This is a genomic window from Sphingomonas sp. S-NIH.Pt15_0812 (assembly GCF_003951315.1).
Classification (GTDB): domain Bacteria; phylum Pseudomonadota; class Alphaproteobacteria; order Sphingomonadales; family Sphingomonadaceae; genus Sphingomonas.
Genome location: NZ_QLJH01000003.1, coordinates 111,639 through 167,497, shown reverse-complemented (window position 1 = coordinate 167,497; position 55,859 = coordinate 111,639). Strand labels below are relative to the sequence as shown.

At 63.5% G+C, this 55,859-nt stretch carries 59 protein-coding genes and 1 tRNA gene (2 of these 60 cut by a window edge); 42 read left to right on the top strand and 18 right to left on the bottom strand.

The window, feature by feature from the left end; genetic code table 11:
* Positions 1 to 2,065, bottom strand: the 5' portion of a protein-coding gene (locus tag BRX43_RS03325; protein ID WP_125993408.1) for an AsmA family protein. Its footprint begins 14 nt before the window's first position; the window shows 2,065 of its 2,079 coding nt (coding positions 1-2,065); the start codon lies at positions 2,063 to 2,065; the stop codon falls past the left edge of the window.
* Between the two features lie 168 nt (positions 2,066 to 2,233).
* Here BRX43_RS03325 and rpmI point away from each other — a divergent pair, with 168 nt between their 5' ends.
* The 8 genes from rpmI (at position 2,234) to BRX43_RS03285 (ending at position 10,327) form a co-directional block, all read left to right on the top strand.
* On the top strand, positions 2,234 to 2,437 hold the full coding sequence (gene rpmI, locus BRX43_RS03320) for a 50S ribosomal protein L35 (RefSeq protein ID WP_125993407.1): 204 nt from the start codon (positions 2,234 to 2,236) through the stop codon (positions 2,435 to 2,437).
* A 13-nt stretch (positions 2,438 to 2,450) separates the two neighbouring features.
* Entirely contained in the window at positions 2,451 to 2,816 is a 366-nt protein-coding gene (gene rplT, locus BRX43_RS03315) for a 50S ribosomal protein L20 (protein WP_125993406.1), read from the top strand.
* 106 nt (positions 2,817 to 2,922) lie between these two features.
* Positions 2,923 to 4,017, top strand: a complete 1,095-nt coding sequence (gene pheS, locus BRX43_RS03310; protein WP_125993405.1) for a phenylalanine--tRNA ligase subunit alpha — start codon at positions 2,923 to 2,925, stop codon at positions 4,015 to 4,017.
* Positions 4,014 to 6,365: a phenylalanine--tRNA ligase subunit beta gene (pheT, locus tag BRX43_RS03305; protein ID WP_125993404.1), complete on the top strand. Its 2,352-nt coding sequence runs from the start codon at positions 4,014 to 4,016 to the stop codon at positions 6,363 to 6,365. Before pheS ends, pheT begins: the two co-directional genes overlap by 4 nt.
* 173 nt (positions 6,366 to 6,538) lie before the next feature.
* Positions 6,539 to 7,414, top strand: a complete 876-nt coding sequence (locus tag BRX43_RS03300) for an aldose 1-epimerase family protein (protein WP_125993403.1) — start codon at positions 6,539 to 6,541, stop codon at positions 7,412 to 7,414.
* A 158-nt stretch (positions 7,415 to 7,572) separates the two neighbouring features.
* Entirely contained in the window at positions 7,573 to 9,099 is a 1,527-nt protein-coding gene (locus tag BRX43_RS03295; protein WP_125993402.1) for a peptide chain release factor 3, read from the top strand.
* A 72-nt stretch (positions 9,100 to 9,171) separates the two neighbouring features.
* Complete coding sequence (locus tag BRX43_RS03290; RefSeq protein ID WP_241214729.1) at positions 9,172 to 9,597, top strand: GtrA family protein; 426 nt, start codon at positions 9,172 to 9,174, stop codon at positions 9,595 to 9,597.
* Between the two features lies 1 nt (position 9,598).
* The gene (locus tag BRX43_RS03285) at positions 9,599 to 10,327 is read left to right on the top strand and encodes a class I SAM-dependent methyltransferase (RefSeq protein ID WP_125993401.1); all 729 of its coding nucleotides are present in this window, start codon (positions 9,599 to 9,601) and stop codon (positions 10,325 to 10,327) included.
* Here BRX43_RS03285 and BRX43_RS03280 read toward each other — a convergent pair.
* A complete protein-coding gene (locus BRX43_RS03280) occupies positions 10,232 to 11,374 on the bottom strand; it encodes a glycosyltransferase family 2 protein (RefSeq protein WP_125993476.1) in 1,143 nt (380 codons plus the stop codon). The genes BRX43_RS03285 and BRX43_RS03280 overlap by 96 nt on opposite strands.
* A gap of 237 nt (positions 11,375 to 11,611) precedes the next feature.
* On the opposite strand from BRX43_RS03280, the gene BRX43_RS03275 reads away from it, so the two are divergent.
* From BRX43_RS03275 to BRX43_RS03260, 4 genes are all read left to right on the top strand, one after another.
* Complete coding sequence (locus BRX43_RS03275; protein WP_125993400.1) at positions 11,612 to 11,980, top strand: CsbD family protein; 369 nt, start codon at positions 11,612 to 11,614, stop codon at positions 11,978 to 11,980.
* Between the two features lie 402 nt (positions 11,981 to 12,382).
* Positions 12,383 to 13,228 carry a fumarylacetoacetate hydrolase family protein gene (locus BRX43_RS03270; RefSeq protein ID WP_125993399.1) on the top strand — a complete coding sequence of 282 codons (846 nt, stop codon included), beginning with the start codon at positions 12,383 to 12,385 and terminating at the stop codon, positions 13,226 to 13,228.
* 150 nt (positions 13,229 to 13,378) lie between these two features.
* On the top strand, positions 13,379 to 13,759 hold the full coding sequence (locus BRX43_RS03265; RefSeq protein ID WP_206433085.1) for a hypothetical protein: 381 nt from the start codon (positions 13,379 to 13,381) through the stop codon (positions 13,757 to 13,759).
* Between the two features lie 177 nt (positions 13,760 to 13,936).
* Complete coding sequence (locus tag BRX43_RS03260; protein WP_125993398.1) at positions 13,937 to 14,794, top strand: serine hydrolase; 858 nt, start codon at positions 13,937 to 13,939, stop codon at positions 14,792 to 14,794.
* Positions 14,795 to 14,980: 186 nt separating this feature from the next.
* Here BRX43_RS03260 and BRX43_RS03255 read toward each other — a convergent pair whose 3' ends face one another.
* Positions 14,981 to 17,476 carry a TonB-dependent receptor gene (locus tag BRX43_RS03255; RefSeq protein ID WP_125993397.1) on the bottom strand — a complete coding sequence of 832 codons (2,496 nt, stop codon included), beginning with the start codon at positions 17,474 to 17,476 and terminating at the stop codon, positions 14,981 to 14,983.
* Positions 17,477 to 18,149: 673 nt separating this feature from the next.
* Between BRX43_RS03255 and BRX43_RS03250 the strand changes: the two genes are divergently transcribed.
* The 17 genes from BRX43_RS03250 (at position 18,150) to BRX43_RS03160 (ending at position 32,779) form a co-directional block, all read left to right on the top strand.
* Positions 18,150 to 19,424, top strand: coding sequence for a site-specific integrase (locus tag BRX43_RS03250; protein WP_164523507.1), 1,275 nt, complete (start codon positions 18,150 to 18,152; stop codon positions 19,422 to 19,424).
* Positions 19,421 to 20,041 carry a hypothetical protein gene (locus BRX43_RS03245; RefSeq protein WP_125993395.1) on the top strand — a complete coding sequence of 207 codons (621 nt, stop codon included), beginning with the start codon at positions 19,421 to 19,423 and terminating at the stop codon, positions 20,039 to 20,041. The genes BRX43_RS03250 and BRX43_RS03245 overlap by 4 nt, the downstream gene beginning before the upstream one ends.
* Positions 20,042 to 20,113: 72 nt before the next feature.
* Complete coding sequence (locus BRX43_RS03240) at positions 20,114 to 20,308, top strand: helix-turn-helix domain-containing protein (RefSeq protein ID WP_125993394.1); 195 nt, start codon at positions 20,114 to 20,116, stop codon at positions 20,306 to 20,308.
* A 205-nt stretch (positions 20,309 to 20,513) separates the two neighbouring features.
* A complete protein-coding gene (locus BRX43_RS03235; RefSeq protein WP_125993393.1) occupies positions 20,514 to 20,705 on the top strand; it encodes a hypothetical protein in 192 nt (63 codons plus the stop codon).
* Positions 20,705 to 20,992 (top strand): hypothetical protein, encoded by a 288-nt coding sequence (locus BRX43_RS03230; protein ID WP_206433084.1) that lies wholly within the window; start codon positions 20,705 to 20,707, stop codon positions 20,990 to 20,992. The genes BRX43_RS03235 and BRX43_RS03230 overlap by 1 nt, the downstream gene beginning before the upstream one ends.
* Complete coding sequence (locus tag BRX43_RS03225) at positions 20,992 to 21,930, top strand: CHC2 zinc finger domain-containing protein (RefSeq protein ID WP_125993391.1); 939 nt, start codon at positions 20,992 to 20,994, stop codon at positions 21,928 to 21,930. The genes BRX43_RS03230 and BRX43_RS03225 overlap by 1 nt, the downstream gene beginning before the upstream one ends.
* Complete coding sequence (locus BRX43_RS03220; RefSeq protein WP_125993390.1) at positions 21,927 to 23,318, top strand: AAA family ATPase; 1,392 nt, start codon at positions 21,927 to 21,929, stop codon at positions 23,316 to 23,318. Before BRX43_RS03225 ends, BRX43_RS03220 begins: the two co-directional genes overlap by 4 nt.
* Entirely contained in the window at positions 23,315 to 23,560 is a 246-nt protein-coding gene (locus BRX43_RS03215) for a hypothetical protein (RefSeq protein WP_125993389.1), read from the top strand. The genes BRX43_RS03220 and BRX43_RS03215 overlap by 4 nt, the downstream gene beginning before the upstream one ends.
* Positions 23,550 to 24,389, top strand: coding sequence for a hypothetical protein (locus tag BRX43_RS03210; RefSeq protein ID WP_125993388.1), 840 nt, complete (start codon positions 23,550 to 23,552; stop codon positions 24,387 to 24,389). The genes BRX43_RS03215 and BRX43_RS03210 overlap by 11 nt, the downstream gene beginning before the upstream one ends.
* A 365-nt stretch (positions 24,390 to 24,754) precedes the next feature.
* A complete protein-coding gene (locus tag BRX43_RS03200; protein WP_125993386.1) occupies positions 24,755 to 25,132 on the top strand; it encodes a hypothetical protein in 378 nt (125 codons plus the stop codon).
* Positions 25,133 to 25,326: 194 nt separating this feature from the next.
* Positions 25,327 to 26,370, top strand: a complete 1,044-nt coding sequence (locus BRX43_RS03195) for a hypothetical protein (RefSeq protein WP_125993385.1) — start codon at positions 25,327 to 25,329, stop codon at positions 26,368 to 26,370.
* Positions 26,371 to 26,623: 253 nt separating this feature from the next.
* A complete protein-coding gene (locus tag BRX43_RS03190) occupies positions 26,624 to 27,112 on the top strand; it encodes a hypothetical protein (RefSeq protein WP_125993384.1) in 489 nt (162 codons plus the stop codon).
* Complete coding sequence (locus BRX43_RS03185) at positions 27,112 to 27,819, top strand: hypothetical protein (protein WP_125993383.1); 708 nt, start codon at positions 27,112 to 27,114, stop codon at positions 27,817 to 27,819. The genes BRX43_RS03190 and BRX43_RS03185 overlap by 1 nt, the downstream gene beginning before the upstream one ends.
* The gene (locus BRX43_RS03180; RefSeq protein WP_125993382.1) at positions 27,819 to 28,646 is read left to right on the top strand and encodes a hypothetical protein; all 828 of its coding nucleotides are present in this window, start codon (positions 27,819 to 27,821) and stop codon (positions 28,644 to 28,646) included. The genes BRX43_RS03185 and BRX43_RS03180 overlap by 1 nt, the downstream gene beginning before the upstream one ends.
* Before the next feature lie 248 nt (positions 28,647 to 28,894).
* Entirely contained in the window at positions 28,895 to 31,828 is a 2,934-nt protein-coding gene (locus BRX43_RS03170) for a hypothetical protein (RefSeq protein WP_125993380.1), read from the top strand.
* A gap of 269 nt (positions 31,829 to 32,097) precedes the next feature.
* Positions 32,098 to 32,331: a hypothetical protein gene (locus BRX43_RS20480; RefSeq protein ID WP_206433082.1), complete on the top strand. Its 234-nt coding sequence runs from the start codon at positions 32,098 to 32,100 to the stop codon at positions 32,329 to 32,331.
* Between the two features lie 229 nt (positions 32,332 to 32,560).
* Positions 32,561 to 32,779 carry a hypothetical protein gene (locus BRX43_RS03160; protein WP_206433081.1) on the top strand — a complete coding sequence of 73 codons (219 nt, stop codon included), beginning with the start codon at positions 32,561 to 32,563 and terminating at the stop codon, positions 32,777 to 32,779.
* 59 nt (positions 32,780 to 32,838) lie between these two features.
* Here BRX43_RS03160 and BRX43_RS03155 read toward each other — a convergent pair whose 3' ends face one another.
* From BRX43_RS03155 to BRX43_RS20475, 6 genes are all read right to left on the bottom strand, one after another.
* Positions 32,839 to 33,945, bottom strand: coding sequence for a hypothetical protein (locus BRX43_RS03155; RefSeq protein WP_125993377.1), 1,107 nt, complete (start codon positions 33,943 to 33,945; stop codon positions 32,839 to 32,841).
* A gap of 151 nt (positions 33,946 to 34,096) precedes the next feature.
* Positions 34,097 to 35,785 carry a hypothetical protein gene (locus BRX43_RS03150; RefSeq protein ID WP_125993376.1) on the bottom strand — a complete coding sequence of 563 codons (1,689 nt, stop codon included), beginning with the start codon at positions 35,783 to 35,785 and terminating at the stop codon, positions 34,097 to 34,099.
* Positions 35,786 to 35,864: 79 nt separating this feature from the next.
* Entirely contained in the window at positions 35,865 to 37,271 is a 1,407-nt protein-coding gene (locus tag BRX43_RS03145; protein ID WP_125993375.1) for a transposase, read from the bottom strand.
* A gap of 672 nt (positions 37,272 to 37,943) precedes the next feature.
* Entirely contained in the window at positions 37,944 to 38,135 is a 192-nt protein-coding gene (locus tag BRX43_RS03140) for a helix-turn-helix domain-containing protein (protein ID WP_125993374.1), read from the bottom strand.
* A 111-nt stretch (positions 38,136 to 38,246) separates the two neighbouring features.
* A complete protein-coding gene (locus BRX43_RS03135) occupies positions 38,247 to 38,825 on the bottom strand; it encodes a hypothetical protein (RefSeq protein ID WP_125993373.1) in 579 nt (192 codons plus the stop codon).
* Between the two features lie 58 nt (positions 38,826 to 38,883).
* Positions 38,884 to 39,117: an XRE family transcriptional regulator gene (locus BRX43_RS20475; RefSeq protein ID WP_125993372.1), complete on the bottom strand. Its 234-nt coding sequence runs from the start codon at positions 39,115 to 39,117 to the stop codon at positions 38,884 to 38,886.
* 229 nt (positions 39,118 to 39,346) lie between these two features.
* Between BRX43_RS20475 and BRX43_RS03125 the strand changes: the two genes are divergently transcribed.
* From BRX43_RS03125 to BRX43_RS03085, 9 genes are all read left to right on the top strand, one after another.
* Positions 39,347 to 39,529 carry a hypothetical protein gene (locus BRX43_RS03125; RefSeq protein ID WP_125993371.1) on the top strand — a complete coding sequence of 61 codons (183 nt, stop codon included), beginning with the start codon at positions 39,347 to 39,349 and terminating at the stop codon, positions 39,527 to 39,529.
* Positions 39,530 to 39,577: 48 nt separating this feature from the next.
* A complete protein-coding gene (locus BRX43_RS03120) occupies positions 39,578 to 40,150 on the top strand; it encodes a hypothetical protein (RefSeq protein WP_125993370.1) in 573 nt (190 codons plus the stop codon).
* Between the two features lies 1 nt (position 40,151).
* Complete coding sequence (locus BRX43_RS03115) at positions 40,152 to 40,787, top strand: hypothetical protein (protein WP_125993369.1); 636 nt, start codon at positions 40,152 to 40,154, stop codon at positions 40,785 to 40,787.
* Complete coding sequence (locus BRX43_RS03110; protein WP_125993368.1) at positions 40,784 to 41,407, top strand: hypothetical protein; 624 nt, start codon at positions 40,784 to 40,786, stop codon at positions 41,405 to 41,407. Before BRX43_RS03115 ends, BRX43_RS03110 begins: the two co-directional genes overlap by 4 nt.
* Positions 41,404 to 41,673 (top strand): hypothetical protein, encoded by a 270-nt coding sequence (locus BRX43_RS03105; RefSeq protein WP_241214728.1) that lies wholly within the window; start codon positions 41,404 to 41,406, stop codon positions 41,671 to 41,673. Before BRX43_RS03110 ends, BRX43_RS03105 begins: the two co-directional genes overlap by 4 nt.
* 101 nt (positions 41,674 to 41,774) lie before the next feature.
* Positions 41,775 to 42,083, top strand: coding sequence for a hypothetical protein (locus BRX43_RS03100; RefSeq protein WP_125993367.1), 309 nt, complete (start codon positions 41,775 to 41,777; stop codon positions 42,081 to 42,083).
* A 175-nt stretch (positions 42,084 to 42,258) separates the two neighbouring features.
* A complete protein-coding gene (locus BRX43_RS03095; RefSeq protein ID WP_241214727.1) occupies positions 42,259 to 42,663 on the top strand; it encodes a hypothetical protein in 405 nt (134 codons plus the stop codon).
* Between the two features lie 130 nt (positions 42,664 to 42,793).
* Positions 42,794 to 43,042 (top strand): hypothetical protein, encoded by a 249-nt coding sequence (locus tag BRX43_RS03090; RefSeq protein ID WP_125993366.1) that lies wholly within the window; start codon positions 42,794 to 42,796, stop codon positions 43,040 to 43,042.
* Between the two features lie 39 nt (positions 43,043 to 43,081).
* Complete coding sequence (locus BRX43_RS03085; protein ID WP_125993365.1) at positions 43,082 to 43,486, top strand: aspartyl protease family protein; 405 nt, start codon at positions 43,082 to 43,084, stop codon at positions 43,484 to 43,486.
* Positions 43,487 to 43,719: 233 nt separating this feature from the next.
* On the opposite strand, the gene BRX43_RS03080 is transcribed toward BRX43_RS03085, so the two are convergent.
* On the bottom strand, positions 43,720 to 44,664 hold the full coding sequence (locus BRX43_RS03080) for a DUF2971 domain-containing protein (protein ID WP_125993364.1): 945 nt from the start codon (positions 44,662 to 44,664) through the stop codon (positions 43,720 to 43,722).
* 274 nt (positions 44,665 to 44,938) lie between these two features.
* On the opposite strand from BRX43_RS03080, the gene BRX43_RS03075 reads away from it, so the two are divergent.
* From BRX43_RS03075 to BRX43_RS03060, 4 genes are all read left to right on the top strand, one after another.
* Positions 44,939 to 45,142 (top strand): hypothetical protein, encoded by a 204-nt coding sequence (locus tag BRX43_RS03075; RefSeq protein WP_125993363.1) that lies wholly within the window; start codon positions 44,939 to 44,941, stop codon positions 45,140 to 45,142.
* 53 nt (positions 45,143 to 45,195) lie between these two features.
* On the top strand, positions 45,196 to 45,621 hold the full coding sequence (gene umuD / locus BRX43_RS03070) for a translesion error-prone DNA polymerase V autoproteolytic subunit (RefSeq protein WP_164523506.1): 426 nt from the start codon (positions 45,196 to 45,198) through the stop codon (positions 45,619 to 45,621).
* Positions 45,618 to 46,886 (top strand): Y-family DNA polymerase, encoded by a 1,269-nt coding sequence (locus BRX43_RS03065; RefSeq protein WP_125993361.1) that lies wholly within the window; start codon positions 45,618 to 45,620, stop codon positions 46,884 to 46,886. Before umuD ends, BRX43_RS03065 begins: the two co-directional genes overlap by 4 nt.
* A 275-nt stretch (positions 46,887 to 47,161) precedes the next feature.
* Entirely contained in the window at positions 47,162 to 47,674 is a 513-nt protein-coding gene (locus tag BRX43_RS03060) for a hypothetical protein (RefSeq protein WP_206433080.1), read from the top strand.
* A 321-nt stretch (positions 47,675 to 47,995) separates the two neighbouring features.
* On the opposite strand, the gene BRX43_RS03055 is transcribed toward BRX43_RS03060, so the two are convergent.
* The 8 genes from BRX43_RS03055 to rfbB all read right to left on the bottom strand — a co-directional run.
* Positions 47,996 to 48,469, bottom strand: a complete 474-nt coding sequence (locus tag BRX43_RS03055; RefSeq protein WP_125993359.1) for a hypothetical protein — start codon at positions 48,467 to 48,469, stop codon at positions 47,996 to 47,998.
* Between the two features lie 1,038 nt (positions 48,470 to 49,507).
* Positions 49,508 to 49,582: transfer RNA gene (locus BRX43_RS03050), tRNA-Glu, on the bottom strand.
* Between the two features lie 50 nt (positions 49,583 to 49,632).
* Positions 49,633 to 51,006 carry a 3-deoxy-7-phosphoheptulonate synthase class II gene (locus BRX43_RS03045; RefSeq protein ID WP_125993358.1) on the bottom strand — a complete coding sequence of 458 codons (1,374 nt, stop codon included), beginning with the start codon at positions 51,004 to 51,006 and terminating at the stop codon, positions 49,633 to 49,635.
* A 155-nt stretch (positions 51,007 to 51,161) separates the two neighbouring features.
* On the bottom strand, positions 51,162 to 52,475 hold the full coding sequence (locus BRX43_RS03040) for a UDP-glucose/GDP-mannose dehydrogenase family protein (protein ID WP_125993357.1): 1,314 nt from the start codon (positions 52,473 to 52,475) through the stop codon (positions 51,162 to 51,164).
* Between the two features lie 88 nt (positions 52,476 to 52,563).
* Positions 52,564 to 53,493 carry a hypothetical protein gene (locus BRX43_RS03035; RefSeq protein WP_206433079.1) on the bottom strand — a complete coding sequence of 310 codons (930 nt, stop codon included), beginning with the start codon at positions 53,491 to 53,493 and terminating at the stop codon, positions 52,564 to 52,566.
* Positions 53,493 to 54,359, bottom strand: a complete 867-nt coding sequence (rfbA, locus tag BRX43_RS03030) for a glucose-1-phosphate thymidylyltransferase RfbA (RefSeq protein ID WP_125993355.1) — start codon at positions 54,357 to 54,359, stop codon at positions 53,493 to 53,495. The genes BRX43_RS03035 and rfbA overlap by 1 nt, the downstream gene beginning before the upstream one ends.
* A complete protein-coding gene (gene rfbD, locus BRX43_RS03025; RefSeq protein ID WP_125993354.1) occupies positions 54,356 to 55,258 on the bottom strand; it encodes a dTDP-4-dehydrorhamnose reductase in 903 nt (300 codons plus the stop codon). Before rfbD ends, rfbA begins: the two co-directional genes overlap by 4 nt.
* A protein-coding gene (rfbB, locus tag BRX43_RS03020) for a dTDP-glucose 4,6-dehydratase (RefSeq protein WP_125993353.1) crosses the window boundary here: on the bottom strand, positions 55,255 to 55,859 show its 3' portion. 451 nt of this gene lie beyond the right edge of the window; only the last 605 of its 1,056 coding nucleotides appear in the window; the start codon falls outside the window, past its right edge; its stop codon occupies positions 55,255 to 55,257. Before rfbB ends, rfbD begins: the two co-directional genes overlap by 4 nt.

The following is a 55,859-nucleotide window of genomic DNA, read 5'->3' as shown; positions in this document are numbered from 1 at the left end:
GAAACTTCTTGCGCTGCGACTTGGCGGGTTGGTTGCTGAGATCATCGCGCGGCTGGCCCTTGGCGGTGCGCTGCGCCGAGGCGGTCGCGCCCGACAGTACCGGGCCGCAGGCGGCGGACTTGGCATCGCCGATATCGACGAACGCCAGGATCGCGGCCGGCGGCGTCGCCAGCAGCGCCAGGCCCAGTCCCGCGCCCGCCCGGCCGAGCAGTTGCGGCGAGATCACCTGGAGCGCGGGCTGCGCGAAATAGCCGCGGATGCCGACCGGCGACTGGCCGGAGAACAGGCTGAACTTCTTGCCGTCGGCGCGGAAGGCGAGGTCGACCGCCTCGGTCTTGAAGCTGAAGCCGCCCTTGCCGGTGATGACGTTCTTGCTCGTGTCGATCAGAATCGGATCGGCGGCGGCGATGCCGTTACGCACGGTGAAGGCGACCAGGCCGCAATTGATTTCGACCGGCTTCTTCAGCTTGTCCTCGAACATCTTCTGCACGAAGGTGCCGAGGTCGAGTTCGGCAAGCTGGACGTTGCGCGTCCACAGCGTGCCCTGCGGGATGATGAACGCCATCCGGCCATGCGCGGTGGCCAGCGAATCATGGATGGTGTCGCCGCGCCCGCGCAGTTCGATCCGGCCCTTCAGCGTGCCGCTGGTCCCGGACTCGATCACGCCCCAGCCGGCCAGCAGCTTGCCGAGCGGCGTCGGGGCGAGGCGGATGTCATAGGTCGCATCGGCCGGCCGGGCATTGGTGTCGATCCGCACATCCGAGGCGACGTTGCCGCGCGACAGCGCCATGGTCAGCGGCGACAGCGTCAGCACCGAATCCTTCAGCTTCACGGTCAGGTCGATGTCGGCGATCGGGATGCGCCGCGACTTCACCATGCCGACCGTCCAATGCGCATCGGCGTTGAAGGCGCGCATCGCCGCCACGTCGAGCGGCGCATCGGGCAGCAGTCGCGCCGGCGCCGCGCCGGTCGCGGCGGCGGCGGCGACCGCGCCCCTGGTCGCGACGATATCGGGATTGTAGCCGATGAAGGGCGCGACATCGACGATGTCGAGGCTGCGGGTGCGCAGTTCCGCGCCGATATGCACCTTGGGCACGCTTTGCGTCACCGTGAAGCGGCCGCTGATGTCGCTGTCGCCGAAACGGCCGGCCATGCGCGTGAAACGATATTCGTCGCCGCTCTTCACCAGTTGCGCATGAAGGCGATAGCGGCGCGTCTGCGGGATATAGACGCCGATGATGCCCAGCAGCTCGCGCAGGTTGCGCCCGCTGGCGCGGGTCTGAAGCGGAACGTTCTCGATATCGGCGATCGAGGGCAGGGTGCCCGACACGTCGATCACGTTATGCACCGCCCACATCCGCGCGACGAGCTGGTTCTTCCCGCGATTGGCGGTGGCATCGGGCGACAGCAACCGACCCGCCAGGCGGAAGGGGGTGTCGCGGATCACGCCCTTGCCGGTCACGCCGACCGCGCGGCCGATCCGCGCATCGTTCGATCGGATGTCGTCGAGCGACAGGTCGGCGAGCAGCCGCATCCGCGGATCGCGATAGCGTACGGTCGTGCCGGTGACGGTGGCGGTGTCGATGCGCGGGAATTCCAGCGGCTTGCCGCCCTTCTGGTCGCTGAACGTCCAGCTATTGGTGGTGTGCGCGGCGTTCCACTCCAGATCGGCGGCACCGTTCGCCAGGTCGAGGCTGTACAGGCGGCGTTTGCCGAACAGCAGCGACAAGGGCGCGATGCGCGCGTCGATCCGGTCGGCCTGGAACAGGTTGGGCCGCGTCGCCCAGGCCGGATTGGCGAGGGTGAAGCGCTCGGCATAGAGCTTGATTCGGAAGGGCGCGAAATAGAGCTGGAAGTCGCCATCGACCTTCACGGCGCGATGCGTCTGGCCGGCGACGAAGCGTTCGAAGGGATGGCGGAGGAACCGGCCCTTGGTGACGAACAGCAGCAGCCAGATGCCGAAGATCACCGCCGCCACCGCGATCAGCGTGTTGCGCAGGATGCGGCGGCGTCGCCGCTGCGTCTCCACGAGTGGCACGTCGGGGCTGGGCGCGGCCTGATCCATCGCGTCCCGACGCTTTCGGGGCCGTTTCGGTTCCGCATCGTTCATATGGTTGCATTCCGCATGGGGGGGGGCTAAGGGGCCCGCTTCCCGAGCGAGGCGCTACAGGAGGGCCCGGCCATCGGGGCTGCCGCGGCTGTCTTAAGTCTTGCTCTATGCGAAAGGACCAAAATGCCCAAGCTCAAGACCAAGAGCGGCGTGAAGAAGCGCTTCAAGCTCACGGCCACCGGCCTCCTCAAGCATGGTGTCGCTGGCAAGCGCCACCGCCTGATGAGCCACAATGCCAAGTACATCCGCCAGAACCGCCGCACCAAGGTGCTGTCGAAGGCCGACACCGCGACGGTGAAGGCCTGGGCGCCGTACGGCCTGAACTGAGGAGCGCTGAGACATGGCACGAGTGAAGCGTGGCGTAACCACCAAGGCGAAGCACAAGCGGATTTTGGATCAGGCGAAGGGCTATTATGGCCGTCGCAAGAACACGATCCGCATCGCGCGCCAGGCGGTCGAGAAGGCCGGCCAGTACGCCTATCGCGACCGCAAGGTGAAGAAGCGGACCTTCCGGGGTCTGTGGATCCAGCGCATCAACGCCGGCGTCCGCGCCGAGGGCCTGACCTATTCGCAGTTCATGCACGGCCTGAAGCTGGCGGGCATCGAACTGGACCGGAAGGTCCTGGCCGATATCGCCATGCACGAGGGTGAGGCCTTTTCGGCCATCATCGCGCAGGCGAAGGCGGCTCTCCCGCAGGCCGCGTAAACCGGCCTGACGCGAGGTGAAACAGGGGCGCGGGTGGCTATGCCATCCGCGCCCTTTTCGTTATCGGCGCTAGGCAAGCCGTCGCCGACGGGACGATGAGGAACGAATGACCGATCTCGATCAGATGCGCGACCGACTGCTCGCCGCCGTGGCGGAGGCCGAGGGGCTGGAGGCGCTGGACGCCGTGCGCGTGGAGGCACTGGGCAAGCAGGGCCGGATCACGCAGCTGCTCAAGACGCTGGGCGGCATGAGCCCCGACGAACGCCAGGTGCAGGGCCCCGCGATCCAGGGCCTGCGCGAGGCGGTGACGAATGCGATCGCGGCGCGCAAGGCGGCGCTGGAGCAGGCGGCGCTCGACGCGCGGCTGGCCAGCGAGACGATCGACCTGACGCTGCCGGTCGACGCGGTGCCGGCGGGCACCATCCATCCGGTCAGCCAGGTGATGGACGAGCTGGCCGAGATCTTCGCCGATCTGGGCTTCGCGGTCGCCACCGGGCCGGAGGTCGAGACGGATTGGCATAATTTCTCCGCGCTCAACATCCCCGAGACGCATCCGGCACGCGCGATGCACGACACCTTCTACCTGGCGGGGGTCGAGCCGGGCGGGGACGAGGCGCTGGTGAAGCGCGTGCTGCGCACCCACACCTCGCCCGTCCAGATCCGCACCATGATGGGCCAGCAGCCGCCGATCCGCATCATCGCGCCGGGTCGCACCTATCGCTCCGACTCCGATGCCACGCACACGCCGATGTTCCACCAGGTCGAGGGGCTGGTGATCGACAAGGGCATCACGCTGGCGCATCTGAAATGGACGCTGGAGACGTTCCTGAAGGCGTTCTTCGAGCGCGACGATATCGTCCTGCGCCTGCGTCCCAGCTATTTCCCCTTCACCGAACCCTCGGCCGAGGTCGATGTCGGCTATACGATCGAGAAGGGCAAGCGCGTGATCGGCGGGTCTGGTGGCGGCTGGATGGAGGTGCTGGGCAGCGGCATGGTCCACCCCAAGGTGATCGCGGCGTGCGGGCTGGACCCGAACGAGTGGCAGGGCTTCGCCTTCGGTTGCGGCATCGATCGCCTCGCCATGCTGAAATATGGCATGGACGATCTGCGCGCCTTCTTCGACGGCGATATCCGCTGGTTGAAGCATTATGGGTTCGCGAGCCTGGACGTGCCCACTTTGTCGGGAGGAGTCGGCGCATGAAGTTCACTTTGTCCTGGCTGAAGAGCCATTTGTCGACCGACGCCGATCTCGACACGATCCTGGAGGCGCTGACCCGAATCGGGTTGGAGGTAGAGGGCGTGACCGACCCGGCCGCCAAGCTGCGGGGCTTCACCGTCGCCCGCGTGCTGACCGCCGAGCGGCATCCGCAGGCGGACAAGCTGCAGGTGCTGTCGGTCGATGCGGGCGAGGGTCCGCTCCAGGTCGTGTGCGGCGCGCCCAACGCGCGCGCGGGCCTGGTCGGCGTGTTCGGCCGGCCGGGGGCGGCGGTGCCCGCCAACGGCATGGTGCTGAAGGTCGCGGCGATCCGCGGCGTCGAATCGAACGGCATGATGTGCTCGACCCGCGAACTGGAGCTGGGCGAGGATCATGACGGCATCATCGAACTGCCCCAGGACGCGCCGATCGGCACCGCCTTCGCCGATTATGCGGGGCTGGGCGATCCGGTGATCGAGGTGTCGGTGACGCCCAACCGCCAGGATTGCATGGGCGTCCATGGCATCGCGCGCGATCTGGCGGCGGCCGGGCTGGGCATGCTGATCCCGCCGACCGTGCCGGTGGTGACGGGCGAGGGGCCGGGGCCGGACGTGCGGATCGAGGATGCGGCGGGCTGCCCCGCCTTCTTCGCGCAGGGCGTGTCGGGCCTGACCAATGGCGAGGCGCCCGAATGGATGCGCCGCCGCCTGACCGCGATCGGGCAGAAGCCGATCTCGGCTTTGGTCGACATCACCAATTACATGACGGTCGATCTTGGCCGCCCCTTGCACGTCTATGACAAGGCCAAGCTGTCGGGCGGACTGGTCGCGCGACAGGCAAGGGCGGGCGAGACCGTCGAGGCGCTGAACGGCCGGACCTATACGCTGTCCGAGGGCATGACCGTGATCGCCGACGATGCGGCGGTGCACGATATCGGCGGCATCATGGGCGGCGCGCATTCGGGCGTGTCGGAGACGACCACCGACGTCGTCATCGAATGCGCCTATTTCACGCCCGAGGCGATCGCCCGGACGGGGCAGGCGCTGGCCCTGACCAGCGACGCGCGCCAGCGGTTCGAGCGTGGCGTCGACCCGGCCTTCCTGGACGACGGGCTCGCCATCGCCACCTTCCTGGTGCTGGAATATTGCGGCGGCGCCGCGAGCGGCGTGACCCGCGCGGGCGAGGCCCCGCTCGGCACGCGCACTTACGCCTATGATCCGGCCCGGACCGAGACGCTGGGCGGGCTGGCGGTGCCGGCGGAGCGGCAGCGTGCGATCCTCGAATCGCTCGGTTTCACGGTCGGCGACGACTGGCAGGTGACGCCGCCCACCTGGCGGCGCGACATCGACGGCACTGCCGACCTGGTCGAGGAGGTGATCCGCATCGAGGGGATCGACAAGGTCGCCCCCGTGCCGCTGCCGCGCGTCCCCGGCGTCGCCCGGCCGACCGCCACGGCCGAGCAGAAGGTGGAGCGCCGCGTCCGCCGCGCCGCCGCCGCGCGCGGGCTGGACGAGGCGGTGACGTGGAGCTTCCTGTCCGAGCGGCAGGCGACCGCCTTTGGCGGCGGGGCGTTCACGCTCGCCAATCCGATCAGCGAGGAGCTGAAGGTGATGCGCCCCTCGCTGCTGCCGGGCATCCTGTCGGCGGCGGAGCGCAACCTGCGGCGCGGCGCGGGCAGCGTGCGGCTGTTCGAGATCGGCCGCCGCTATCTGGCGGAGGGCGAGCGCGCGACGCTGGGCCTGGTGCTGGCGGGCGAGCGCGCCCCGCGCGGCTGGCGGCAGGGCAAGGCGGCGGCGTTCGACGCCTATGACGCCAAGGCGGAGGCGCTGGCGCTGCTGGCGGCGGCCGGTGCGCCGGTCGACAATCTCCAGGTGATGGGCGAGGCGGGCGAGGCCTTCCACCCCGGCCAGTCGGGTACGCTGCGACTGGGACCGAAGACGGTGCTGGCGCGGTTCGGGATGCTGCATCCCGCGCTCCTCAAGACGTTCGACCTGGACGGCGCGGTGGCGGCGGTGGAGCTGTATCTCGACGCGGTGCCGCCCAAGCGCGGCAGCGGCTTCATGCGGCCGGCCTATGCGCCGCCCGCGCTCCAGGCGGTGAAGCGCGACTTCGCCTTCCTGGTGCCGCCGGCGCTGTCGGCCGATGCGCTGGTGCGGGCGGTGCGGGGCGCGGACAAGGCGTCGATCGTGGCGGCGCGCGTGTTCGATGTGTTCGAGCGCGGGGCCGAGAAATCGGTGGCGGTGGAGGTCGTGCTCCAGCCGGGCGAGAAGAGCTTCACCGATGCCGATCTGAAGGCGGTGGCCGACAAGGTCGTCGCGGCGGCGGCCAAGCAGGGCGCGCAACTGCGCGGGTGAGGGGGCGTTTGCAACGCACCCCTACCGCCACCCCGGCGAGCGCCGGGGTCCGGTTGGAGCGGTAATAGTAACGGAGCGACACGCTCCATCACGATCGTCCCCCAGCTGGACCCCGGCCGTTGCCGGGAGTGGAAGGGAGCGGCGGAATGTAAAGACATCATAGGAGGGAAGCGATGACCGATCTCGTCTGGCTGCGATCCGCAGGCCTGAGCGCCGCGATCAACCCGTTCGGCGCGGAGCTGACCCATCTGCGCGACGCGGACGGCCGCGAGCTGATGACCGATGCGGACCCGGCCTATTGGCCGCGCCACGCGCCCATCCTGTTCCCGGCGATCGGCGTGACCAATGGCGGCGTGATCCGCGTCGACGGCATGACCCATCCGATGCCCAAGCACGGCTTCGCCCGCGACATGGCCTTCACGGTCAGCGCGCAGGGCGAGGATCATGCGACCTTCACCCTGACCGACACGGCGGCGACGCGCGCCGCCTATCCCTATGCCTTCCGCCTCGACATCACCTTCCGCCTCGCGGCCGCGACGCTGGCGATCGAGGCGCGGATCACCAATCCGGCGGACACCGCATTGCTGGCGCAGTTCGGCTTCCATCCCGCCTTCGCCTGGCCCCTGCCGTACGGCGAGGATCGCGCCGACCATCGCATCGTCTTCGCGGCGGACGAACCGGCCCGGCTGCGTGAGATCACGCCCGATGGCCTGATCGCCGCCGAGACGCGTGACAGCCCGCTGGAGGGCCGGACGCTGCCTCTCGCCGATGCGCTGTTCGTTGACGATGCCCTGGTCTGGGACCCGGTCGAGTCGCGCTCGGTCCATTATGGCGCGGAGACGGGACCGCGCCTGCGCATCGATTTTCCCGACACCGACAAGCTCGGCATCTGGACCAAGCCCGGCGCGGCGTTCGTCTGTGTCGAGCCGTGGCACGGCATCGCCGATCCGGTCGGCTTCACCGGCGAATATCGCGACAAGCCTGGGGTGTTCCCGGTCGCCGGCGGGGCGAGCAAGACGATCGCCATGCACGTCACGCTGGAAGGCTGAGCGGCTTCGCGGGCATTCCAATATCCATGGCGCGCGACACGGAAACACCGTAAAGGGCCCATGCCTCCGCGCCGTCGCGCGCGCGACGGCCCCTTGTCGTACCCGCCGCGCGCCGCCCGTCCGAGAGGCGCGCCGCCGCCAACCCGGATTGCCCGCCCGTGACCTCCCCCCGCCGCACCTTCGCGATCATCTCCCACCCCGACGCCGGCAAGACGACGCTGACCGAGAAGCTGCTCTATGTCGGCGGCGCGATCCATCTGGCGGGCGAGGTCAAGGCGCGCGGCCAGAACCGCCGCGCCCGGTCGGACTGGATGAAGATCGAGCAGCAGCGCGGCATCTCCGTCACCTCCTCGGTCATGACGTTCGAGCGCGACGGCATCACCTTCAACCTGCTCGACACGCCGGGCCACGAGGACTTCTCGGAGGATACCTATCGCACGCTGACCGCGGTCGATTCGGCGGTGATGGTGATCGACGCGGCCAAGGGCATCGAGCCGCAGACCCGCAAGCTGTTCGAGGTGTGCCGGCTGCGCTCGGTGCCGATCATCACCTTCGTCAACAAGGTCGATCGCGAGGGTCGTCCAGTGTTCGAGCTGCTCGACGAGATCGCCGACATGCTGGCGCTCGACGTCTGCCCGATGAGCTGGCCGGTCGGCATGGGCGGCGAGTTCGAGGGGATCCTCGACCTGCAAAGCAACCGGATCAGCCGGCCCGAGGGCGACAGCCGCAATTTCCAGGGCAAGGTGGAGGACGCGCCGAAGCTGGCCGACCGCTGGGTCGAGGAGATCGAGCTGGCCCAGGCCGGCTATGCCGAGTTCGATGCGGAGGCCTATCGCAACGGCGACCTGACGCCGGTCTATTTCGGATCGGCGCTCAAGGATTTCGGCGTCGCGGAGCTGATCGGCGCCCTGGCGAAATTCGCCCCGCCGCCGCGCCCGCAGCCGGCCGAGCCCGCCCCCGTCGCGCCCGAGAATCCGGAGGTCACCGGCTTCGTCTTCAAGGTCCAGGCCAATATGGACCCCAATCACCGCGACCGCATCGCCTTCATGCGGCTGTGTTCGGGCACGTTCAAGCGCGGCATGAAGCTGACGCCGACCGGCCATGGCAAGCCGATCGCGGTGCATTCGCCGATCCTGTTCTTCGCGCAGGACCGCGAGATCGCCGACGAGGCCTATCCGGGCGACATCATCGGCATCCCCAACCATGGCACGCTGCGGGTCGGCGATACCTTGTCGGAGCGGGCGGACGTGCGCTTCACCGGCCTGCCCAATTTCGCGCCCGAGATCCTGCGCCGCGTCGCGCTGAAGGACCCGACCAAGACCAAGCAGCTGCGCAAGGCGCTGGACGACATGGCCGAGGAGGGGGTGACCCAAGTCTTCTATCCGGAGATCGGCTCGAACTGGATCATCGGCGTGGTCGGGCAGCTCCAGCTCGAAGTGCTGCTGTCGCGGCTGGAGGCGGAGTACAAGGTCGCCGCCGGGCTGGAGCCGGCGCCGTTCGATACCGCGCGCTGGGTGAGCGCGAGCGATCCGGCCGAGCTGAAGGCCTTCACCGACCTCAACCGCGCCGCCATGGCCAAGGATCGCGACGGCAATCCGGTGTTCCTGGCCAAGTCGTCCTGGGAGGTCGGCTATGTCGCCGACCGCTATCCCAAGGTGAAGTTCGCCGCCACGCGCGAGCGCTGAGGCGGGCACGGGCATTGCGGAGCGGTGCCCGGCGACCTAAAGCGCAACGCTTCATCAAAGGGTCGGACGGTCTTGGCGCTTTCGTCGCATATCGATCATTGGCGGCGAAGCGGGCTGCTGAGCCAGCTGGTCCGCTTCGGCATCGCGGGCGGGCTGTCGACGCTGATCTATTCCGCCGTCTATCTGCCGCTGACCTATTGGGTGTTGCCGCGCGCCTGGGCGGTGCTGGCGGTGCCGCCGGCCTTCCTGGTGGCGGTGATCTGCGGCTTCTTCCTGCACAGCGGCTGGAGCTTTCGCGGGCATGCGGCGGGCGGGCAGGGCGCCCGGCTCCACATGAAGTTCCTGGTGGTGCAGAGCTTCGGCTTCGTGCTCAACGCCCTGTTCACCTGGATCGCGACCGCGCTGCTGCACCAGCCGCCCTGGGTCGCGCTGATCCCGGCGGCGACGGTGACGCCGCTCGCCACCTTCTTCCTCAATCGCCAATGGGTGTTCGGCTGATATGGATCGCATCGTCTATGACCGCATGGCGGCGCACGACTCCACCCATTGGTGGTATCGCGCGCGGCGCGACATCCTGGCCGATTATCTCGACCGCTATGGCGACTTGGCCGAAGGCGCGCGCATCCTGGAGATCGGCTGCGGCACCGGCCACAATCTGCCGATGCTCGCCGCCTTCGGCCATGTCGACGCGATCGAGATCGACCCGGCGGCGCGCGCCATCGCGTCGCAGCGGCTGGGCAAGCCGGTCGGCGCATCGCCGCTGCCCGGCCTGCCCGACGTGCCGCGCGGCCATTACGACCTGGTCGCGGTGCTCGACGTGGTCGAGCATATCGAGGACGACGTCGCCGCGCTGGCGGGGATGCGGTCGCTGTTGCGGCCCGGCGGCAAGATTCTGATCGCGGTGCCGGCGCATCAATGGATGTGGAGCGCGCATGACGTGGTCAACCACCATCACCGCCGCTATTCCAAGACGACGCTGAAGGCGGCGATCGCCCAGGCGGGGCTGGTCCCGGAGCGGTTGGGCTATTTCAACTCGCTGCTGTTCCCGCTCGCGGCGGCGGCGCGGGTGATGGGCCGGCTAACCGGGCGCGACGACAGCGACGATGCGCCGCCGCCGCCCGCGGTCAACGCGCTATTCGAGCGGATTTTCCGGCTGGAGCGGCATCTGGTCGGCCGGGTGCCGATGGGGCCGGGCGTGTCCATCGTCACGCTCGCCAAGCCCGCCTGACGGCGGGGGGGCGCCCATCCCGGCTGAGGCGAGCGCGGCGGGCGTGGTGGCGGGATCGGCCTGGAAGCCCAGGGTCGCCCGGCCGCGCACCGGCCCGGCGACATCGGCGACCAGATAGAGCGGCCGCCGCTTCGCCTCGATATACAGGCGGCCGAGATATTCGCCGATCATGCCCAGCACGAACATCTGCGCCGCGCCGATCACCACATTGACCAGCATCGTCGAGGTCCAGCCCGCCACCGCGCTGCCCGACAGCCAGCCGATCGCGATATAGACGATCAGCAGCAGCGACACGCCGGTCAGCGCCAGCCCCAGATGGCTGGCCCAGCGCAAGGGCGCGGTCGAGAAGCCGGTGACCGCGTCGAACGCCAGCCGGATCATCTTGGCGAGCGGATAATGGGTCTCGCCGGCATGACGCTCCGCCCGATCATAGGCGAAGGGGACCTGGCGGAAGCCGACCCAGGCGACCATGCCGCGAATGAAGCGCGCCTGTTCGGGCAGGGAGAGCAGGGCGTCGAGCGCGCGGCGGCTCATCAGCCGGAAATCGCCGGTATCGACCGGAATGGTGGTATCGGTGACCCGGTCGAGCACGCGGTAGAAGGCGGCGGCGGTCGCCTTCTTGAACAGCGTCTCGCCCTCGCGCCGGCGGCGGACGGCATAGACGACATCGGCGCCCTGCGCATGCATGGTCGCGCGCATCTCGCCCAGCAGTTCGGGCGGGTCCTGCAGATCGGCGTCGATGATCAGGATCTCCGCGCCCGAACACAGGTCTAGCCCGGCGGTGAGCGCGAGCTGATGGCCGTGGTTGCGCGACAGGTTGATCGCGACCAGATTCGGGTCGGCCGCGCTCAGCCGCTGCATGACCGCCCAGCTTTCGTCCCGCGAGCCGTCGTTGATCAGGACGATCTCATAATCCTCGCCCACCACCGCCCGCGCGGCGGCGGAGACGCGGGCGTGGAGCACGTCGAGGCAGGCGGCTTCGTTGTAGCAGGGAATGACGACGGACAGCGTAGGGGCAAGCGTCGGGATTGGGGCGCGCGGATGCATGATGCGCCGCTTGTAACCGCCCGCACCGGCCGCGTCATCGGCTTTCACGGCCAGCGGACGCGCAAGCCGGGACGGTATACCGAATGCGATGGGCGGAACAGGATGCGCGATCGGCGGTTCTACGGCCGGACCGGTCATTTGATGTAGATAAGGAATGGCGGGGGTGGTGCCCGGCTTCGGCGGCGATCGCCCTATGGCTGCACTGCCCGGCCATTCCCCCAGGTGAAAGGCTTTGTCATGAACAAGCACCAGGTTCGTGGTACGATCGGCTATTACAAGGGAACGATCGAGAAGGCGGCCGGCGACGTGTTCGACCGGCGCGACTGGCAGCTGGGCGGCGTGGTCGAGCAGGTCGCCGGAACCGGTGAGCATCTTTACGGTCGTGCTGGTGCGCTGGCGCAGGAGGTGCGCAAGGCCGCGCCGCCCGCCATCGACATGGGGCGCACGCGACTGCTCGACGCGACCGGCCGCTTCGCGACGCTGGCGCGGGAAAATGGCGAGCGGGCGCGGGCTGCAGTGGCGCGCCGACCCGATCTCCTATGGTCCGCGGTGGCGGCGGTCGCCGGCTATGCGCTGGCCTGGACGATCCATCGCCGCCACGCCTGATCCCGATGCGGCATGGGGTGGCCCGCCGGGCTGCCCCGCCATCGGCATAGTCGAACAGGAAGCGCGGCCAGCGCGCCTATGCCGCCGCCAAGGGAAAATCTTACGGTGGTAACCTTCCATCTGAAATATCAAAAGCGGTCGTCGTAGAGCTGAGGCTCTGGCGGAACCACCGGCGAAGAAAATGGGAGCGGTGTTGGGCAGGGAGGGCGCAGACCGATCGAACGTCGCATCGGTGTTGCGCTTCGTGCTTAGCTGCCAGGTCAGCCCGCGCGACCGGACAATGCCGGGCACCGACGTCCGCCTGTCATGGGTCTTTCAGTCCGGCGCGCGACTTCGCTGCCTTTACGCCGGGTTGCGTCCCGCTCATGGAAGTCGGGCGGATCATCGCAAGGAGGCCCAAGGATGAAACTGCTTCGCTATGGCGAACCCGGTCGTGAGCGCGCCGGCCTGATGGATGCGGATGGCCGTATCCGGGCTCTGCCCGAGGCACTAGGCGATCTGGCCGGCGAGCGGCTGACGCCGGCCGGGCTGGCGGAGATCGCCGCGCTCGATCCGGCGACGCTGCCGCTGGTCGAGGGGTCGCCGCGCCTGGGTGCGTGCGTCGCGCGGCCCGGCAAGTTCATGTGCATCGGCCTCAACTACCGCGCCCATGCGGCGGAGAGCAACCTGCCCGAACCGACCGAGCCGGTGATCTTCGGCAAATGGACCAGTGCGGTCGTCGGCCCGAATGACGATGTCGAGATCCCGCGTGGCTCGACCAAGACCGACTGGGAGGTCGAGCTGGGCGTAGTGATCGGCACGCGCGGCCGCAATCTGTCGCAGGACGCGGCACTGGCGCATGTCGCCGGCTATTGCGTCATCAACGACGTGTCGGAGCGTGAGTATCAGATCGAGCGCGGCGGCACCTGGGACAAGGGCAAGGGCTGCGACACCTTCGGGCCGACCGGCCCCTGGCTGGTCACCGCCGACGAAGTGGGCGATCCGCAGGCGCTGCGCGTGTGGCTGGAGGTCGATGGCCATCGCTATCAGGACAGCAGCACCGCCGACATGATCTTCCCGGTCGCCGAGCTGGTCGCCTATGTCAGCCAGTTCTGCACGCTGGAGCCGGGCGACATCATCTCGACCGGCACGCCGCAGGGCGTCGGCATGGGCCAGAAGCCGCCGGTCTATCTGCGCGCCGGACAGGTCGTGCGGCTGGGCATCGACGGGCTGGGCGAGCAGCGGCAGCGCTTCGTCGACGCCGCCTGAGGGCGAAGGGAGGCGGAAGGCCCGGCCGGTCGGGGGCCGGCCGGGCAAAAGCGCGGCCGGTTAACACCGATCATCCTCATCGCCGGGGCCTTTTTCGCGCCAGCCTCGTTGAGCGGTCCAGCCGACACTGGCTGGCAAGAGGATGAAGCGATGGCCGTGAAATTCGCCGGAACCATGAACGCGATCAACCGCGGGCTCGAAAGCACCAAGGCGACCAAGGGCGCCGACATGGTGGAGGATTGGGAGGCCGCCCTCGCCGATCTCGATACGCCGGGCGCCAAGGGTATCCTTCGCGATCTCGCCTCGCTGCGCAAGCAGCTGGAGAAGAGCGAGCCGGATGCGGACCGGGTCCATGCCCTGCTCCATCGCCTCGGCGCGGCCACGACCAGGATCGCCGACAAGGCGGAGAAGTCGCAGGACAAGCTGAAGGCGCTGGGCGAGGCGCTGACCGAAGCCGGCGAGGACCAGCCGGACGAGGAAGAGGATGCCGAGGCCGCCGCCGCCCCGAAGCGGGCGCGCAAGAAGGCCTGAACCGGCGGGGCGGGCGCGCGATCCTCCGCCCCGGCTGGATCGGCGGCTCGGTCCGCCGCATCCGCGCATCAAAAGACTTGAACCTGGATCGACAAGGCCGTCACAATGGACGCTGCCTGACGGAGCCTTCGACTCCGCCATCGGCATTGTCGTGGATGCCCTGTTCGAGGAAGGTCGATGCGTCTCTCCCTGCTGCCCCGTCTGTTCCTGACGGGTATCGCGGCCAGCGTCATGGTCCCGGCTCCGGTCGCCGCGAGCGTGTTCGAACTGTCCGATCTCCAGCGCGAGATGCAGGCGGTGATGGCGCAACGCTCCGGCGAATATGGCATCGCCGCGATCGACCTGAGCGACGGCTCGACCGCCGTGGTCAACGGCCATATCGCCTTTCCGATGGCCAGCACGGTGAAGCTCGCCATCGCCGCCGCCTATCTGACCGATGTCGATCGCGGGCGGCGCAGCCTGAACGACATGATCGCCGGCCGGCCCGCCGCCAAGGTGCTGGAGGCGATGATCGTCCATAGCGACAATGTGGCGGCCGACCAGCTGTTCGCCGCCCTGGGCGGCCCGGCGGCGGTGCAGCAATGGGTCTGGTCGCAGAAGATCATCGGGATGCGCGTCGACCGCACCATTGCCCAGTTGCTGCGCGAGCGGGGCCATCTGGCCGACAGCAAGGACGTGGCGACGCCGGTCGCCATGGTCCAGCTCCTCAAGGCGCTGGACAGCGACACGGTGCTGGCGCCGCAAAGCCGGTCCTTCCTGCTCGGCCTGATGGCCAAGTGCCGGACCGGCACCCGGCGCATCCGCGCGCTGTTGCCCGCGGGGACGGTGGTGGAGGACAAGACGGGGACGCTGGACGGCATCACCAACGATGTCGGCTTCATCACCATGCCCGATGGCCGCCGCGTGGCGATCGCGGTGTTTGCCCGGGGCGGGAACGATCGCCAGCCGGTCATCGCCCAACTGTCGCGGATGATCTACGACCGCTTCACCGCCAGCGTCCGCAATGCGGTCGCGCTGTTCCTGCGGCTGCAATAGGGCCTCCCGCCGATCCGTCATGGCAAAAGGCCCGCTACCTCCGCTGCGAAGGGAGCTGGCGGGCCGCAGGATTCGACGGAGAGTGTCACCGGTAGCGAGGGTCGAACATCGCACCGACCGGTATCATCCCTCCCCGCGCAGGGGAGGGTTGGGGACATCGATCCGGCGTGAGACCGATGTCCGAATTCAGAAGTCGAAGCGCACCGATGCGGCGATCGTCCGGCCGTTGATCGAGCGGGCGCGGACCAGCTGGTTGGACGGGATGGCGGCATCCTCCGCCTCGGTGATGCCCTTCACGTTGAAGATGTTGTTGGCGTTCACGTTGAAGCTGACATTGTCCGCCGCGCGCACCAGCACGAAGCCGTTGACCTGCGTATAGGCGGGCATCTTCAGCTGGTTGACCGGCTGGGTATAGCTGGAGGTGGTGCCGATCACATTGGCGCCGAAGCTGATCGCGCCGAAGTCGAACTGCGGCGTCGCCTGATAGACGAAGGCCGCCTGGCGCTGCGGGCGGTTGCCGTTCAGCGTCGCATCGGTGGCGTCGCGCGTGATCTTGGCGTCGGTATAGGTGCCGGCGGCGGTCAGCGAGAAGGGACCGGCGCGGAACCGTCCTTCCAGCTCGACGCCGGTCGCCTCATAGTTGCGGCTGGTGAATTGCTGCTGCGACAGCAGATAGTTGGTTTCCTGCGTCCGCGCGTTGAACACGGTCGCATAGAGGCCGATCCGGCCGGCCGAATATTTCAGGCCGCCCTCGGCCTGCTTGACGAAGTCGTAGGGTTTGGAGCCGTTGACCAGCCCGCCGGTCTGGAGGTCGATCGTCGGCCCGAACAACAGGCGGTCGGCATTGACGCGCCCGCCCCGGCTGTAGCGGGCGAAGGCGGCAAGCGTGCTGCTCAGCCGGTAGTTGGCGCCCGCCGAATAGGACAGGTAGCTATAGTTGTAATCGATGCCCGTGCGGTTGTTGGGCAGGAAGGCGACCGTCCGCTCGGCCGGCGAGATCACGCCGTCGCCGTTCATGTCCTGCGCCCGGGTCGTCACCGCGCCGGGCAGGTCGCCGGCGATGTTGCCCTTGGCCGAGCCGAAATCGTAGCGCACGCTGCCGTCGACGTTCAGTCGGCCGATCTCGAAGCCGAGCTGCGCGAAGGGCGCGTTGGTCGTGTAGCGCATGTCGTAGCTGCGGCGGCAGCAATTGCCGAAAAAGGCCGCCGAATAGAGCGTGCCCCCCGCCGTCTGCGACACGCCCGCCGCGTTGCGGATGTCGACCAGCACCGATTGCCCGTTGCCCTGCACGCTCTGGAAGAAGGAGGTCCACAGCCAGTCGGTCTTCACGTCCTGGCGCGAATTGTAGATGCCGGCCGCGATCGACAAGGCGCCGCCGCCCAGATCCACCGTGCCGTTGACGCGCACGTCGTTGGTGATGTTATTCAGGCTCTTCAGGTCGACATCGAACAGCACGACGCTGGCGAGCAGGCCGTTGCCGCCCAGCGTGCCGGGATTGGCGATCCGCTGGCCGGTGAGCGGACCGCTGGCGTAATAAAGCTGCGATCCGGCGCCGGCGAAGCCGTTCGCCGTTGTCTGCGCATCGCCGACCGCGGCCGGGAAGGGCGAGACGAAGTCGCCGGAAATGTCGGAATAGCGGAACCGCTCGGTCACGGTCCAGCGATCGGCGATCTCATATTGCCCCTCGAAGCCGACCGACTTGACCACCGGGTGCATCCCGTCGCCGATGTTGCGGCGGACCGGGTTGTTGTCGCCGTCCAGCGTCAGGACCGAGCGGATATAGCGGCTGTGGAGCGTATCCTCGTTGATCGAGAAGCCGGGGATGTTCTGGTAGTCCGGGTTGCCATTGCTGCCGGTCACGCGCACCGGGTTGGGCAGATAGGCGATGCTGCGGTCGTCGAGATACTTGCCATAGAGACGGACATAGCCGCCATTGAACTCGCGGGTGATGTTGGCCTTGATCTGGCCGCCGCGCATCGCGTCATAGCCGACGTCGCGGGGACCGTCGCCCAGGCGGTAGAAGCCGCTGAGCTCATAGCGCGTCTGGGCGTCGATCTTGCCGCCATAGGCGAAGTCGGCGCGATATTCGCGATAGTCGAGGCCCGACGACAGCTGGAACGAGCCGCCTTCCTGTTCGCCGGTCTTCGAGATGAAGTTGATGATGCCGCCCGGCGAGTTGCTGGCGAAGGTCGAGGCCGAGCCGCCGCGCACCGATTCGATACGGGCGAGCGACAGGTCGTTGCGGATGAAGATGTCGGCATTGCCGAAGATGATGTCGCCGAACTCCAGCACCGGCAGGCCGTCTTCCTGCAATTGCAGGAACTTGGAGCCGCCCGAGGCGACCGGCAGGCCGCGCACCGAGATATTGGCATTGCCTTCGCCGCCCGACGCCTCGACCCGGACGCCGGGGAGGTTGCGGAGGATTTCGGCGGTGTTGCGCGGCGGGATCTTGGTGGTGAGATCGGCGTCGAGCGAGCTGACCGACACGGACGTATCGAGCCGGTTGCGCCCCTGCGCGACGCCGGTGACGACGATATCCTGCGAATCGGCGGGATCAGCCGGTTGTGCCGTGGCGGTATCCGCTGCCTGCGCGTCGGTCTGCACGGTCGGCGCCTGTGCGTGGACGGCGCCCGCGATCAGAAGCGCGGGGATCGAAGCGAGCAGTCGAAAGCGCAGCGACATGAAAATCTCTCCTGAACAGAACCTCTGCGGGCCTGGGGTCAGGATTACCATCTCAACAAACGATTGCAACATGCATTCCGCAATCGTTTGCAGTTACGGCATGGCGTGACCTATTCGCCACACCGGAGCAGGATGACATCGGGTGGACCCAAGCCGTCGTCGCGAGCGTAGCGAAGCAATCCAGGGCGTCACGCGCGGCTGTGGATTGCTTCGCTACGCGTGCAATGACGTTTCCAGGTCAGGGTCATGTCATCAGGCTCTATCCTGCGTCTGCGATTCGCGGGGCGCATTCGGATGCGGCGCTGCGAAATGATCTGCGGGCGGGGGCGGGCTGCATCCGGGCGCAGCCATATGGGGCGATGGTGGTTCGATTGCCGGCAACGAGAGGCCGGGCTCGTTCCCATGCATCATCGTCTCAAGCCGAAGCGAGCGAGGTGCAAGGCTAAGCGATTGTGAAACTACCGATCCCCGCCATTAGGCTGGGAGATGGTGACCCCTACGAGAATCGAACTCGTGTTTTCGCCGTGAGAGGGCGGATAACGGCACAACAGGGTACATCCTGACACGTGAACGTGTATCGAACATCGTTGATTTTGCGCGGTTTATGGGTTCACGGTGTACCAGCCTGTTTCAGCGTGTATATTGCCGACGTGTTACCGAAGTCGGGATTGCCATGGGCCGAGCCGTAAAAGACGCCAAGCTGGACAAGCGGGATGCCCGCTTGAAGCTCGCCGTTCAGAAAGAGCCGCACTGGCGTCTCGTCAGCGAGGGTGCGCACTTGGGATACTACCGTGGTGCCCGTGTCGGGAAATGGGTCGCGCGCTTCAAAGCGCCTGGTTCCGCAGGTGGGTATGCGAAGAAGACGCTGGGTGAAGCGGACGACGTGCGCGACGCGGATGGTGAAACGATCCTCACGTTCCGGCAGGCTGACGATGCCGCCCGAATATGGTTTGCGGAGAAGGCCCGCGGCGACGTCGAGGTAGTCGGACCATTCACCGTCGCCACTGCGCTGGATGAGTATGCAGCCAGCTTCAAGATTCGAACTGGCGCCATCCCCAGCGATCTTAAGTCCCGAATCGACGAGATCATCAAGCCTGCGCTGGGGCACTATGAGGTGGCGAAGCTGACGCAGAAGATCGTCAGCGGATGGCATGAGGCACGGGCCAGCTCGCCAGCCAAGCTACGGACGCGAAAGGGTGCCGAGACACAGAACGAGCGAGCCGTCGACGACAAGGAAGGGCTCCGGAAGCGTAGGGCGACTGCGAATCGCGACCTGACCGTTCTGAAAGCTGCCTTGAACAAGGCGGCCGAGACTCGCGATTGGCTGCCGATCACCGCCTGGACCAAGGTGAAGCCGTTCAAGGGCGTTGATGTCGCCAAGCGACGCTATTTGACCGACGACGAAGCGAGGCGGCTGGTCAACGCCAGTGATCCCGACTTCCGGCCGATCGTGCGGGCTGCACTTCTGACTGGTGGCCGATACGGCGAACTGCGCCACGCCCAGGTGAAGGATTACGACCGCCAGTCGAAAACCGTCTACCTGCGCGAGACGAAGAACGCAGAGCCACGGGCGGCGTACCTTGATGACGAGGGCGTCGAGATGATGGAGCAGGCTGTCGTGAACAAGGGCCCACAAGCCTTCATATTTATGCGCCCTGACGGGACACAATGGATGCGGAGCCAGCAACTGCGCCGCATGGAAGAAGCGTTCGACCGGGCCAAGATCGACAAGACCACGTTCCATGATCTTCGCCGCAGCTACGGTGCAAGGCTTGCCAGGGCAGGCGTGCCGATGGCCGTGATCGCGGAAGCGCTGGGACACAAGGACGAGCGGATCACCCGCAAGCACTACGCTCACCTAGCGCCGAGTTACGTGTCTGAAACGGTACGTTCAGCCGTGGCGGGGCTTGGGATTGTCGAGAAATCCAACGTGCGGAGGCTGGTATGACGATACCGATCCGTTTGCCGGACAGGGTGCCGTCGTCCTCTTGGATCGATCAGGTCCACGAGATGATGATTGAGATCGGCACGGAATACCCTCGTGCTACAATGGAGCGAAAGCGCCGTTTAGCGGGGGCTGTAATCGCACAGCTCCTGGCTGCGACGAGGGATCTCGGTGTATTCGACGGCGAGGCTGCTCCAGCCGAAGATGCATTGCTCCAGATGTTGATGATGATTGGCGATCTGGAGGGTGGGCGGCGCCATCCTTGGGGGTTGCCGATTAGCGTTGGTGGCACCAGCGGAGAAACTCAGGTTGATCGCGAGCTGAGGCTTTGGGCGATCACCGCCGTTATTTTGCTTAAGCGCTCGGGCAAGGGTCCCGTCGCCGCATATCGCGCTGTAGCCGAACGCCTGACGGCGGCAGGCCATGCAATCACCGACGGTGGCGTGAAGACTTGGTTCACTCGATACAGCCGGGCACCACTGCCGGCAGATCGGGAGCGAGTTACAGACCGTATCATGGTGCTGGAGAGCACAGGCGCGGATGCCGCAACCATCGCCTCACAATATATGGCCGACCGGGATGGTCTTGTCCGCCACATCATCGAACGGTTTCAATCGTAGCATTTGGTGAAACCACCGTCCCTCCGAAGCTCTGGGTGTCCCGGCATACAGCGCAGGACTTCAGGAGGTTCAATGTCCCTACCAGAACCCATCGCACTGACGGTCAGCGAAGCGATCGCTGCGTCGCGGTTGTCCAGATCCGAGCTCTATCGTGCGTTCCAGCGGGGTGACCTGTCGGCTAAGAAGCACGGCCGCCGCACGCTGATTATGCGTGATGAGTTGACCCGCTATCTGACCAACCTGCCGAATTATCAGGCGGCGGCGTGATCCGGCATGTTCTCATCAGCAACGGGTGCCGTCGCCCCTAAGACGCGAAAGGGCCGGACCGCCACAGTCCAGCCCTCCACGAATTTCATCAACAGCAACGCCGACACAGATAACATTACGGCCCTGCGGCTGCAACGGCTTCGTCTGCTTGGCATCATCGGTTTTCGTGCCGAAATGCTTGCCGATCTGGCCTGGGAGACGTCGCATGGCTGATCCCCGTGACTGGTCGAGCACCTTCCCATTGCCGCCGCACCTCGCTGCGCTCCAGCTGCTGGTGAACCGCTGTTCTAGCCCTGAAGCCCGCAAGGAACTGATCGTCACCGCCGGCGCCTGCGAGGCGATCGGACGGACCGAGGGCTTCGTCATGGTCACCGCTAATCAGCTGGAGACGGCATGATGAGCGCGCGTCGTGACGGATTGCCAAGGCGCCTGATCGTGCTGCGGCAAGTCGAAGGAACACGCTGGTGCGTGGTCGAACACGTGATCCATAACGGCAAGCGCCAATTCGCCGGCCGGATCGCCACCGCGCGTGAATATGGTCCGGCGTGCATGGCCGGGCTGGAGGCATCGCGCCGCCAGCGTCTTCCCTTCGGCATTGAGGCGAATGGACAACGGCTCCGGCGCTTCGATGCAGATCGTGACATGCCTCGTCGCCCCTTCAGACCGCATGTGGAGGGCTTCTGATGGCGCTCCTAGACGTGCCGGCGATCCGGCAAGCCTACCCCGTGGCACCGGTTGTGGCCGGAGCAGGCGTAAAGCTGCGGCCGGTCGCGGGCGAACTGGCAGGCTGCTGTCCGTTCCATGCCGACCGGTCGCCCTCCTTTTATGTATTCGGCAAGGGAGAGCGGTGGCACTGCTTCGGCTGCGGAGCCTCCGGGGACGTGCTCGACTTCGTGCAGCGCGCCTACAGCGTTACCATGCGGCAAGCCGCTGAGCGCCTCTGTGGTGGTGATCTGCCGGTAATCGACGCACCCAAGGTGGACGCACGGGGCGAGCGCAGCAACAGCTACGCGCTGGAGATCATCCACGATAGCGCCCCGATCGATGGCACCCCGGCGGAGGGCTATTTGCGTCGTAGGGGCATTACCTTCGCTCTGCCGCCCGCCCTGCGGTTCGCGCGCCTGAAACCGCCCAAGGATAGCGGAGTGCTGGCGGCGAACGGTCCCGGCCTGTTGCCCGCCCTGGTGGCTGTGGTGACGGGCCCAGACGGCACCCCGGCTGGTATTCAGCGAATCTACCTTACCAATGATGGGCGCAAGGCTGCGTCCGCTGACGGCAAGGTGAAGTTCTCGCTGGGGTTCGTGCGAGGTGGCGCAGTCCGGCTGGGCCCGGTGCTGGATCATGGCCTCGTGCTGAGCGGCAGCGTGGAAGATGGTCTGTCTTTGCTAGAGATGGGGGCGCCGTCCGTGTGGGCCGCGCCCGGGGAAGGCGGGCTCCGCGGGATGCATCTGCCTGAGCTGGTGCGCGGTGTCGTTATCGGTGGCGATGGTGATCGGGAGGGTAGGCGCCATGCAGAGGCAGCGGCCCTCGCTATCGTCCGTGGCGAGCGTGAAGTGCGGATCGTCTATCCAGGCGGCGGCGCCAAGGACTTCAACGAAGAGTTGCGGGGAGGCGAGGCATGAACGCTATACCTCTCGCTACCCGGATTGAAGACGCGCGTCCCTTCACCCCGACTGCGGTTATCGAACCGGAAATTTTCCCGATCGCCGACCTGGTGGCATGGGGAGAAATCGAACCCACGCCGAAGGCATTCCGGATGGCGGGCTACGTGCCCGAACAGGAAGTAACGATCTTCCCGGGTCCCGGCGGCGTTGGCAAATCGACCTTCGCCCTCCAGCTGTGCGCGTGCAGCGCCGCTGGCAAGCCGATGCTGGGTGTCGATGTCGAGTCTGGCGCAGCCCTGTACGTCACGGCGGAAGACGATGACCGCGAGAACCACTGGCGTCTGCGCAAGATCGCCACCGCGATCGGTACGACGCTGAACGACCTCGCCGGCAAGCTCCACATCGTTTCGTTGCGGGGTAAGCTGAACAACGAACTGGCGACTTTCGACTCGGAAGGCCGGCTTCGTCCCGCGCCCGCCTATGCGCTGCTCCGGGCTACCATCGCTGCCACCAAGGCCAAGCTGATCGTGCTCGACAACGTCGGCCATCTCTACGTCGGCAACGAGAACGATCGTGGGCAGGTGACGGGCTTCATTAATCTCCTGTACCAGCTCTGCCGCGAACTCGATGTCACCGTCGTGCTGATCGCCCACCCGAACAAGGCGGGCGACAGCTATTCAGGCTCCACCGCCTGGCTGAATGCCGTCCGGTCGCAGATCGTGCTGCAGCGTCCCGAGGATAGCCCGGATCCCGATGCCCGCATCCTGACCCTCGGCAAAGCCAACTATGCCCGGCCCGACCAGCAGCTGGCATTCCGCTGGCACGACTTCGCTTTGATCCTCGACAAAGACCTGCCTGACGACCGACGGGCCGAGGTGGCGGCGATCATTCGGGCCAATACCGAGAATGCGGCCTTCATGGCATGCCTGGCGGAGCGGACCCAGCAGGGTGAGGGGCGGCAGGTCGGGCCGAATACCGGACCCAATTATGCGCCCACTCAGTTCGAGGGGATGCCCCAGGCAAAGGGACTGAAACGCGATCGTCTCAAGGCCGCCATGGACCGGCTTTTCAGCATCGGCGCGATCGAAACGCACACCTATCGCAACACCACCAAGGGCCGCGATGTAACCATCATCAGGGCTGTCCCGGGCAACCCCGAACACCCACCCCGAACGCTTCCCGAACACGTTCCCCAAACACCCCCGAACAGTTCGCCCGAACACCTCACCCCACACACCCCCCTACTACGTAGGGGGATGGGCGCCGCCTTTCAGGGCTCTGCGCCCATCCCCGAAGGCACCGAAAATCACATGACCGGCAGGGATCGCCGCACGGCGTCGGGGATGATCCTCGCACCCGGCGAAACCGGCGACGAGCCGATACCAGGATGGGAGAACCAGGCATGACCGAACCACTTCGCTTCACCTCGCCGGAGCTGCCGGGGATCCTATTCGTGCGTCGCCCCGTCACCCAGCCGCCAGTCGATGGCACTGTCTGCCTGGTCGACGACGGACATGCCCTCGGTTGGCATCGTCGACCCGTCGCTGCTCGGTATCGCGAAGGTAAGTGGACCACCGAGCGGGGGCGCCGCCTGCCGTTCGATCCATTGTTCTGGACATTGATCGAGGGGCAGTCCGATGAAGATTGATCAGCCCACCAACTTGGGCGACATCGATCCCGCGCGCATCGATGTGGCGACTGACCCGAAGCCGAAGCAGAGCCGCCGCAAGGTGCAGAAGATGCCGGCCTTGCTCAAGCCATGGGCCGAGAAGGCGAAGGCGCGCATGGACAAGCGCCCTGCGTCTCCCGGTGTGATGATGGAGCCGCGTGGCGACCTGGGTGACTTCCAGGCGGTGGCGCCCCACGACAATCACGAGGTGTGGTCGCTACAGATCCACGACGCCTTTGGGACGCGCTCGCCATCGACCGTTGCCGTGTTCATGGACCAGCTGCGCTCGCTTTGCGGGCAGAACTGGAACGACGAGCGCAAGGCATGGCATCCGAGCGAGACCGAGCTCAACGCCGCCCTGAACTTCATCAACAGCGTGCAGCCACGCAACGAGGCAGAGGCGGCGCTCGCTGCCCAGATGCTCGCCGTGCACTTCATGACGATGCGCATGTCGTCCCAGGCGCTGAAGACGGGGGACGCTGGCATGGCCTCGATTGCAGCCAAGCTCGCCCGAACCTACGCCGCCCAGATGGACACGCTGCAGCAGGCCCGCGGCAAGCGTCGGTCGACCCGACAGCACATCACCGTCCGCCACGAGAAGCACATCCACACCCACCAGCATCAGCACCTAGCAGCGTGGGGTTATGCGGTCCCCGAACCGGCCCCCTCTACACTTCCTGGAGAGCATCATGGACTCGCAATCGAACAACGAGCCGAAGCAGTTTGCAGCCGCCCCCCGGTGTCAGGCGAGGACCCGGTCGGGCAAGTCGTGCCGATCGGCCGCCGTGCACGGAAAGCGGGTGTGTAGGATGCACGGCGGTATGTCACCTGGCGCACCGAAAGGTGAGGCACATGGACGTTGGCGCAATGGCGCGTGGACGTTGGAGGCAAGGCAGCTGCGTGCCGATGCCAAGCGGTTGCTGGCAATCGTCGAGGGGCTGGTGCCATGATCGGGTTGAGCGGACCAACTCGGCTGGCAGCTGCCCTGGAAACCAGGATCGTCGAGCTGGAGACGCAGCGGGACAACGCTGCCACGCGTCGGAAACGGCGGGAATTCAACCAGCTGCTTTATCGCAATCGCGAACTGCTGCGGTGGTGCAAGACGCGGGTAGGCTATCAGGCTGAGCATCGTGCCTGGTTGTCCCTTGGGATAGTAGACGGGGGGCGCGACGCATGAACCATGATCTCGTAACCGGCCGTGCGCGCCTTCAACGCCTGCTGACTGCCGTGGATCGCGATCCCGTCTCTCAACAGATCAGCATGACCGCTGCGCTGGCCCAAGCGCGTCACCTGGATCGTGTCGGCGACATCAACGACACACGGCGCCTCGCTGGTGTGCTGACGAAGATCCTCTCGGTGATGGCAGAGCGTGACGACCACGATGCCACGGCTCAAACTGCCGGTGAATTGCTGGCGGTGCTGTCCGACCTCGCCGATGACGGGGACGAGGATATGGCGATCGGTGTAAATGCATCAGCTGCTGACGTGAGCCCGCAGGTAGTCGAGATCGCTCGGGCATTCGCGCAGAGCCGACGGCGATCTTGCATGTAGTGGCCGAAAGATACCCTTAAACAGGGTGGCAAGTATTAAGCTGGTTTATGCTCGAGTGCGGCACCCATTTCTGCTTTTTTTCCAAAATGCGGGTAAGAAGGTTACTGAGGTTGGCCAGAAAACCAAATTACATCAGAGCATTTTATGTAGACGGGCGGTGATATAGGTGAGATCCTGTATCGATAGTACGAGTCTTGCGCGATTTCATAGGGGGAAATATGCGGCACGGTTCATACCTTTTAGGTTTATGCGGCCTCACCTCCTGCATTGCTGTCGTTGAGCCGGCATCGGGGCAGAGTTTGCCCAGCAAAGCTAGCATAGCCGACCTAGAAAAGCAGCGAGCAGACATTGATATAAAAATCGCTGAAATGAAACTAGAGCAGGCGAAAGCTGCGACAGCGACGGCACTTCAGAATGAAGCTAGTGCTAATCAGCAGCTCGCCGCATTGCGATCAAGCGCGAATGCTAACCTACCGGCATCAAGCTCAAATCAGCCGGCTGCGAAGATTGACGGGCAAACTGTTGACGAGCAGGGCGCGGCACAAACTGTACCGATTACTGAACCATCTCTGGTAGAAAAGACAGCGGCTGCGGTTAAAGATAACAGTGTAAATGCTACTGTCACCGAGAAAACTGGAAAAGGCAACGAAACTACGGTCGCTTTTTCCCCGACGGCTCTTCGAGATGATGAAGATGGTCGTCAAAAATTTGGCGGAATAGAATTTGGTATCGGAATAGCCTTTTCAGTGGATCTGGGAAAAAATGACAGGATAAGGGAGGCTGACATAATAGATAACGTTGTTCGAGTGCGGCAAAGCGACAACGTCAGAGCAAGGTTAATACTAGAGTCTCACTACCTGTTTACACCTGAGGGGCTTCCATTCGGCTTTAACCGTTTTCTGGGTCTCGAGGACAATGAGAAAGCGGTATATGATAGTGTCGGGAAGTTGACTCGGGCAGCAAAGAATAACTGGGGCTTCGGCCCGTTTGTCGTGCTGCAACCGGGAACGAACAATATAATTGATGCAATTGGTGCCGGCATCATGTTGGGTCTAAGAAGGCCTGGCGAAGGTAGTGACAGTTTCAATATCGGGCTGGGTGTTCTGTATGACATTGATGCTCGGATTTTAGGTGACGGCTTTGTTGCCAATCAACCTCCTCCTGGTACAGAAACTACCGTCCGGTTTAAGACTCGCGAGCAGAGTGGGCTTCTTTTAATGACATCATATACTTTCTAACCGGGCTATAAGCACTCGACGCGTGCGTACATCTGGCTGAGTAAAATCCTTGTTGAACCCGATTGCATCGCTGAAAATATGGCATGGATATGCCTATTCACAAGCGTCAAGGCGGCAAACAATGTGATTGCCGCATGGGCCTTCGAATGCCCGCTTGGCTTTACGCAGCTATGGAAAAGCGGGCTCGCGAGCAGGGCTTGCCGCTCTCCAAGGTCGTTCGGACGGCACTTCAGCATGAAGTCGAGCTGCGGTGATGCACGCTGCCACTGCCATCAGGCTCCGCGACGGGCAGGACGGACGCTACGCTGACGGGCCGCAAATCCGCCGCGAGCTAGACGCAGCCTTGGTCAACCGCGTCGCAAATCTCGCCACCGTCCACCTAGCCATCGCATATCACGGTCAGCCGCTCGACTGGTCGGCCGCTTTCCCGTCCGAGGATACTGGCGTCGTGGTACTCTCCAATGGGTACGACGCCTGCGCCGTGTTTGCCTCGACCGCCGATCGGGTCTGGCAGGGTCATACGATCTTCGGCCCGACGTGCCGCGGTCGCAGTGCGATCGAGACAGGCAAGGCGATCATCGCCTGGATGCTCCCGCACGCTGATCTGATCTGGGGGGCAACACCGATCGGCAACCGCGCCGCCCGCTGGTTCAACCGCCAGATCGGCGGACGCCCTGCCGGCTTCGACCACTACGACGTCGAGGGCGACGTCGAACTCTTCAATTTCGGGAGCACGCACTGATGGTCGCACCACTCATCGCTGCCGCCGGCATTGGCGCCGCAGCATCGCTCATCGGCGGCATCACTGGTGGTAAGGGCGCGAAAGCTGCTGCAAAGACCCAGCAGCAGACGACGCAGATGCAGATCGCCGCCAACCAGGCGAACATGTCGCGCATCCAGGGACTGTCACAGCCTGGCATCGATCGCGGGAATGCCGCAGGTGACATCTATGCCGGCCTGCTTGGGACAGGCGGCAACCCAGCTGCATCCGCTGCGGCGCTCGACACCTACCGTGGATCAGTTGGGTACCAAGACCTGCTGAAGACCGGGCTGGGCGCTGTGAATGCCAATGCATATGCCCGCGGTCTGGGTGACAGCGGCGGGACTCTCAAGGCGCTGCAGGATCGCGGTATGAATATCGCGAACCAGAATACCCAACAGTACCTGAGCAACCTGAACGGCCTGATCCAGACGGGGAACAGTGCGATCGGCAATGTGGCCGGTTTGTCGACCGCGACCACCCAGGCGAACAACGCTGCTCTTCAAGCCGGCTCGAACGCCAATCAGGGCGCGGTTCTCTCCGGCGCCACAGCCCAGCAGCAGGCGCTCTCCAACTTGGCGAATATCGGGATGAACTACGCCTCCAGTTACGGGCAGGCAGGCAACGTCGGCGGCATGCCCATCGGGACTCGGTCTATCTACGGCGGCAATCTCGGGGGTATCTACTGATGGAAGTCGACTATCTCGCACCCAATCGAGCCCAATTTGATTACCTCCAGTCGCTCATGCAGATCGGCAACGTGCAGGGCCAGCAGCTGCAGAATCAATCCGCGACGATGAAGCTGATAGAGGCTGGCCAGCAGCATATCCTTCGTCAGCAGGTTGCTGGGCAAGTGCAGGCGGGCGACTTCCGCGGCGGCGCGCAGGCAGCCTTGCAGGGCGGTGACATCGACTTGGCTAAGACGATCGCTGGTTATGGTGACAGCGAGCGGAAGCGCATGGGCCAGGAAGCGGGCGTCATGGCCGCCGTGGCGGCTCGCTTGCGGGCACTGCCGGAAAACCTTCGCCCGGCGGCGTTCTCGCGCTTCTCGCCGATGCTGCAACGCTTCGGGTTCGGGTCAGAAGAACTCGGGTCGCCGGACCTTACCGACCAGGGTCTGGATGGCTACGTTCGGTATGGACACAGCGTTCTGGAGGCGACCGACCCGCAGGACGAGCCCAGTGTCATCCGGACCCTTCGCGCTGTAGGCGTCGACCCGCAATCGGCGGAAGGCCGGGACATCGTCACCCGCAGCCTCGTTGCGCCGCGCTATCTGCCCAACGGCGATGGCACATTCACTGTAATCGGTGGCGGCCAGCCTGGCGGTGGATCGGCACAACCGCCAGCCGGCCCCAATCAAGCCGATCCGCAACCTTTCGAGCCACCCGCCGAAGCCGTGCAGGCACTTCGCTCCGGGCACGGCACTGCCGCGCAGTTCGACGAAATTTTCGGCGTAGGCGCCGCTGCTCGCGCGATGGGAGGTGCGGCCTCGCAAGGGGGCGCGACCTTTCGCTGATCCCATGCATGCGCCCGGTAGGATGACGAGTGGACGTCGAACCGTAGCGGGCAACCGTGCAGTTGGTGGCGTTCCCCGATCACATCACCTGACCGGCGACGCTGCCGATTATGCCGGGACCAGTGCAGCTGCGCTGCGCGGGTATTTCGGACCGCAAGCCCGCCTGCTCGATGAAGGCGACCATATCCACGTGACCCTGCCTGGGTACGGAAAAGTCCCGTACTTCGGCCGCAACGGGACGAAGTAACATGGCTGACAACCCTTTCGCTAAGTTCGCCCCTCCCCGTCCGGTTCAAGGAGCCAATCCCTTCGGCGCATATACCGTGGGCACGCCGAACCCGCGCCTGCAGGCACAGGAGGATCGTGCAGAACGAGCCGATCGTCGCGCCGAAGCGGACTCATACCGTGCCGAGCAACGCTTCCAGACTCAGCAGCAGCGCGAGGACCTGCGTGATGCGCACAGCCTCGCAACCGATCGGCGGCAGACGGCGAACACCGACTTCGACAACATCAGCTCGCTGCGCAAGGAGTTCACCAGCCGCAAGGAAGTGCAGGATTTCACCACCATCCTGCCGCAAGTCGCCTCGGCGATGGAGATCGCAAAGAACCCAAATGCCACGGGTGCCGACGACCTCAACCTGATCTACACCTTCGGCAAGGTGATGGATCCCGGGTCGGTCGTACGAGAGGGAGAGCTGGCCCTGGCGTCGAGCACTGGCAGCTGGGCCCAGAACCTCCAGGGAGCGATCGAGCGGCTACGCAGCGGCGATAAGCTGCCGCCCGCCGTCCGCCACAACCTGGTCGAGTCGATGCGTCGTCGCGGCGTCGAGCTGTCACGCTCTTATAACTTCTCTCGGCACGACTATCAGGCACGCGCCGAACGGTTTGGCTATAATCCCCTTGATGTGGTGGGTCAGCATCCGGCCACTCCGTTCCAGCAGGCGGAGGCAGATTTCACCGGTAAGGCTGTCGGCAACTACGACGGTTCGGTCGGTGCGCGTCCCGGCAGTTCTGGCGGCGGCCGGGGTACCGGGCAATCCGACCTCAGGCCGCAGATGCAGAGCTACAGTGTCGACAACATCGCAGACCTCGCCACCGGCCTGTCTGGCGGCAAGTACACGATCGAGCGCGAGGGCCTGTACTATACCGCCTCTGGTGGCCATCGCGAGATGGTCGACCTGTCCGACGACATCGCCAACAGCGATGAATACCATGCGGCCTACCGGGCCAAGTTCGGCACCGAACCCGAGCTTCAGGTGTCCGTGTCGGGTGGAACGAAGGGCCCAGCCTCGGCGCCGCGCGGCCGCGGTGATGGCGGCGCTGTTGAAACGGCCGATGCATTCCTACGCGGTGCGGCAGACACCGCCTCGCTAGGGACGGTCGACGAGATCTCGGCGGCAGGGCGTACGATCTTCGGTGGTGGGACAATGCGCGACAATCTGCGCAGCGAGCGTGCTGTCGATGCATACGATCGTGAAAACCACGGCCTCGCCCGTTTTGCCGGTCAGTTCGCCGGCGGCTTCGCACTGCCGATGGGGCGCGCGGGGACCAACCTGCCTCCCAGCGCCATGGATCTGGCCAAAATCGGCGCCGGCTATTCAGGCGCATACGGCTTCGGCAGTGGTGAGGGTTCGGCAACCGATCGACTGATCTCGGCCGGTACCAACGCCATTGCTGGCGGCATTGTGGGATATGGTCTTGGTCGTGGCGGCGAGGCGCTGCTGAACCTGTCGCGCCGGCCATCGGTCGGCCGCAGCGTAAATATGGACACGGTCCAGGCTGCGGATCGCCAAGGGATCGAGCTGGTCCGCCCGGATGCGGATCCGACCCGCCGTAATGCCTATGGCTTCCTAGAGTCTTTGCCGATTGCCGGGGGGCGTATCCGGTCCGATCTCCAACGTGGTGCGGATCAGATCGAACAGCGCGTTGCCGATGTTGGCGGTGGTGTCGCGGTCCCTCGCGCGACAGCAGGTGATACGGTCCGCGCAGCTGGTGAACGCTTCATCGATCGCAGCCGGACGCTCACCAACCGCCTCTATGATCGGGCGGCTACTTTGGCGGGCAATGCCCGTGTCGCCCCCCGGCAGGCGCTCAATGCGATCGACAACCACATTGTCGAGTTGTCTCAAACACCCAATGCGAACCGGACCAAGCTGGATTTGCTCAACCAGTTCCGAGCCGACCTCGTTGATCAGAACGGCAATCTCCGGCCGTTGTCGATTCAAGCGATCCGCGACCTGCGTACCGCCATGCGGGACGAACTCGGCACCCGGGGTTTGCGGTTCACCGACACCGAGCGCCGCATGATGCAGGCCATCGACAGTGCAAGCGCGGACATTTCCAGTCAGCTCCGCGGTCCCGCTCTGCGGGCCTATCAACGGGCGGACCAGGCTTACCGCCGTCGCATCGACCTGATCGACAATGTCGTCGAGCGGTTCATCGGCAATGATCGGACTGCCCGTCGATCCGGCGAAGGCATCATGGCCCAGGTGGAGTCTGCATCACTGCCGAAGTCAGGGGATGCCCAGGCGCTATCACAGATGATGGAACGACTCGAGCCACGGGAGCGTCAGCAAGTCGCCTCGACGATCGCGGCTCAGCTGGGCCGGCGCGGGCAGGACGGCGACAATGCCTTTTCGCCGAACCTGTTCTTCTCCCAGGTGGCAAAATACTCGCCAGAAGCTCGGGCTGCCATCTTCGGACAGCAAGGTGCCCGCGACCTCGCCGATCTGGCACGGATCGCCGAAGGGCGTGCCGGTACGCTGGCTAGGCTGAACAATTCGCGCTCCGGACAGGTGGGCAATTGGTTCAAGGCAATCCAGAGTATCCTGAGCGGCGGCGGGGCGGGCGCCGGGGTCGGTGCCGCTATGGGTGGTGTCGCTGGAGCGGGTACTGGTGCAGCGGCCGGGATTGTCACGACGCCCATGATGCTCGGCGGAGCCTATCTGTCCGCACGAGCGCTGGGTAATCGCCGGGTCGTGCAGACGCTTCTGCAGGCCGCCAACGCCACGTCGCCGAGCGCACGGGCAGTGGTGTTGACCCGGATAGGCGCTCTCGCGAATCGTGAACCAGCACTTCGCACCGAACTGTTGCCGATCCAGCGCTTGCTATCGTCGAGCATAGAGGGCGCCCGCCCGGCGCTAGCTGCCGATGAAGGAGATCGCCGTCGCCAGCAGCGCTAAACCTGCCATCCGGTGAGGACGGCTTGGCGACCAGCGGTACAGGGCCGCGATGGCGATGATCAGAACCCAGATCGGCAACGCTGGAGGCTTAGCTGCTGACCGATCGGCGGCAGGTGCCCTGTGATACAAGAATGCTGTTGCCGAGGCTGACAACCTCGGTTGCAGCATTGTTGGGACCGATCTTCATGAAGACGCCGCGTCCGACTAGGTCGAACGTCGTGTAACTGCCAGCAGTAGAGACTGCGGCTTCGTAGCTATCGCACCCATTCATGTCGCACCGCTGGTACTGCTTTGCGGCAATGTCGGCGATAGCCCATGCCTTGTTTGTGGCGGGCCGACAGGCGGCACCAGGATCGCATTGCTGCTTGGTGATCCAACGGCACGTCATCGGCTGGGCTATCAATGGCGTGCTGATCAACGCCGATGCTATGACTATTAGCTTGGGCAACATGGCCGAACGATACGTCATATATCGCTCGGCCACCATCATGCTCAATTATTGATAGCCGCCGTTTTCCTCACGCTCTTCGGCCGCGTCCTCCTGCACCTTCTCCATCTCTTCGGCTTCGTCGTTGTCCTGCGTGGTGTCTGGATCGATCATGATGCTCTCCCTTGTGCGGCCACCAACGCTAGATTGGGCCGGCCGGGCGCATGCGGCTGGTTGAGCGATCTATCGTCCGCCATCGTGCGGTGACCCATCACCAGTCCTGTTCGACAATTTCGGAGATCAACATGCGGTTCGTGCAGATCGACATCCTCCCGTCCGGCAAGGCGCTGGTCGACATCGATAAGCTGACCCACGCTGTGCCCGAAGGCGAAGGGACGCGGCTGTTCCTGGGGGCGCAGCATCTCGACGTGCCGCATACGCTCAGCGAACTCGAGAACGTGCTGGCTGGGCGCGATCGCACCGACAATGGCGAGCATAGCCGAGCCGGTTTCGGGACGCGCTGATAAAGATCAATGATCAGCGACACCGCTATTCTAGTGCCAACGTCCTCGCATCAAGTTGATTACACCGACGGTTTTGGATCGTCAGGTTCGATGTGCATGCGGACATCGAACAAGCGTTTTTTGGCCTGATCGTCAAATCCAACAATGCTGTGGAGGCGAGCGGCTGGAACGTCGTCTTGTAGGAGCCGAATGCCTTCACGAAGGGCGTCCATAGCCATGCGGTTGGTAACCTTAGTGCCGGACATATCTAGGTTGATGTTCTGGCGCTGAAGCCGATCGCCCTCCGCCTCTCGAAAGAATATATTCATTCTCACTTTGACACTTGCTCCATTTTGCCGAGATTCTTCGAAATGTCTCAAAGTATATTCAGGTTTGAACATCGAGGCTGCTGCATCGCTCGATAGCTTAATTACCACATCAATGCAGAACCAGGCCAGCCCTTCAGCTTCTTCTTGTCGTGCTGCACTCCATGCCCCGGTTTTTTTTACATTTCCATGAAAGTAGTGTCCTCGCCTTTCGATCAGGTGGTCAATTATGCTGCTACGACCAGGGGCGGTCTTGAGGAGTGTCGCTGTTTCAGAGGGATGGCGAAGACGATTTGCAGCCATCTCCGAGACTGCGTAATCGATTGCTTCGCCGAGCTCTTCAGAATTCTGAAGTGCATCAGAGAGTTGCCTTGATTTGAACTTTCCTCTCCCAAAAAGCGCTTCGATCAGTAAAAAGGAGTATCGAAAACTATCAATAAAACGTCGCCCATTAAGAGCCTCTCGAGCTAATCCAGCGAGTGATGCAACGAACTCCGGTGGTTCATCTGTCTCCGCTGCCATTAGGGATCGGGTGATGAAGTCGTAGCTGATAGCCAACGGCCGCGCTTCCGCTTCCCCAATGGTCATACCTGGAACGGGGAGATCGTCTTCACTCTCACCCGTCTCTAATGCATAGGAGACCTCTACCGAGCCCACCTTGATCGACACGTCAAAGAAACACTGAAGGAAGTTAAAGGCGCGTCGTAAATGAGCATGCACGATTGGAAGGAGTGTGTCATGTCCAGTGATGGTGGCTTTCGTGACTTGGTTGGGCGTATCCACAATCGTCGGCGCCAATGTCAGCGGCAATCCTGACTTAGTAAATTCAATGGCTGTGACCATGCCGTCCTCTTCCGCCATGCGGCACACGCCACCTAGCAGAGGTACTTCCCAATGATCCTCAAGAGTGAGGGGCTGGCTCAGTGGGAAGCGATATGTGGCCTTCAATGGTTGTCCTGTTGCATAAGTCACCTATACCTGTAAACGTGATGTGGACGCTTGTAACATCATCTCACAAACGCTCGACAATGCGGTCGAATGTCTCTTGCACACCCGCTACGAGCCACCGGAAGTGAGCCGGTAGCGACCCTTGATCAGCTTTGGCGCGTTTAATCAAATTGGCTTTCTCGGTGGCCGCCGCATGGCCCTTCACCTTCGACCTTAAATAATGGAGATGCTTCAACGGCTCCATTTGATCTTTTGCCTCATCTTCCAGGTAGCCGGTGGTTACCAGAACCTCCTGCAACAAACGCAGCGATCCCCACTGCTTGTCATACCCTCGTCCTGCAGCATCCAGGCGCAATCGCAAAGCCTTCTGAACAAAACCCTCCACTACTAGTTGGTCGAGCACCAGTATGGCCGTTGCCCATTCTTCGGAAGAAGCCGTCAGCGGGTAGTGCAGCGCCTCTGCCAGTGATCCATCGCGGGGCTGCCAGTAGTCCGGCGGACTCTTGTCGAGCTTCGCCACTTCGTATTTCAAACTTACAAGCGGGTCCGGCATACTGCTGAAGCTGCCTTCAAAATCCGTCTCGAAAGCCCGCTCTGAGATTGGCGCCTTTGGCTGCTCATTGAACGACTTCCAATATATTTGTTCGTTGTAAGGTAGGTTGCCGAGATAGCAAAGATATGTGTGGACCTGTCCAGCCTCGTTGACGTCGTAAGTTTTTAGACTCCACCCAGCGCGAGAACGAATTGCACGATGATCAAGCTGATACTTCTCTGGATCGGCCTTGTATCGATGGAGCACGTCCGGCTTGAAAAATGCCGGCGTAGTTTGGAATGGCAACGACGAATCGCTCTCGAAATAGCTGGCAAGAGCGCTAGGTGCGCAGGATACTTCAGCGATCCTCTCGTTTTTCCAGTCTTGCGCTATGAAGGTGGCGTATTGCTTGCCAGCATCGCTCCAGTGAGCGCGACTTTTTTGTATCATCATGTCTTTCGTGAGGGCTGGGCGCACAATATGAACCCCGTTCACGAAGCTACTATTCGACTGCACCCCTCCGTGATGGAATAGATCAGGTTCGTTGACTTCGGATCGGCTGGGGTCGTGCCAGCCTGTGAACGAGCCAGATCGATATCGGGTAAAATCAAATTTTACCACGAGCGCCATTTCAGTGACCGCCATGTAGCGGTGCAGTTGATGAGCATCTATCGTGACCAACACGTCCTGCGCTTCCCCTGATCGCTTGCTCAGGTCGTAAATGCGCACGATTGGTTCGACGTCTCCATCTTCGTTGAGGCGACAGAAGGCGCGCTCTTCCTCCATCCAGTAGAGATCGAGCGCCTGGATTAGTGGCTGAGACAATTCCGTCCGAACCAAACCCCTGTCCACCCCTGCGAAACTGCGCCTGAACACAAGTTGCTCACCGCCAACGAGCGACTTGCAGCCTGGGCTGTCGAGTGGCGTTGAAAGATACATGCGGTCGGGCTGGCCCCCGCCAGAGACATGCTCAAGGGCCCAACTGTTGTCGGCGCCAATGTGCGCTCGCTGCAGATCGGCGCCATCCGCCGGCGTGACATTAGCGAGGGGTGCCAAGACTGCGTGGACATAGGCCTGACCCACGCCAGTATAGAGAATGATCTCCTCCGACCGGCCGTTGCGGACGATGAAGTCGACCCCCTCTGCTGCGTGTTCGAGCCAGTGCTCGTCCTCCGCCTCAGGGGGGATCGCTTCACGCAGGAATGCTTCTAGATCGACCATCTCAGCCCCTCATTTGACGAGTTATACTCACCGCCGCCCGGCGCACTCGTCAATTCCGATCGTTGGGCGGGGGAGGCGTTCAAGCAGCGCGTAGGACGCTCTGCGCACAGTTCGAGCAGCAATTCGCTCGTGCATCCCGCACGTCCATCCCGGCGCGCCTCAAGCCCTCCATCTCGGACAACACCTCAGGCTTGCCACACGTGTTGCACAGGATCAGCGTGGCCCCCAGGACGTAGGGTTCGAACACCACACGCAGGTTGAGATAGGCCGCGTTCTTCACCCCGCGGCTGCCCTTCCACATAGCCTTGATCTTGCCGTTACGCGCCTCGGCCTGATTGGTGGTCGGTCCGCGGAAGCGCCCATCGTGGTGCTGCCACATGACGTCGAAGTAGGCGAGAATTTGCTTCCGGTGCTCACCGAGCAGCTGCACCGCCTTCGCAGCGTCCGCCGGCATGTCGACCTGACTGCCGAACGCGAGGAAGCGGTCGAACCGTTCTTCGGCCTGGCGCCGGCTGTTGGCGCGGTAGACGTGCCGCAATAGCAGGCGGGCGTGATAGACCAGACGCACGGGCTGGTGCTCCTTGAGAATGTCCCACTTCGTCTTGAGAATGAGCTTGCCTTCATCATCGATGCGGCGGCGCGACTCTATCTTCTTGCCCGCCAAACGGGTGCGCCAGTCCTTCGCATCCTTGGCGGCGAACTTGCCTTCTAGTTCCATCTTCCACGATTTCAGTTCCGCCGCCTGGCCCTTCTTCAGCTTGCTAGCGGTCTGGTTCACGATCTTCGACATCTGCCGCTGCATCTTGTCGAGGACGTGCCACTTGTCGGCGACATGCGGCTTGCCCCTGAAAGACGACTCGCCGAGCAGCAGGTTGCTGCCATTCATGTCCGACACGAATACCTCCACCTCGCTCGGATTGATGACCTTGTGCAGGATTTTGGCGACACCCTTGGCGTCCAGCTTCTCCACAATGGCGAGTGGCCGCCCATTCTCCGCATTGTAGATCACGGTGAACCGGCGCTTCTTGCCGAAGCGGATGTCATCAACGGCGACCACACGCGGGGTGGCGAACTGGTACCCAGCCAGCTTCTCGCTCAGGTCGAGCACGACAGGCCAGATCTGGTCCGTGGTCGCGCCGGTGAGGCGTTCGATGTCCTTGATGGAGCGCTTAAGCGCCAGACGTTGGATGTAGCCCAATAGGCGCCACGTCATCCCATGCTTCGGATGGACGTCCGGCCCTCGATAGGTGAACGAGGGGCAGCCTTCCGTGCGGCACTCGTAGCGCCGGCCGCGGAAGGCATAGCGGACGTGCTTGCCCGCCATGGGTGCATCCCAGATCTCCATCGGCGCAGCGACGCCCTTGGACTCAACGCCTCCACCGCAGAGGGGGCAGGCAGCGGGCTTTGTATTCAGAGAGGCTACGACTTCGAACGACGTCGGCGTCTCGACAGTCTCGATATAATTAAGGGACGGAAGCTCAAGCATGAGCAGGCTCTCCAGCTATAGCTAACGACTGCATCACAGTCCGAATTGGGGGGGAGTGGCGGTTGGTAACCACCAGTGAGAGGAAAAAGTGATGAGCAACACTAAGGCATGGCGTGCGAAGCAACGGACCGCTTGGCCCAACAGCCGTCAGAAAAGGAACGGCCTGTTCCTGGACGCTCACCCGCAGTGCGCACGATGCGGCGGCCGCGCAGAAGAAGCCCACCACAACCTGCCGCATGGGCATCCCATGCGGCACCTGTGGCAGTTCATGATGGCCCTCTGCATTGGCTGCCACACGCTGATCCACCAGCCAGCGCCGCGGCCTCGCCGCCGCAAGCGCTGATCGGTGGAGGGGGCCCTACTTCGGGGCCCCCCAGGTCCCGCAGCCACCCGGTTCGTGGCGGGCGACGATGTCGAAGATCCAGCGCATCTGAGCCTCGCTAAGGTAGCGGCGCTGCATGATGCAGACCTTCAGGTGGCGAGCGTCCTTCTCAGGCAGATTGTGACTGCCGGATAGAAGGTAGCTGGCCCAGGCGCGCCACGTCCTTGCTGCGAGGGGACAGCTCGGCATCTGAGCTACCCGGCGCGGCGGCGAAGCCGACCTCTTCGGTTTGTCCGCCATCAAGCTTGCCGGCATGTAGGCGGCAATCCGGGTAAAGTCCGGGCGGACGTTCACGCTGCGCCTCCCGACACGATCTTGTTGATGCTGTCGACGCGGATGCGGCGCGCACCGCGGATGGTGACCGAGTCCAGCGTCTTGTCTTTTAGCATTCGGTAAATCGTGGAGCGGCCACAGTCGAGGCGACGCATCGCCTCCTTGACGGCGATGACGTCGTAGTTGGTGGGGGTGGTAGTGGACTTCACACTCGTTCTCCGTTGCCGCGAACCGGGATGATTCGGGGACGGCTGACGGAGTGGCGATTTTTTTGGTGGTGACCTGAATGCTGGACGGTGAGTGAATGGTGCGCAAATGGTCTATTTGAGCGCGCAATCCTTCTGAATTTTGCTCGCCGGGACCTTCACCACCTCATCATAAATTTGGGTGACGAATGGCTTGATGGTTTGGTCGTCTAATGTGGCGTTCATCATTGTGTGAAGCCGATCGCGCAGATCGGTAACGGTTTCGAACGTTCCGACATTCAGCTGTTCAGCTTTTGCCAGCTTGATGGCTGCCATCCAGAAGGGCGTCCATTCATCTTGCTTGCGTTTGCGGCCACGGGCTGGTTTGTCCGGCTGACGGGCAGCAACGAAGGCTGCCACAGCTTCTTCATCGAACTTGATGGCGGTCAGACGGACGGCTTCATTCTGCCCAGATATGGGAAGCTGCACTTCGGCCTCGGTCCATAAGGCGGCCTGCTGAGCAGCAGCCTCAATCCGGCGCCAGAATCGCTGAAGCTTGGTATTCAGGCCTTCATGGTTGCCCGTTGGTCGAGTGTAGATGACCGTGGCCGTTCCCTCGAGCGTGCCGCGTGCGACTTCTTCGCCGAACTCTTTCAAGGCACGTAGAGGCGCTGGACAGGTAAGGAGCAGGGCGTGGGTATCGATGGCGTTCATACCCTGCAATATTCAGCATCGACGTAAACAACTCGTCAGCGACGTGACGCATTATCCGTCACTTGGCCAGTCTGACGCCAAAACCAGCCTTGCGAGACGCCTCGCCGCTCTCGATGAACGTCACGCCTGCGGCTTCTAGGGCCTGCCGCATCGTGTCGATCGATGCGGGCTGTACTGTTTGCCCGCTCTCAAATCGTCGCACGGTCGCTGATCCCAACGCCGCCGCCGCCGCTAGGTCGGCGGCGGACCAGTTGAGCAAGGCACGGGCACTACGGCATTGCTCAATCCTCATACGTCGATCCAATTTATATCAGCACCCACTTGAACACCCTGAAACACACTGATACAAACTATATCGGCAACGGCCGGAAAAGGGAGGGCTGAATCTCCCCCTCCGGCCTGACCACAACCGTTCTGGAGGAACGATAATGGCTATGACTACCCTAACAGCCGACGTGCACTCGGCCAAGATCACGTGCGCCTCTCCCGGACTTAGCAAGACCACCGCAAGGGCCGTCGAAATGGCCCGCCTTCACCTCCGCTACGGCAATCCCGGGGGCTATGCCCGCAGCCTCGCTGGCGAGCACCGCGCGACCAACCCGCGTCAGCAGCGCGCGATCGAAGCGGTGATCGCCGCCGACGCATGCGAGCGCCTGTTCACTCGGCATCCGGCGAACGGCTGCCTGCTCGCGCGGGAGGGCTGATTGATGCATACCACTACAACTCGCCGCGCCCTTCTCGGAGGGGCGGGGTTGGCGACCGCTGCCCTGATCGCGCCGGCCGTCGCCGCGACCCATAGCGCCCCGGTCGGGATCAGTCCCGCCTTTGCCGCGCTGATCGCCGCCAACGCCGCCGCCGAAAAGGCGTGCAAGGTTTATGACGCGAATGTCTGCGCGCCTTTGACCGCTAAGGCCCGTACCCAGGCTGAAGCGCTTCCGCACACAGCTGTGATCATTCGTGACCGCGCATTCAGCACGGCAGTACCTGCCGATGTGATGTTGAGCCGGGCGATCATCGCAGGCGCTAGAGACAAGCGAGGCTACCGGGATCACCGGACATTCGCCGCGGCGGCGATCCGTCGCAAACGCGCCGAGAAGCGCATCTGGGCTCAGTCTGGTGCCGCCGCCGCCTCAGAGGAGTCCGACCGGCTGACAGACGTATGGGCAGATGCTCAAGGTACAGTCGCGGCGCACCCTGTCAGCACCGCCGCTGACCTGCACGCCAAGCTCGCCTTCATGCTCGCGTACGGCATGGCAGCGGAGGACGGCTGGTTCCCGTACCTGGTGGCCGATGCCGCCCGGGTCGTGAAGATGGAGGGTCGCTGACATGGGCAACGACATCATCCGCAGCGCTGAAACTGAGGCAGTGTTCGCTGAGTGGAAGGCGATCCATGAAGAGATCAGCCGCAGTGGCGATGAAACGGATAGCGCCGACCATCCGCTCTGGGACCGGCTCCAAGAAGCCGAGAACCGCATCATGCAGTCGGACGAGACTGGCGCGCGAGTGGCTGAAATCCGGCTGTGGGTCGGCCTGACCAAGTTCGGCCTGCTCTACCAGTCCGAGCATGAAGCTGCCCGGCGCGAGGACGCCGACTGGCTGCTGCAGTACGCCAGGTCCAGCGAGCAGCAGAACGAGGCGATGCTGCACGCGATCAAGGCTTTGCGTAGCGGCGGCGCGCGTCCCGCCGTCGACAATGCAGCTCAATCGACCAGGCACATCGTGAGCCGCTTTCTGGCGATCGGCGGCCGCTTCATGATCGACCCCCAGGGTCAGCCTGACGCCGCGATCAACATGCGTCGCATCCTGAGCCTGGAGACGCCGGAGCAAGAACGGACCCGCCTCCGCCGCAGCGCTCGTGCTGCGCAGGCGCTGATCGATCAACGGCGCGACCAGATCGTGACCCTTATTCGCCAGCATGGCCGCCAGTCCGCTGGCTGGCTCCTGTGGGAGAACGTCGCATGACCTTCGCAATCACGCTGCCGCAGCCCGGCGACCGGTTCTTCATCATCCCCCAGATCCCGGCAGGCATCCTCTCTCAGCCGCTTGCCGACGCCATCGAACGCTATAGCTCCCTCTATGATGCCGACGTTGGTCCTGGCGTTGCCGACACCGCCAATGCCTGGGGTGATGCGGCAAGCGACATCGCCGAACATGTCGCGCTGACCGGCACCGAGCTAGCGGTGAAGCTGCTGTTCGTTGCGCATTACAACCAGCCGGGGAAGCTGGATGGGGCACTGGCGATCGACCTTGCCTCCTTCGACGTCGACACGGGCCGTGCTATCGTCCGTGCCGCCGCCGATGCCCTGGCATTTGACGCCAGCCGGCACTGGCAGGAAGCGCGTGCTGAATACGAGCGCCTGCGATCGATCAGCGACATCATCCCAGTCGGTACCGAGGGTGAGGACGCAGCACTTGATGCCTATTGCGTCGCCATGGACGCGCTGATCGCAACGCCAGCGCCGAACGTCCAGGCCGCCGCGTACAAGCTGGCCTTGATCCAGGTACGGGCCGAAGGCGGTACTCCGGACAGCTACTGGCAAGCGCTCAGCGCCGACCTGGCGCGGCTGGGAGGGCAGGCATGAGCACCTTTCATCGTCCCGCTGACCACAACGTGGATGCAGGGGAGGGCGGTGCACCGGCAGCCTTCGACCCTGGCACCTGGCTCGCGGCATTCGTCCAGATCGGCGGCGGCTACGCTCTCGCATCGGGGCGCAAGCTCTGGCTGGTCGTCGACCGGTGTGATTACGGCGACCTGACCGCTGTCATGCGTCCGCTGATCGGCAACCCCGGCCGGGTGGAAGCCATCCGGCGCGTGATCGAGGCGCATAGCCTCGGGGAGGTGGCGTGATGGGTCAGCTATCCACCACCCGGGCATCTCGTCGCCGTCGCCCGCAGCCTTGGCCACGATCTGGGCGTCGCCGCTGGGTGCGGCCGAACGATGTCGCATCCGTGACCAGGCTATTCGCCGCAATACCGTCCCTGCCGCGCGCCGAACTGTCCCGGCTGGTCACGCGCATGATCGACCGGTTGGACGAGATCGACGGCGATCCAGACTTCGAACCGGAGGAGGACGTCGACGAGGCGCACGATGATGGATGCGGCCCGGTCTATGTACGGGGGCAGCTGAGGTGGGGAGCCGCCGAGGACGCTGAGGGGCGCCAGTACATCCCGACCTACGGCATCGATCAATCTGCCGGCCCCTTGAAGCATCGCCAGGGCGGTTACCGCTGGCGCGAACAGGAGACGACCCGCGAATAACCTTGCTACCTCGCAGCCGGCAACGCCTCGGCCGCTTCATCGCTCACCCGCTGTCCCGCTTCGTAGGACAGCGGGCGCTCGGCGTGTCCACCGCTTCCAGGACAGCCACGACGTTGCGGCACAATATGGCCCTGACTGGTGGATCCCGATCTACCGGCGTGCCTTCCCGACGCTGATGTCGGCCGTTGCCGTCGAGCATGACGGTTGGGCCCAGCGTGGTGGCATCGACCGGCTGCTGACGCTGTCCTGTGGGCGGACCTATACGGTCGACGAGAAGATACGCCTGCAGGACTGGCCTGACGTGCTGCTGGAGCGGTGGTCGAACGAGCGGCTGCGGACGCCTGGCTGGGTGCAGAAGCCGTTGGCCTGCGACTTCATCGCCTATGCCTATGCGCCAGCCGCTTCGTGCGCCTTGCTACCGGTGCCCGCATTACAGCGAGCCTGGCGGCAGCATGGGCGGCAGTGGATCGGGTTGTACGGTCAGCGGCGAGCTGAGAACCAGGGGTACACGTCGGTGAGCGTGCCAGTGCCGCGAGGAGTGCTAATGCAGGCGATCGTCGAGGCTATGTTCGTGTTGTGAGTCTTAAAAGGCATTCGTCGCGTTGATTGCGATGAACCGAATTACCGCTCGTATGATTAGCGCATTCTTAGCGTTGCAGCCTTGATTCAACGCGTGGTACGACCCTTGAAGCCACCCGGAGATACGCCCCATGACCGCCCTTCAGCAAGAGATCGACGGGAATTTCGACGCCTTTCAACGCGTTGTTCAGTCACTGATTCCATCACGAAAAGGCCAATGGGCTTTGATGCGGCGCGGTGAGATAGTATCCTATCATGGCAATGCGGCCGCCGCAGAAGGGGCGGGAATGGCTCGGTACGACGACGATCTATTCAGCATTCAAGAGGTGACGGATGAGGTGGTCGATCTGGGCTATTTCAGCCATGTCGCTGGCGCTTAAGTGAAAACAATTAGCGGATCGATCACAGGACAGCGACAGATGCTGATTCCTGTGGCCGTTCAACCGGCTCAGATGATCGTACCCGGAGTGGCTCCGACACCTTGGATTCCAGAAGGACGTGTTACCGAACTGAAGGGTCTCATTGACACCGGTGCTAGCGGAACATGCCTCACGAGATCCGCAGCACTGAAAGTAGGCATCCGCTCGCGGGGCAAAACGAACATGAGCGGCGTTCACGGGGTAGCACCGCGGAATCGCCAGCGCTTTTCCCTAGGCGCTATATACAATGACAACGGCGAACGCGGCTATTTCTGGTTTGAGGAAGTTTCCGGTGCCGAGATGGCTGACAATGGTGTGTTTGACGTGCTCATCGGTATGGATGTAATCAGCCAGGGTGACCTGCACGTCATGCGGGATGGTCATTTTAGCTGGGTGTTGGGCTGAGCAACAATAACGCAAACTTGCTTGTAAACTTGTGACCAATGCGGACATCGATGAATATTAGTCGGGCAGACATACAGTCACTCTCGGCATTATCAATCGCAACGAAGGCATAACTATCGGTCTGCCGTTGGCGAAAATGTGCGCAAACTGCTTCAGAATCGCCGTTCTTTGTGAAGGGCTGGTAGGCATGTTGGGCATTGGCGATGCGATCTTGCCGACCGCCACGATGTTTTTTAAAGCGGGTTATGACCCCACCATATGTCTATGGCGTATTTGTCCGCAAACCGACCATAAGCCTTTGACTTAGTTGCTTTCACACCAAGTTCAGAAAGTAATTCGGCTTGTAGATTTGCAAGCCAATCAGGGCATCTCCCATCAATCCAGATTTGTTTAATAATATCCCTTGGGAAATCGACGTAAATATTTGCACCGCACTGCTCGATCGTCGAGGGTGATATATGACCTTCGTTCATGCTGAACATGGGATGCTTAGTGCATTCTTGGTAGTCAAGATTGTTACGTCGCACTGCATGGAGACAAAATCGAATTTCCTGCTCGTGCCGGTAAGCTTCATCTTTTACACTGAAAAGAGCTACATGATCATACGCTGGATCGTCGTTGATCTCATCGTACACCTTCTGAAAGTCAGGAAACGCCTCTTCCATCGTACGGCCGTCGAATGCAGCGGACGAGCGCTCATACGCCTCGCGCGTTCTCGTCTTAATTTTATCAGCTAGCTCTTCTAAATCCTCGTAGCGGCAATCTACAATCTTTGGTGGATGGAATAGTGTCTTATCCCAATTCGGTGGCGTACCATGTGCCTCTACCCACTTAGCTTTGGCAAAATGATCGTTGAAAATCTCCCTGATTCGATGCTCATCTACCTCGATTTGAACGGAGTTCTCGTGTGGAGAATAAATCTCCCACATTGCTATACTGTCTCGAACCCGTGTCCAGCAGGAAACATACCAGCTCTCCCTTACAGCATCTGCTTCTTTCTGCGCCCTTTGAAGCCCATCTGGGGTATAAGGAGTCCACATAGGGCTTGCTAACGTCGCAAATAAATATCCTATCATTTCATTTGGATCGGTGAACTGCTTTGCGCTCGAAACTCTAAGCTTTCCAGATCGAAGGGTTTGAAGCAATTCGAAAAAGCTGATAATACGATAGATGCTCATACCAGAAATCTAGCAATTAGATTTCGAAATTCTACTTGTATCGCATCCCTGCGCCTTCAACCGATCACCGCGATCGCGCTGTGTGAGCAGCCAGCGCCCAAACGGTACCTGCACGTCGGGTTGGTCGTCGTGATCGATCATGTCAGTCCCTCGTTTGAACGGATGTACCCATGGTATCCCGGTTTTGTTCTAGCAACGTTCTTGCGAATCAATCAGCTATCGGCCTAGCTATGCGCGCGCCGCACTGCGGTGATCGACATCGCTGGAGGACCAAATGCAGCATGATCTGCAACTGCGCGCGGCCGCCCGTGCCATATACGAAAACGTCTATCCGTCAGAGGAATGGGCGCCGATAGGGTTCGACGAGGCGGAGCGGTTCGGGACGGTCCAATACCGCCAGGCTGTCGGGGCTGCGCAGGATGCCCGTGCCGTACTGACCGGGCCGAACCAGCAACTGCCCCTCCCGGCGATCCTGTGACGATGACACGCCCTAGCAGGCCTCGCCTCAGCATCGTATCGTCGCGGCGCCAAGTGGACACCCTGACCCTCCACGACGTGCCGTTCGAACTGGTACCGCGCGAGGTGCCGTTCTTCCTGTGCGACACGCCCGCTGGATTTCCATCGCCGGCGCAGGACGACATGCAGGAGCCGATCGATCTCGGTGCCTGGCTCGTTGAGCATCCAGCCGCCAGCTACATCATGCGGGTCGATGGCCGCTCGATGTCGGGGGTAGGCATCAACGATGGTGACCTGATCGTCGTCAATCGTGCCAAGGAGCCGCGGGCGGGTATGATCGTGGTGGCGCTGGTTCATGGTGACCGCACGCTGAAGCGCCTACGCTATATCGAGGGCCGCCACTGGCTGGTTCCGGAGGCGGAGGGCTTTGCCGACATCCTCGTCGACGAGCACGTGCAAATTTGGGGCGTGGTGGTTGGTGTCGCCCGCAAGATGGCATGACCGCGCCGATCGCGTTGATTGACTGCAACAACTACTACGTCAGCTGCGAGCGTGCCTTCGACGCCAGCTTGGTCGGGGTACCGGTCATAGTCCTTTCGAACAACGACGGCTGCGCGATCGCACGCAGTCAGGAGGCGAAGGCACTGGGGATCAAGATGGGCGATCCCATCCATCACCTGCGCGACAAGGTGCGGGCACATGGCATCCGTGTCCTGTCGTCGAACTACACCCTCTACGGTGACATGCAGCGCCGGGTGCTGGCAGCCTGCGAGGCGTTCGCCCGTGACGTCGAGATCTACTCGATCGACGAGACCTTCCTCGACCTCACCGGCTTCGAGGACCGTGACTTGGTCGCTCATGCCCGTGCCATGCGGGATCAGGTTCTGCGGTGGACGACGATCCCTACCTGCGTCGGCATCGCCGGGACCAAGACGCTCGCAAAGCTGGCCAATGCCGCCGCCAAGAAGGACAGCCGCTTCGATGGAGTGGCCGACTTTCGCGACGATGCCGTCCGCCATGACGTCATGCGGGCATTCCCGGTTGGCGACATCTGGGGCGTCGGTGGGGCCACCGCACGCAAGCTGATTGCGCTAGGCATCACCACCGCGGGCGAGCTTCGAGACATGCCGATGAAGCAGGCCAAAGGGCTTGGCACGGTGGTGCTGGAGCGGCTGGTGGCTGAACTACGTGGGGTGCCGTCAGCAGCTGTGGAGATGGTAGCGCCACAACGGCGAGGCATGGCTGTGACGCGGTCGTTTGGTACGCCGGTGCTAACCTTCGATCGGCTGATGGGAGCGTTGACCGAGTATGCGATGCGCGCTGGCGAGAAGCTGCGCAGTCACGGCCTCGTCGCATCCCGGCTGACGGCGTTCTTCCACACCAACTCGAACAAGCCCGAGCGGCCGCAATATACCGGATCTCGTACGGTAACATTGCATCCCATGACCAGCGACAGCCTCGAGCTGATCGCTGCAGCACGCAAGGCCGCAGAGCGAGCGTGGCGCGAGGGCTATGTCTACACCAAGGCTGGCGTGCTGCTTGACGACCTCGTGGCCGCTGACATGCGACCCAGGACGCTATTCGAGGGCGATACCGAGAAGCGAGCGCGGCTGATGGGTGCGCTGGACGAGATCAATGGCAAGTTCGGAAAGTGGACGGCGGTGACCGCGTCTCAGGGGTTCAAGCGGGAATGGAAGCTGCGATCTGAGATGCGGTCGCCGGCGTGGACGACGCGGATCGATGAGGTACCCACGGTTCGGGCCTGAAATGACGTGCGGCCGTCTGGAGGACGTGCCTTTAGGTATAGGCGATAAGCGACTAAGAATGCCATGTCGGTTGTAGGTAGATGGACGACGGTAGCTTCGTCGTTCATCGTCACTTGATGACCACGCCTAGTTCGACTGATTCGGTATGTAAGCAGTGCCGTGGACCGATACCCGCTGGCGCTCGACTATGTAGTCATTGTAACTCTTATCAAGACTGGCGGGGCAAGCTAGCGGTTTCAAGCAATGTATTGGCGCTACTCGTTGCCCTTGTATCCGTGACTACAGCCGCCCTGCCAGCCTTCACAAAGGCTATTGCCGAGCCGCAATCTAAATCTCAGGTTTTGAGGCCGGTTGTCCGAGGCCAGCAGCTGGATTTTGCTATAAACAACACTGGAGATGGTCCTGCGGTTTTTTCTCGAGCTTATATATCCGCTAGTTTTATGAGTAAGGCACCCGTTAAGCTGGAACTCGAAAATCCGATGCAAGCGTTTGTCAGGCCTGGTATTCAGCCACTTACGCTAAAGCCTGCATGGAGACGGGATGCTATTGATGCAGCGCGTCTTGCGAATGAGATGCGAAGAATACAGGCCAACCCCAAAAGCGGTGACGTCGGATTTATAGAGATTGAGATAATTGAGACGGACAGTTCGATGAGGCATTTGCGCTTCCCTATTAGCGCACAGGAGATTGGCGAGATCGCTGATGCAAAATTTGCTGCATGCAGGGATATTGAGCCATCAAAAAATCGAGATTGCTCGTCATCGCAGGGCTATGGAACGGATTATTGAACTTCCAAGTGACTAATATAGCTTTGACTGTCGGCCAGATAGCCGGGATATTTCAAAATATCAGCAGTGGCCCTACATCGTCAATCTCTGTTAAGTCGTATGGGTCGGCAATATTGATCGCCTCAAGTTTCATCTGATAGGTGGGTTTCGGGCGCTGGAGCGCCGCGGCTCCTCATGGTCGTGGCGCAGCCACGCCGTGACGTCGTTTGGGTGTAGGACGGTGATCATCGCCTTTGGGTAGATTGGTGCGGCCGATTCGTTCGGCTCCTAGGTGACAATCGTTAAGCCCACACCCTTTGCAAATTCATGAGTCGTGGTAAATTAGCAGGATGCGTAATAGCCCGTCATCGGGAGCTTCACCGCAGCTTGTTTGACGGCGGGACGCACAGATTCATGGGCGAGCTTCATAGTAATCAGCAATATTACGGCAAATGCCGCAAGCGCAAATGGGTTAGCAGCGAGTGTTGAGAACATGAACTTTCTCGTGACACCACTAAGCTTCTCAGAGTCGATACGTAGAGTTCGACGCGGCGGGACTCCATTAGCACGAAGTGCCATCCAAGCGGCCCGAACCGGCATCCATCCTGCACGGAACGACGTCGCGCGATCCATCAAAAAATTCAGGCATTCGCGCTCGTCAGCGGTCGTAGACGGGCTACGGGAGAGATCGCTAGCTTCTTGGAAAAAGTTCTCGCGCAGGGGAAAAACCCACTGCACCCAGGCGCGCGAAACCAGCATCCCGAGCACGACAAGCGTGCCGGAGACGACAAGGCCTATGATAGCGCCGGTGCTCATGACTCGCGCTCCTTAGTTGAAGGGTGTCTAACAAACAATCTATCAGCTCACTTGTTTCTGCAAGCTGTCTATTCGGTCTTAAACCAGCTAACGCCCCCGACGCGCACGACCGCTTCGAATCTCCTGCAGCCTTTGTCTCTGCCTTTCAGTTTCGATTCCGACAATCAGCCAATGACCGATTATGGAGATTACCCAGCCCGTCGGAAACATCCAGGAATGGGACGTCATTAAATCCATCAACTCCGCGAACGGTTTCCATGCGTCCTTGACGCCGGCGACCCCGCCTACAGGTATCCAATACCAAGCAGTCCCAGGCACCACTGAGCGCAGAAATGGCGGAAACGCTGGAGCGGACCGCTTCTCAGCCGCCGCCCGACGCCGTTGATGTCGACTCATGAATAAAAGCGCGCCCCTGACTCTCGCTGGGGCTAAGCCGCCAACCTAATCAAATCCTTGGTGTTACCGACGTTCACAAGAGTCAATGTCGACTGCCATTTGGAATGGGAGATTGATGCTCCGACCTACATGCGCGTTGGGCATTAGAGACTCGCCTCAGGCGATATGCTCAAAACGTAACGACGGAGAACGGCGTATCCGTATCTAGCCCAGAGTAAGGCTGACCCAGGTAGACTAAAGGCATGGATGTAAAGCGTCCAAAACGGATATGATTGTCCTATAGCTTATGCTCTCGTGAAACCGGTAATGTGGCGGAGGCGAAGCCCGCTCTCACGGGGCCACGACAGGTTACTTGATCGACCTCGCACCAAGCGTACTACACTTCACGAACTTACCCTTCGCTGCCTTGCAGCGCGTGGCATTCAGTTTGACAGCTACAGGACGCTTCACGAATTTGCCGCTGGCGTCGCAACCGATGACGTCACGATAGCGATGAGCGAAAAAGTGGATGCGGTAACGGCCAGCGCGAATCGTCCATAGCTGTGCCTGTACGTGTCCATACGGATCAGCGTGTTTAGAACCGATTTATTACCGAAATTCCAGCTTACCAGTGCGATCACGCATCTAAGTGCTTGAAACCGCTGGTGACCCCTACGAGAATCGAACTCGTGTTTTCGCCGTGAGAGGGCGACGTCCTAACCGCTAGACGAAGGGGCCGTGTGCAGTGGAGGCGCGCAATTAGCCCTACGCCTCCACTACGTCAAGCCTCACGCGGCCGCTTTTTTGCGTTCGGCCATTTCCTCGTTCAGCATCTCGGCGAGCAGGAAGGCCAGTTCCAGGCTCTGCCCGGCGTTGAGGCGCGGGTCGCAATGCGTGTGATAGCGATCGGCGAGCGACTGCTCGGTCACGTCGATCGCGCCGCCGGTGCATTCGGTGACGTTCTGCCCGGTCATCTCCGCATGGATGCCGCCGGCATGGGTGCCCTCCGCGCGGTGGACGGCGAAGAAGCCGCGCACCTCGGCCAGGATGCGCTCGAACGGCCGGGTCTTGTAGCCGGTCGTGGCCTTCACCGTGTTGCCGTGCATCGGATCGCAGCTCCACACCACCGGATGGCCCTCGCGCGTCACGGCGCGGACCAGGCGGGGCAGGGCGCTCTCGATCTTGTCGTGGCCATAGCGGGTGATCAGCGTCATCCGCCCCGGCACTCGGCCCGGATTGAGCGTGTCGAGCATCCGCAGCAGCGCGTCCGGCTCCAGGCTGGGGCCGCATTTCACGCCGATTGGGTTGCCGATGCCGCGCAGGAACTCGACATGCGCCGAGCCTTCGAAGCGGGTGCGGTCGCCGATCCACAGGAAATGCGCCGACGTGTCGTACCAGTCGCCGGTCAGCGAATCCTGCCGGGTCAGCGCCTGTTCGAACGGCAGCAGCAGCGCTTCATGGCTGGTATAGAAATCGGTCTGGGCGAGCTGCGGCACCGTTTCCGGATCGATGCCACAGGCGGCCATGAACTCCAGCGCCTCGCCGATGCGGTTCGCCGCCTCGGTATATTTCTGCGCCCAGGGGCTGCGGCCCATGAAGTCGTGCGTCCAGCGATGCACCTGGTGGAGATTGGCATAGCCACCCTGCGCGAAGGCGCGCAGCAGGTTGAGCGTCGCCGCCGACTGGGCATAGGCGCGGATCAACCGCTGCGGATCGGGCCGGCGCGATTCCGGCGTGAAGGCGATGTCGTTGATATTGTCGCCGCGATAGCTGGGGAGCTCGACCCCGTCGATCACCTCGGTCGGCGCGGAGCGCGGCTTGGCGAACTGGCCCGCCATGCGGCCGAGCTTGACGACCGGCAGCTTCGACGCCCAGGTCAACACCACCGCCATCTGCAGGATCACGCGGAAGGTGTCGCGGATGTTGTTGGCGCTATGCTCGGCGAAGCTTTCGGCGCAGTCGCCGCCCTGGAGCAGGAAGCCGCGTCCCGCCGCCACCTCGCCCAGATGCTGGGTCAGCGCGCGCGCTTCGCCGGCAAAGACCAGAGGCGGATAGGTGGCGAGCGTGTCGGTCGCCGCGGTCAGCGCGGCGGGATCGGGATAGTCGGGCATCTGGCGCGCATCGGCGGCGGTCCAGCTGTCGGGGGCCCAATTGGCGGCCATGATCGTCCTCGGATACTGTAATCCGGCGAGCCATGCGCCAAGGGGGCGGCCGGTGCAAATCATTTGCGGCTGCACCGACCGTCGCAATGATGGTTTGCGGTTGTCAGAACGCGATTAACGTATCGATTGCTACGTTCCGGCGTAATATTCGATCGTCAGCGGCCGATCGCGGTATAGGTGAAACCTGCGGCCTCCACATCGGCGCGGCGATAGATATTGCGCAGATCGACCATGACCGGGCGAACCAGCAACTGCTTCAACCGCGGCAGGTCGAGCGCACGATAGGCATCCCATTCGGTCACGATCACCACCGCGTCGGCGCCGCGGGCCGCCGCATAGGGGTCGGCGACATAGTCGAGATCGGGCATGATCCGGCGCGCGGCGTCCATGCCTTCGGGATCGTGCGCGCGGACGGTGACGCCGGCATCGGCCAGCGCCTGGGCGATGGCGATGGCGGGGGCGTCGCGCATGTCGTCGGTATTGGGCTTGAAGGTCAGGCCGAGCAGCGCGACCGTCTTGCCGCGTACATCGCCCGCGCCGTCCTGCTCCAGGGCGTGCAGCACCTTGCGGCCCATCTTGCGCTTGCGGGCGTCGTTGACCTTCACCACCGCGTCGACGATCTGGATCGGGCTATCGAAATCCTCGGCGGTCTTGAGCAGCGCCAGCGTATCCTTGGGGAAGCAGGAGCCGCCATAGCCGGGACCGGCATGGAGGAACTTGCGGCCGATGCGATTGTCCAGGCCGATGCCGCGCGACACGTCCTGCACGTCCGCGCCCACCGCCTCGCACAGGTCGGCGATCTCGTTGATGAAGGTGATCTTGGTCGCCAGGAAGGCGTTGGCGGCATATTTGATCAGCTCGGACGTACGCCGGCCGGTGAACAGGATCGGCGATTCGTTGAGGTAGAGCGGGCGATAGATCGCCTGCATCACCGCGCGGGCGCGCGCGTCGTCGGTGCCGATGACGATGCGGTCGGGGCGCTTGAAGTCGCCGATCGCCGCGCCCTCGCGCAGGAATTCGGGATTGGAGACGACCGCCACGTCGATCTCCGCCCGCTCCTCGCGCAGGATGCGCTCGACCTCGTCGCCGGTGCCGACGGGCACGGTCGACTTGGTGACGACGACGGTCGGGCCGGTCACGGCGGCGGCGATCTCGCGCGTCGCGCCATAGACATAGGACAGATCGGCATGGCCGTCGCCGCGCCGCGACGGGGTGCCGACCGCGATGAACACCGCGTCCGCCCCGGCAACGGCGGCGGCGAGATCGGTGGTGAAGGTCAGCCGCCCGGCCTGGACATTGGCGGCGACGAGCTGGTCGAGGCCGGGTTCGTAGATCGGCATCCGACCGGCGTTCAGCGCGTCGATCTTGGCCTGATCCTTGTCGACGCAGATCACGTCATGGCCGAAATCGGACAGGCAGGCACCAGATACCAGGCCGACATAGCCGGAGCCGATCATCGTGATACGCATCGTCGCTCAAATTCCTTCTGGGGCCGACAGGCGGGACGGCGGCATCCCTAGGCGCATCGGCCACGACGCGCCACCGTCGCAATCGGTTTCAGGCCAGCGGATCGTGGCCCAGCCGGTCGAGCAGCATGGCATAGCGATGCTGGTCGAACGTGTCGGCGAACTTGGTGAAGATGCTCTTCTTCAGGAAAGGATAGCCGATCTCCACCAGCCCTTCCGGATTCTCGAGATAGTGGAAGGTCATGTCCTGGCGCGACACCGGGCCGAACAGGCTGCCGGCGGAATAATGGCGCGCCGCGACCCGCGCCATCCGCGTTTCCTGCAGATAGGCGACCGGGCTCTGCCCGTCGAAGGCGACGCGGTCCAGGAAGACGCTGCGCATCCGCCGCAGGAAGCGCCGGTCGGCCCCCCGGATGAAGAAGGCGAAGCTGTTGAAATGCGGCTCGACGCCATTGTTCGACAGGAAGCCGGTAAATGCCCAGGGCGCGGAGTCGATCAGCGGTACCAGCGGGTGGAAGGGGCCGAGCACGCTGTCGTTCATCACCAGCACGTCGACGGTGCCGAATGCGGCGACCAGCGCCTGCAACCCCAGCGTGTAGCCGGAAAAGTCGTAGCCGCTCAGTCCCTTGACGATCAGGCCATCGGGACCGAGCGCGGCATAGGCATCGCCCTGCGCGGCATCGCGGGCGGCCAGGACGACCAGCACCGCGAACCCCTCCGCCTGCAGCCGGGCGATGGTGAAGCGGTGGCCGGGATCGATGGGGCCGGGTTCGGGCTGGTAGCAGAACAGCACGGTCCAGCGCCGGCCGGGGCGCGGATGGAGGAAGACCTGGCGGTGATCGGGAAAACGCCGCGCCCGGCGAACGAACGCGGCGAATCGCCGGGCGCGCAAGGCCGGCGCGATCCGATCGGGCGCGAAGGGGATCAGGCGCGCGATCGGTCGGCTGGGCTCGGTCGGCGTGGCGGGCAGGGTGACGATCGTCGTCAAGCCGTCCGCCCGCCCGCCGGCCGAATCCCGCATCATCCGTTGACGGCGATCAGGATCGCGCGGCCATAGGCGGTCTTCTTCAGCCGCTCGCCGGCCTCGCGCGCCTGGTCGGCGGTGATGAAGCCCTGTTCGTAGGCGATTTCCTCCAGGCACGCGACCTGGATGCCCTGGCGATGCTGGATGGTGCGGACGAATTCCGACGCTTCCAGCAGCGAGTCGTGGGTGCCGGTGTCGAGCCAGGCATAGCCGCGGCCCATCTGCTCCACATACAGGTCGCCCGCCTCCATGTAGAGGCGGTTGAGATCGGTGATCTCCAGCTCGCCACGTGGGCTGGGCTTCAGGTCGCGGGCCATCTGCACGACGCGATTGTCGTAGAAGTACAGGCCGGTGACCGCGTGGTTCGACTTGGGCGCGGTGGGCTTTTCTTCCAGGCTGATCGCCTTGCCGTCCGCCGCCAGCTCGACCACGCCGTAGCGCTCGGGGTCCTCGACGCGGTAGCTGAACACCGTCGCGCCCTCGGTCCGCGCCACCGCGCTCGCCAGCAGGGTGGTGAGGTGCGCGCCGAAGAAGATGTTGTCGCCCAGCACCAGCGCGACATTGTCGTCGCCGATGAACTCCGCGCCGATGGTGAAGGCCTGCGCCAGGCCCTCGGGCCGGGGCTGCTCGGCATATTGGATCGTCAGCCCCCAATTGCCGCCGTCGCCGAACATCCGCTTGTAATTGTCCAGATATTCGGGGCTGGAGATGATCAATATGTCGCGGATGCCGGCCAGCATCAGCACCGACAACGGATAATAGATCATCGGCTTGTCATAGACCGGGAGCAGCTGCTTGTTGATCGCCAGCGTCGCCGGATGGAGACGGGTGCCGGAGCCACCCGCCAGAATGATGCCCTTCACGCCTTCGTCTCCACCTTGGGGGAACCCAGGAGCTGGTCGAGAATGTCGCCCAGCGCCGATTGCCACCCCTGGGGGTGGATGCCGTAATCCTGCTCGATCGCGCGGTGACTGAGCACCGAATTGGCCGGCCGCGCGGCCGGCGTCGGGAAGTCGGCGGTGGTGATCGCCTCCACCTGCGGCGACGGTCCGCCGCGCGTCGCCGCCTGACGGAAAATCTCCTCGGCAAAGCCGTGCCAGCTCGTCGGGCCGGCATTGGAGAAGTGATAGGTGCCGGTGGGAGCGGCCGGATCGTCGACCAGCCGCATCGTCATCGCGGCGAGCGCGGCGGCGAGGTCGGCGGCGGAGGTCGGGCTGCCCTGCTGGTCGGCGACGACGCGCAGCATCGGCCGCTCCGCGCCGACGCGCAGCATGGTCTTCACGAAGTTGTTGCCGTGCGCGCTCACCACCCAGGCGGTGCGGACGATCGCATGGCGTCGGCAGCCGGTGCGGACCGCCAACTCGCCGCCCAGCTTGGACGCGCCATAGACGCCGAGCGGGGCGACCGGATCATCGACCTCCCACGCGCCCTGCTTGTCGCCGGCGAAGACGTAATCGGTCGAGACATGGACGATCGGGATGCCCGCCGTCGTGCAGGCCGCCGCCAGCGCCGCCGGCGCCAGCGCATTGACCTGCCAGGCGGTGACGCTGTCGCTCTCCGCCTTGTCGACCGCCGTATAGGCACCGGCGCTGATCACCGCCGACCAGGGACGCTCCGCCACCTTGGCGGCGATCGCGACCGGGTCGGTCAGGTCGAGATCGGCGCGGGTCAGCGCTACGGCCTCCCAACCCTCGGGCCAGGCGAAGCGCGCCAGTTCGGTGCCGAGCTGGCCCGACCCGCCGGTGACCAGAACCGACTTCATGCAGACAGACCGCGGCGCTGGTCGGCTTGGCGCTCATTGACGATGCCCTGCCACCAGGCCTCATTGTCCAGATACCAGCGCACCGTCTTCTCGATGCCGGTCTCGAACGTCTCCTGCGGCTCCCAGCCCAGCTCGTCCTTGATGCGCGTCGCGTCGATCGCATAGCGCGCGTCATGGCCCGGCCGGTCGGCGACGAAGCCGATCTGGCTGGCATAGGACTGGCCATCGGCGCGCGGGCGCAGCCGGTCGAGGATCGTGCAGACCGTCTCGACGACCTCCAGGTTCTTCTTCTCGTTGTTGCCGCCGACATTATAGGTGCGGCCGACCGCGCCCCGCTCGAACACCGCCTGGAGCGCGCGGACGTGATCCTCGACATACAGCCAGTCGCGGACGTTCGCGCCCTTGCCGTAGACGGGCAGGGTCTCGCCCGCGAGCGCCTTCACGATCATCAACGGGATCAGCTTCTCGGGGAAGTGATAGGGGCCGTAGTTGTTCGAGCAGTTGGTGATCAGGACCGGCAGGCCATAGGTATGGCCCCAGGCGCTGACCAGATGGTCCGACCCCGCCTTCGACGCCGAATAGGGCGAGCGCGGGTCATAGG

Bases quoted from the DNA above. Each gene is read 5' to 3' on its own strand.
- rpmI (WP_125993407.1), top strand. From the start codon at position 2,234: ATGCCCAAGCTCAAGACCAAGAGCGGCGTGAAGAAGCGCTTCAAGCTC.
- rplT (WP_125993406.1), top strand. From the start codon at position 2,451: ATGGCACGAGTGAAGCGTGGCGTAACCACCAAGGCGAAGCACAAGCGG.
- pheS (WP_125993405.1), top strand. From the start codon at position 2,923: ATGACCGATCTCGATCAGATGCGCGACCGACTGCTCGCCGCCGTGGCG.
- pheT (WP_125993404.1), top strand. From the start codon at position 4,014: ATGAAGTTCACTTTGTCCTGGCTGAAGAGCCATTTGTCGACCGACGCC.
- BRX43_RS03300 (WP_125993403.1), top strand. From the start codon at position 6,539: ATGACCGATCTCGTCTGGCTGCGATCCGCAGGCCTGAGCGCCGCGATC.
- BRX43_RS03285 (WP_125993401.1), top strand. From the start codon at position 9,599: ATGGATCGCATCGTCTATGACCGCATGGCGGCGCACGACTCCACCCAT.
- BRX43_RS03280 (WP_125993476.1), bottom strand. From the start codon at position 11,374: ATGCATCCGCGCGCCCCAATCCCGACGCTTGCCCCTACGCTGTCCGTC.
- BRX43_RS03275 (WP_125993400.1), top strand. From the start codon at position 11,612: ATGAACAAGCACCAGGTTCGTGGTACGATCGGCTATTACAAGGGAACG.
- BRX43_RS03270 (WP_125993399.1), top strand. From the start codon at position 12,383: ATGAAACTGCTTCGCTATGGCGAACCCGGTCGTGAGCGCGCCGGCCTG.
- BRX43_RS03265 (WP_206433085.1), top strand. From the start codon at position 13,379: ATGGCCGTGAAATTCGCCGGAACCATGAACGCGATCAACCGCGGGCTC.
- BRX43_RS03260 (WP_125993398.1), top strand. From the start codon at position 13,937: ATGCGTCTCTCCCTGCTGCCCCGTCTGTTCCTGACGGGTATCGCGGCC.
- BRX43_RS03255 (WP_125993397.1), bottom strand. From the start codon at position 17,476: ATGTCGCTGCGCTTTCGACTGCTCGCTTCGATCCCCGCGCTTCTGATC.
- BRX43_RS03250 (WP_164523507.1), top strand. From the start codon at position 18,150: ATGGGCCGAGCCGTAAAAGACGCCAAGCTGGACAAGCGGGATGCCCGC.
- BRX43_RS03245 (WP_125993395.1), top strand. From the start codon at position 19,421: ATGACGATACCGATCCGTTTGCCGGACAGGGTGCCGTCGTCCTCTTGG.
- BRX43_RS03240 (WP_125993394.1), top strand. From the start codon at position 20,114: ATGTCCCTACCAGAACCCATCGCACTGACGGTCAGCGAAGCGATCGCT.
- BRX43_RS03235 (WP_125993393.1), top strand. From the start codon at position 20,514: ATGGCTGATCCCCGTGACTGGTCGAGCACCTTCCCATTGCCGCCGCAC.
- BRX43_RS03230 (WP_206433084.1), top strand. From the start codon at position 20,705: ATGAGCGCGCGTCGTGACGGATTGCCAAGGCGCCTGATCGTGCTGCGG.
- BRX43_RS03225 (WP_125993391.1), top strand. From the start codon at position 20,992: ATGGCGCTCCTAGACGTGCCGGCGATCCGGCAAGCCTACCCCGTGGCA.
- BRX43_RS03220 (WP_125993390.1), top strand. From the start codon at position 21,927: ATGAACGCTATACCTCTCGCTACCCGGATTGAAGACGCGCGTCCCTTC.
- BRX43_RS03215 (WP_125993389.1), top strand. From the start codon at position 23,315: ATGACCGAACCACTTCGCTTCACCTCGCCGGAGCTGCCGGGGATCCTA.
- BRX43_RS03210 (WP_125993388.1), top strand. From the start codon at position 23,550: ATGAAGATTGATCAGCCCACCAACTTGGGCGACATCGATCCCGCGCGC.
- BRX43_RS03200 (WP_125993386.1), top strand. From the start codon at position 24,755: ATGAACCATGATCTCGTAACCGGCCGTGCGCGCCTTCAACGCCTGCTG.
- BRX43_RS03190 (WP_125993384.1), top strand. From the start codon at position 26,624: ATGCACGCTGCCACTGCCATCAGGCTCCGCGACGGGCAGGACGGACGC.
- BRX43_RS03185 (WP_125993383.1), top strand. From the start codon at position 27,112: ATGGTCGCACCACTCATCGCTGCCGCCGGCATTGGCGCCGCAGCATCG.
- BRX43_RS03180 (WP_125993382.1), top strand. From the start codon at position 27,819: ATGGAAGTCGACTATCTCGCACCCAATCGAGCCCAATTTGATTACCTC.
- BRX43_RS03170 (WP_125993380.1), top strand. From the start codon at position 28,895: ATGGCTGACAACCCTTTCGCTAAGTTCGCCCCTCCCCGTCCGGTTCAA.
- BRX43_RS20480 (WP_206433082.1), top strand. From the start codon at position 32,098: ATGTCGCACCGCTGGTACTGCTTTGCGGCAATGTCGGCGATAGCCCAT.
- BRX43_RS03160 (WP_206433081.1), top strand. From the start codon at position 32,561: ATGCGGTTCGTGCAGATCGACATCCTCCCGTCCGGCAAGGCGCTGGTC.
- BRX43_RS03155 (WP_125993377.1), bottom strand. From the start codon at position 33,945: ATGGCGGAAGAGGACGGCATGGTCACAGCCATTGAATTTACTAAGTCA.
- BRX43_RS03150 (WP_125993376.1), bottom strand. From the start codon at position 35,785: ATGGTCGATCTAGAAGCATTCCTGCGTGAAGCGATCCCCCCTGAGGCG.
- BRX43_RS03145 (WP_125993375.1), bottom strand. From the start codon at position 37,271: ATGCTTGAGCTTCCGTCCCTTAATTATATCGAGACTGTCGAGACGCCG.
- BRX43_RS03135 (WP_125993373.1), bottom strand. From the start codon at position 38,825: ATGAACGCCATCGATACCCACGCCCTGCTCCTTACCTGTCCAGCGCCT.
- BRX43_RS20475 (WP_125993372.1), bottom strand. From the start codon at position 39,117: ATGAGGATTGAGCAATGCCGTAGTGCCCGTGCCTTGCTCAACTGGTCC.
- BRX43_RS03125 (WP_125993371.1), top strand. From the start codon at position 39,347: ATGGCCCGCCTTCACCTCCGCTACGGCAATCCCGGGGGCTATGCCCGC.
- BRX43_RS03115 (WP_125993369.1), top strand. From the start codon at position 40,152: ATGGGCAACGACATCATCCGCAGCGCTGAAACTGAGGCAGTGTTCGCT.
- BRX43_RS03110 (WP_125993368.1), top strand. From the start codon at position 40,784: ATGACCTTCGCAATCACGCTGCCGCAGCCCGGCGACCGGTTCTTCATC.
- BRX43_RS03105 (WP_241214728.1), top strand. From the start codon at position 41,404: ATGAGCACCTTTCATCGTCCCGCTGACCACAACGTGGATGCAGGGGAG.
- BRX43_RS03095 (WP_241214727.1), top strand. From the start codon at position 42,259: ATGTCGGCCGTTGCCGTCGAGCATGACGGTTGGGCCCAGCGTGGTGGC.
- BRX43_RS03090 (WP_125993366.1), top strand. From the start codon at position 42,794: ATGACCGCCCTTCAGCAAGAGATCGACGGGAATTTCGACGCCTTTCAA.
- BRX43_RS03085 (WP_125993365.1), top strand. From the start codon at position 43,082: ATGCTGATTCCTGTGGCCGTTCAACCGGCTCAGATGATCGTACCCGGA.
- BRX43_RS03080 (WP_125993364.1), bottom strand. From the start codon at position 44,664: ATGAGCATCTATCGTATTATCAGCTTTTTCGAATTGCTTCAAACCCTT.
- BRX43_RS03075 (WP_125993363.1), top strand. From the start codon at position 44,939: ATGCAGCATGATCTGCAACTGCGCGCGGCCGCCCGTGCCATATACGAA.
- BRX43_RS03065 (WP_125993361.1), top strand. From the start codon at position 45,618: ATGACCGCGCCGATCGCGTTGATTGACTGCAACAACTACTACGTCAGC.
- BRX43_RS03055 (WP_125993359.1), bottom strand. From the start codon at position 48,469: ATGAGCACCGGCGCTATCATAGGCCTTGTCGTCTCCGGCACGCTTGTC.
- BRX43_RS03045 (WP_125993358.1), bottom strand. From the start codon at position 51,006: ATGGCCGCCAATTGGGCCCCCGACAGCTGGACCGCCGCCGATGCGCGC.
- BRX43_RS03040 (WP_125993357.1), bottom strand. From the start codon at position 52,475: ATGCGTATCACGATGATCGGCTCCGGCTATGTCGGCCTGGTATCTGGT.
- BRX43_RS03035 (WP_206433079.1), bottom strand. From the start codon at position 53,493: ATGCGGGATTCGGCCGGCGGGCGGGCGGACGGCTTGACGACGATCGTC.
- rfbD (WP_125993354.1), bottom strand. From the start codon at position 55,258: ATGAAGTCGGTTCTGGTCACCGGCGGGTCGGGCCAGCTCGGCACCGAA.